The organism is Natronomonas amylolytica (genome assembly GCF_037031205.1).
Classification (GTDB): Archaea; Halobacteriota; Halobacteria; order Halobacteriales; family Haloarculaceae; genus Natronomonas; species Natronomonas amylolytica.
Genome location: NZ_JAYEZM010000002.1, coordinates 225,839 through 280,551 on the forward strand (window position 1 = coordinate 225,839; position 54,713 = coordinate 280,551).

The window sequence follows — 54,713 nt, forward strand, 5'->3', positions numbered from 1 at the left end:
TCTTCGTCCAATCGGCCCGCGATAGGCGTCTCTCATCCCAAGGACTATGGTTTCGGAATGTAGATTGAATACGAAATGAGTGCGACGCTCGATGCGGCGGCCTACGAGCGGCTTCGGGACGCCGCCACGACTGGCCGGGAGCGCCTCGTCGTTCGGTTGGCCGGCGAAGCGGGCGTTCGGCCGGCCGAGCAGACCCGGCTTCGGCCCGGCGATATCGACAGACGGCGCTTCGAGGGCGCGGTCCACCACTTCCTTTCGGTCCGCGACGAGGATGACGCCCCGACTCGCCGGACCTACCTCGCGGCGGACCTCGCGCAGGCCATCGACGAGTACGCCGCGACGACCGGCACCGACCCCGACGGGCGGCTCATCGACGTGACGCCGCGGCGGGTCCAGATGCTCATCACCGAGGTGGCAACTCGGGCCGCCGAGACGACCGGAAACGGCCGCTTCGACGAGGTCTCCAGCGACGACCTGCGGCGCTATTTCGCACGCCGTCTGCTGACCGAAACCGACGTCGACCCGCGCGTCATCTGCGAGGTCGGCGGCTGGGACCGACTGGCCGCACTCGACCCCTACGTCGGCGAGGTCGAGGACGCCGACATCGCGGCGGCCTTCGCCGACGGCCACCGGCCGGCCATCGCCGCCGACGAGGGCCCCTCCTTCGACGACGCCGCCAGCGTCGTCGCCCTCGAACTCGACGCCGACGGCCGCGTGGTGGGGTGTTCGGGCGCGCTGGAGTCGTTACTGGGCCAATCGGCGGATTCCGTTCCCGGGACGCCCTTCGAACGGCTGTTCGCCGACGAGGCTCGCGAGCGCGCACGCCCGAAGGAACTGCTCGCGGCGGCCGGCCGCGAAGAGGTGACCGTCGAGGAGTGCTGGTTCCAGCGGGCCGACGGCTCGCGGGTCCGGCTCTCGACGCTCGTCGGCGCCTTGCGCGCGGAGGGTCGCCTCGACGGCTTCACCGTCATCGTCCGGCCGGCCGACGCCGACGGCTCCCTCGCGGCGGGAGCCTTCCAGCAGGCCGTCGAGGCCGCTGGCCAGCCCATCTGTCTGGCCTCGACGACCGGCGAAATCGAGTACGCCAACGCCGCCTTCGCGGAGTTGACCGGCTTTTCGCAGGGCGAGGCAGTCGGCCGGACCGCCGACGACCTGCTCAGCACCGGCGAGAACACCGCGGCCTTCTACGGGGAACTGGAGGAGACGGTACTGGACGGCGAGCCGTGGACCGGCCAACTGACAACCCGTCGCAAGAGCGGCGAGCGGGTCCACGTCCGCCAGACCGTCGCGCCGGTGATGGACGGCGACGAGGTGGCCTTCGTCGTCTGTATCGGCACCGACGTGACCGAGCGGGTCCGCCGCGAGCGCGCGCTGGCGCGACGGTGTGAGACGCTGGAGGGACTGGAGACGCTGGTCGCCGACATCAACGCCGCCGGCCGCCAACTCATCGACGCCTCGACGCGGGACGAAATCGAGGCCGCCGTCTGCGAGTCGCTGGCCGACAGCGAGGCCTACGTCGGTGCGTGGGTCGGCGGCACCGACCCCGGTGACCCGCGACTCCACCCCCGCGAGTGGGCGGGCCCCGAACGGGAGGACACCGACCCGGTCGCCGTCGAGACGCCCGCCGTCGAGACGGCACTCGAAACCGGGGAGCCACGGGTCACCGGCGGCGACTTCGCCCCCGACGTGGTCGGCCCCTTCGATTCGGAGGAGGTCGGCGGGGTGCGCGCGGCGGGCGTCGTTCCGCTGGCCTATGGCGAGACCACCTACGGTGCCCTGGTCGTCTTCACCGACCGGCCGACCGCCTTCGGCGACCGCGAGCGGACGCTGCTGTCGGACCTCGGCGCCCGTATCGGCCACGCCGTCACGGCCATCGAGCGCCGGAACCTCCTGCTTGCCGATACCGTCGTCGAACTGGAGTTCGGCTGTACCGACGACGGCGCCTTCATCGTCGGAGCGACCCGCCAGCACGGCTGTTCGTGTACGCTGGAGGCGGTCGTTCCCGTCTCCGAGACGTCGCTACTCTTCTACGTGACGCTGTCGGGTGCCCAACCCGACGCCTTCCTCGATACCACAATGGCCGCCGACGGCGTCGCCGACGCCCGCTACATCCGGGAGTACTCCGACCGCTCGCTTTTGGAGTTCACCGTCGAGGGCGACTCGCCGGCCCTGACGCTAACCGAACTCGGCGCGACCATCCGGTCGGCGGTCGTCGAGTCGGGCGAGGCGACCTATCGGGCCGAAATCGCCGGCGAGGACGACGTCCGGGCCGTCGTCGAGGGGCTGCAGGCCGAGTTCCCGGCGACGGACCTGCAGGCGAAACACGCCGTCGACCAGTCCGTCGAGACGGTCGCGGAGTTTCAGGATACGCTCGCGGAGACGCTCACCGACAAACAGCGGGCGGCCCTTAGGGCGGCCTACTTCGCGGGGTATTTCGACTGGCCGCGCGGGTCGACCGCCGAGGAGGTCGCCGACTCGATGGGCGTCTCCTCGCCGACCTTCCACAACCACCTCCGGAAGGCCGAGCGAAAACTGCTGGCGTCCTTCTTCGACCACACCCACGACCACCTCGGCGCCGAAGCGCCCGAACTCGGCTAAACATTTTAAATCGACGCCGCCCGCCGCCGATTCTGACCGATTCGAGAAGGACACAACCCGCCGTTCGAATTCCGAATGAACGTTCATCCGGGACTCGATAGGCGGTTCGAGGGGCCGATTCGCGCCGGTTTCGCGACCGCGCCCGCGAACCAGTTTGTCATGCTTAGATTCCCCGCTTATTAGTACCCGTTACGGTTCAACGGATGGAATGTCAGACCCGGAGGAATCCCAACTGGAGGCACGGCTCGCCGAACAGGAGGTATTCGAACCACCGGAATCGTTCGTCGAGCAGGCCAACGTATCCGATCCCGACATCTACGACGAGTTCGAGGAGAACTGGCCGGAGTGTTGGGAGCGGGCGGCCGACCTGCTCGATTGGGAAACCGACTACGACGAGGTACTGGTCGACGACGACGAACCCTTCTACGAGTGGTTCACCGGCGGCGAACTGAACGCCTCGGCGAACTGTCTCGACCGGCATCTCGATTCCCGCGGCGACGAACTCGCCATCCAGTGGGAGGGTGAACTCGGCGAGACCCGCGAGTTCACCTACGAGGAACTCCACCGGGAGGTAAACGAGTTCGCCGCGGCGCTTCGGGACCTCGGCGTCGAGGAGGACGACGTCGTCACGATGTACATGCCGATGATTCCCGAGTTGCCCATCGCGATGCTGGCGTGTGCCCGCATCGGCGCACCGCACTCGGTCGTCTTCGCGGGCTTTTCGGCGGACGCCCTCGCGACGCGGATGAACTCCGCCGACTCGGAGTATCTGGTCACCTGCGACGGCTACTACCGCCGCGGTGACGCCTTGGACCACCTCGACAAGGCCAACGAGGGCCTCTCCGGGGTCGACCACGAGACGACGACGGTCGTCGTCGACCGTCTCGGCGACGAGCAGGAACACGAACTCGACGAGAATCAGGTCGACTACGACGACCTCGTGGCCGACCACGCGGGCGCGGAGGTCGAGCCGGTCGTCCGCGACGCCGAGGACATGCTGTTCCTGATGTACACCTCGGGGACGACGGGCAAGCCGAAGGGGGTCAAACACACCACCGGCGGCTATCTCTCGTACGTCTCGTGGACGAGTCAGGCCGTCCTCGACGTCAAGCCGGACGACACCTACTGGTGTGCGGCCGACATCGGCTGGATTACCGGCCACTCCTACATCGTCTACGGGCCGCTGGCGCTGGGGACCACCTCGGTCATGTACGAGGGGACGCCGGACTACCCCGACAAGGACCGGATGTGGGACATCGTCGAGAGCTACGACGTCAACCAGCTCTACACCGCGCCCACCGCGATTCGGGCGTTCATGAAGTGGGGCAGCCAGTACCCCGAACAGCACGACCTATCGAGTCTGCGCCTGCTGGGGACGGTCGGCGAACCCATCAACCCGAAGGCGTGGAAGTGGTACTACAAGCACATCGGCGACGAGGAGTGTCCGGTCGTCGACACGTGGTGGCAGACCGAGACGGGCGGCATGATGATTACGACCCTGCCGGGCGTCGGGACGATGAAGCCCGGCTCTGCGGGCCCGCCGCTGCCCGGCATCGACGCACAGGTCGTCGACGGCGAGGGCAACGAAGTCGAACCGGGCGAAGCCGGCTACGTGACGGTCAACAAGCCGTGGCCCGGCATGCTCCGGACGCTCTACAAGAACGACGAGCGGTTCATCGACGAGTACTGGGACGCCTACTCGGACCCCGAGGCCGACGAGTGGGTCTACTTCCCCGAGGACGGCGCGAAAATCGACGACGACGGCTACATCACCATCCTCGGCCGGGTCGACGACGTCATCAACGTCTCGGGCCACCGCCTCGGGACGATGGAAATCGAGTCGGCGGTCGTCGGCGTCGAGGGCGTCGCCGAGGCCGCGGCGGTCGGCGGCGACCACGAGATGAAAGGCGAGGCCGTCTACGCCTACGTCATCCTCGAGGACGGCTACGAGGAAGGCGAGGAGATGCGGCAGCGGATAATCGAGGGCGTCGAGGACGCCATCGGACCCATCGCCCGGCCCGAGCAGGTCATCTTCACACCTGAACTCCCGAAGACTCGGTCCGGGAAAATCATGCGGCGGCTGCTGGTCGACATCGCAAACGGCGAGGAGCTGGGTAACACCAGCACGCTGCGGAACCCCGAAATCGTCGACGACATCGAGAAGAAGGTCAAGGAGGACTGAGGGAGCAACTCCCTTTTTCGAGCGACCACCGACGAACACAGCATACACACGATACCTATGACAGACAAAACCACTCACGATACGTCGGGTGATTCCCGCCCGACCGACGACGGACGCCCCGTCGAGACGGACGGCGGGGTCGCCTCACAGGCGGCACAGGACCACGAACAGACCGACTATCTCAGCGCGGAGGTGAACCTGCTGAACCCGAGCACCCCGTTCATGCGCGAGCACCTGAAGACCGTCTGGCTGGGCTTTGCCATCTGGGCGGTCATCGTATTCGGTCCGGTAACGCTGACGCGCATGGTCCCGGGGACGATGACGACGACGATGCCGGTGCTCGGCTTCCCGCTGCATTACTTCCTCATCGCGTTCGGCGCCCCGACTGGCGCGCTCATCCTGTCGTTCTGGTATGCGCGCAAGCGGGACGCCCTCGACGAGAAGTACGGCATCGACCCCGAGAGCGTCGCCACCCAGACCGAAGACGAGGCCGTCGCGGCTGACGGGGGTGTCGAGGAATGAACGGCCTGCTCCCGCTTCAGAGCGAACTGCTCCCGGAGGGGCTGAACATCTCGTTCAAGACGCTGCCCGCGATTCTCGTGTTGGGGATGCTCGGGCTGTTCCTCGCCATCGGCGTCGTCTTCCGCGTCGCCGACACCGAGGACATGTGGGTCGCCGGCCGTTCCATCGGGAACGTCGAAAACGGCATGGCCATCGGCGCCAACTGGATGTCCGCGGCGTCGTATCTCGGGATGGCCGCCCTCATCGCCCTCTCGGGCGTCTACGGGCTGGCGTTCGTCGTCGGCTGGACGACGGGCTATTTCATCCTGCTCATCTTCCTGGCCGCACAGCTCCGACGGTTCGGGAAGTACACCGCACCGGACTTCGTCGGCGACCGCTTCAACTCCGATAGCGCACGCGCCATCGCGGCGGTGACGACGTTCCTCATCGGGTTCGTCTACGCCATCGGACAGGCACGCGGCATGGCGCTCGTCGGCCTGTACGTCTTCGGTGACTTCGGGGGTCTCATCCCCGGCTTCAGCGGCTATCAGGTGATGGTCGTCGCCATGATGGCGATTACGGTCGCCTACCTGTCGCTGTCCGGCATGCTCGGCGCGACGAAGAACCAGGCCGTCCAGTACGTCATCCTCATCGTCGCGTTCCTCGCCGGCCTCTTCGTGGTCGGTGCCACGCAGGGCTACTCGACGGTCCTGCCGCAGATCGAGTACGGCATGCTGATCAACGACCTCGGCAACGAGTTCAGCGAGCCGTTCGTCAACTCCAGTTACTACCTGTGGATCGCGACGTGTTTCTCGCTTATCGTCGGGACCTGCGGCCTGCCGCACGTCCTGGTCCGGTTCTACACCGTCGAAAGCGAGCGGACCGCCCGCTGGTCGACCGTGTGGGGCCTGTTCTTCATCTGCCTGCTCTACTGGAGCGCGCCGGCGTTCGCCGCCTTCGGGACCGACCTCTACAGCAACAACGTCGGTGCGACCTACGGCGACCCCGGCATGTCGAGTGCGGCCGGTGACGTCATCGTCGTGCTGGCGGCCCAACTGTCGAACCTCCCGCAGTGGTTCGTCGGCTTCATCGCCGCCGGCGGTATCGCCGCCGCCATCGCGACGGTCGCGGGCCTGTTCATCGCCGGCTCGTCGGCCATCAGCCACGACATCTACACCAACATCATCAACCCCGAGGCGACCCAGCGTCAGCAGATCCTCGTCGGCCGACTGAGCATCCTCCTTCTGGGTGCCATCACGACGCTGGCGGCGCTGGACCCCGCGGCACCCATCGCCGCGCTGGTCTCGTATGCGTTCTCGCTGGCCGGCGCCGTCCTGTTCCCGATGTTCTTCCTCGGCATGTGGTGGGAGAACACGAACCGGCAGGGCGCGCTGGCGGGCATGATTACCGGGCTGGTCCTGTGGACCATCCCGATGATCAACGAAGTCGTGCCGACCTACGGCCTCTTCGGCGGCGAGACCATCTCGCCGGCCCTCGCCCAGTGGATGCCGGCCATCGGCTCGGCGCTTATCGCCGTGCCCATCGTCTTCGCAGTCACCATCGGCGTCTCCCTCGCGACCGAAGAGCCGCCGCTGGAGACCAAGAAGATCGTCCGGCAGTGTCACAGCCCCGAACCGATGAGCCAACAGCAGACGGCTGAAGACGTCGTCGCCGCCGACGGGGGCACCGAGACCCCCGCGGACGACTAATCCATGTACGAGAAAATACTCGTTCCGACGGACGGTAGCGAAACGGCCGAAAACGCCGTCGAGCACGCGCTCGACATCGCCGAGAAGTACGGCGCGGAGGTACACGCCCTCTACGTCGTCGACACGGACTCGATGAGTCTCACGCTCGGCGGCGAGCAACTGGACCGCATCGAGCAGGGCCACTTCGGCGAGATGGAGGAGGTCAAAGGCAAGGCCGACGCGGCGACCGGCTACGTCGCCGACGGCGCGGCCGACCGCGGTCTCGAGGCGGTCGAACACATCTCGGCCGGCAAACCCCACGACCAGATCGCCAACTACGCCGACCACAACGACATCGACCTCGTCGTGATGGGCAGCCACGGTCGTTCGGGCGTCCGGCGTGCCATCCTCGGCAGCGTCACCGAACGGACGCTCCGGTCGACCCACGTGCCCGTCATGGTCGTCGACGTCCAAGAGGAGTAGCCACGCAAGACTGACGGCGCCTCGGCGCCACGATTCTTTTATGATGAACTACCCACCGACACCCCGGAGGAGCCACCGGAGGCCACAGCCGTGAGCATCGTCGACCGACTCCGCGAGCACGTCGAGGACAACCAGCGGGGCATGCTCTACGACCTCGTGTTCGCGCTCGTGTGGGTCGCCTTCGTGGACGCTCTCTTCCGGTTCGTCTTCCCGCCGTCGTATCCGGAGTGGGCGTTCTACCTGTTCATGCTCGCCGGCATCCCCGCGTACTTCGGCTTCTTCTGGTCGCTGAAGATGGCGAAAGCACAGCAGCAAGAGTAATCTCGAATCGGATTCCGACCCCGCCGACTTCGTTTTTCGTTCCCACCTAGCCGCGTCCCATACCTCTAAGCGCCCGCGTGCCAAGCCCCGGGTATGGGCGAGCAATTCGGCAACCGGAAGGTCAATCAGGTGTATCGCGAGGGGATGTTCGAGGGCAAGACGCCCGAGTTCCCGGTCAGTTACGAGGACCTGCGCGAGGCGGCCCACGCGTCGATGGACGAGACCGCACGCGCCTACATCCACGGCGGCGCGGGCGCCGAGGAGACCTTCCGCAAGGAACAGGACTTCTCGGCGTGGCGCATCGTCCCCCGCATGCTGCAGGGCGTCGAGGACCGCGACCTCTCGACCGAAGTGCTGGGTCAGACCATCGACTATCCCGTGATGGTGACGCCGCTGGGCGTCCAGACGCTGGTCCACGAGGACGGCGAACTCGCCACCTCGGCGGCCTGCGACGAACTGAACGTCCCCTTCATCCTCTCGTCGCTCTCGTCGACGCCGATGGAGGACGTCGCCGAGGCGCTGGGTGACACCCCCAAGTGGTTCCAGTTCTACTGGTCCAGCGACGAGGACATCGCCAAGTCGTTCCTCAACCGCGCCGAGGAGTCGGGCTACGACGCCATCGTCATCACCGTCGACGCGCCGACGCTGGGCTGGCGCGAGCGCCTCATCGAACGCGGCTACTATCCCTTCCTCGAAGGCGAGGGCGTCGCCAACTACTTCTCGGACCCCGCGTTCCGCAGCCAGCTCGACGACCCGCCGGAGGAGGACCCGCAGGCCGCCGTCGACCACTTCCTCGACATCTTCGGCGACTCCTCGCTGACGTGGGACGACCTCGAATTCGTCTTCGAGAACACCGACCTGCCCGTCCTCATCAAGGGCGTGCTGCATCCCGAGGACGCCCGGAAGGCCGTCGAACACGGTGCTGATGGTGTTGGTGTTTCCACTCACGGCGGCCGGCAGGTCGACGGCTCGATTACGGCGATTGAAGCGCTTCCCGAAATCGTCGATGAGGTCGGCGACGAAGTGACGATTACGTTCGACTCCGGGATTCGGCGTGGTTCCGATATTTATAAAGCGCTGTCGCTCGGGGCTGATGCCTGCCTTATCGGTCGGCCCTTCATCTACGGGCTGGCATTGGGTGGGCAAGACGGCGTGCATCACGTGCTGGAGAACCTGATTGCCGACTTCGACCTCTCGATGGGGCTGGCCGGTCGGGACGACGTTGATAATCTGGACCGGGACTCGCTTCGCCACGAAGACGACCTCTAGGTTTAGTTTCTGCTCCTTTTTGAGTCGAGTTTGGGGACTCGCTTGACCGCAACACCTCCGAAGCCCTCAGCCGGCTAGGTTCTGCGTTCGATGTTCTATAATACAAGCGTGGCAATTCCTCGACGTCCATTCCCTGCGAAGCCCTCGGGCCGCTGGCGCCCGCTGAGGGACATATCCTCCCTTCGGTCGGATAGTGGCCCCTCAGCGACTCCCCTCCGGCGCCACCGGCCCTCGCCCTTCGAGTCCACCAGGATACTGCACCGAACAGCACAGCGACCGCACCACACACCTCCCCAACCGACTCCCTCCTTCGCCTCGCTCAGTCGGTCGTCCCTCGCACGGTGTCGTCCGACCGCCGTTCGCGAAGACGCTCACGGCGGTCGGCCAGCGCGCGCCATTTATAAAGCCAACTGGCCGGGAGGAGGGGTCGGCCGCACGGCCGACCATCCGACCCGGGGAAGGGCAGGCTGATTGCGGTCCTCGGTGGACTGAAAGGGCGAGGGCCGCTGGCGTTTATATAGTCGCTAAGCGGGCACTACGCGAGCGTAGCGAGGATATCCCGCTTAGCGACCACGAACCCACCGAGGGCTTTCGAGGTGGTTGCGGTCGGCTTACTCCCAAGCACCCATTATAAACAGACGACTGCTAGCCAGTGCGCCGAGGGTTTTCCGGCTGTTCGCGGTCAGGAGGTCACCGACGCCCGTCCGTCGACAAGCGCCTCCAAATCCAGCACGCACGGTTTATAAATAGCGACGCGCCGAATCACCAGACAACCCACTTCTCCATGCCATTACAACGAATCTGCTACGACTGCGGTAGGACAACAACAGAACGCCGGGCGAGATGTACCTGTGGCGAGCCGCTGTGGCTCGATACGAACCCGGCGGATTTCGACTGGAGCGACGTCACCGACGCGCCGGGCCTGTGGCGGTACGAGGCCCTCCTCCCGGTCGGGATGCCGACCCCCGGCCGTCTCGCGGCCGCCGCGGGCGGAACGCCCCTCCTCCGAGAGCCCGCGCTCGACGGCTTCGCGGGGACGAACATCCACCTGAAAGTCGAGGGCCAGCATCCGACGGGGAGCTTCAAGGACCGCGGGAGCGCCGTGGCGCTGGCGGCCATCGACGCCGGCCTCGAAGACGAGTCCGACCACGCCATCGACGCCGTCGGCACCGTCTCCCACGGCAACATGGCGATGAGCATGGCGGCCTACGCGGCGTCGTTCGGTCTGCCCTGCGTCGTCCTCGTGCCCGACGACATCCCCGAGGAACGCCTCGGCGTCATCGCGCAGTTCGAGCCCGAAATCCGGCGCGTTCGGGGTGACTACGGCCGACTCTATCGTGATTCGCTCCAAGCCGGTGCGGCCCACGATATCGCCTTCGTCAACTCGGACGTCCCCCTGCGGGTGGAGGGTCAGAAGACGACGGCGCTGGAGATCTGTGAGGCCTTCGCGCCGACGACGCCGGACGCCATCGTCATGCCGGTCAGCAGCGGTGGCCATGCCAGCGGCGTCTGGAAGGCCCTACGGGAACTCGACGCGGCGGGTGCCATCGACGAGATGCCGCGCCTCTACTTCGTCCAGACTGCCGCGTGTGCGCCCATCGCCGAGGCGTTCGCGACGGGCGCCGAGACGGTCTCGCCCATCGAGGGCGGCGGTGGCGAGACGGTCGCCTACTCTATCGCCAACGCGGACCCGCCGAGTGGGAACCGGGTGCTTCGGGCGGCCCGAGAGACGGACGGGGCGGTCCTCGCGGTCGACGACGATGAGATTCGCGAGGCCCAGCGCGAGTTGGCGACCGAAGCAGGCCTGACCGTCGAAGCCTCCTCGGCGGTTCCGCTCGCGGGTGCGAGGGACCTCGCCGAGGCCGGCACGCTCGCGAACGGCGACGACGTGGCCGTGGTCACGACTGGAACCGGTCTCAAGGAAGCCGCCGGGTCGTCGACGACAGATGTGGTCGATTCGGTCGATATCGACCGACTGGACGCGGAATTGTCGGCCTTCGCCGAGTGATTAGACGTCGCCGACGGCGACGTAGAACGGCACTGTCTCCCGGCGGCGGTACTCGCCCGACTGGACCTGTCGGACGGCCTCTCGGCCCATCTCGCGCCACTCGCTGCGGAGGGCGTCGAGTTCCTCCTCGCTGCCGGCCATCGTCTCCCGGCGCTTCCGGAGGCCTGCACCGCTTGCCTTCCGGCCGACGGCTTCGACCTCCCGCTCGCTGTAAGGCGGTTCGACGGCCAGCGTCTGGTCGTAGCGGGTCGTCGTCACGTTCGCGAGGCCGGCCGTCCGGAGGACTTCGGCGGCGTCGGCGCCCAACGCGACGTTCGTCTCGATGCCCTGCAGGTAGCGGCGGCGGGCCTGTGCGGCCAGACGGCCCTCGGCGTCGACAGTCGATTCGACGGCCACGGCGCTATTGTCGGGTTCGATGCAGGCCACGCGGTCGCTCGCGACGCGGGCGAACTCCCGGACGGCAGCCTCGGGGTCGGGAAGGTTGATGAGAAGCGCCTGACAGACCACGAGGTCGAAACTGTCGTCGGGGAAGGGAAGGTCGTAGGCGTCGGCCTGCACGGCGGGGCCGTTGAGGTTCCGGAGCAATTCCCGGTCGCGGTCACAGCCGACCACCTTGCCGCCGGACTCCTCACGGAGAACGCGGGTCAGCGCGCCCTCGCCACAGCCGACGTCGAGGACGCGCTCGCAGGATGCGAGGTCCAGCGGGGTGAGGGCCTCGCGGCTGTCGGCCCACATCCCGTCGCGCGTCTCCCGCAGGTATTCGGCGGAGAACCGGCGCATTGGCGGTGTTTCGGCGTCGGAACTGAAAAGGGACGCGGGTCGTCAGGCCGAACGCGAGCGCCGAATCAGCCCTCGTAGAACTCCCGGACGCGCTCGATGTTCCAGTCGTAGGATTTGCCGTTCTCCGTCGGCGTCTCCAGCACGAGCGGCACGTCCTCGACCGCGTCGTGGTTTATAAATGCGCGCATGCCCTCCTCGCCGATGAGTCCCTCGCCGACGTGGGCGTGTTCGTCCTTGTTGGTGCCGCACTCGTGTTTGGAGTCGTTGAGATGGACGCATTCGAGGTGTTCGAGGCCGACCACCTCGTCGAACTCGGCGAAGGTCTCGTCGACGCCCTCGGGCGTCGAGAGGTCGTAGCCCGCCGCGAACATGTGGGCGGTGTCCAGACAGACGTCGAGGTCGAGGTCACAGCGGTCGAGGACGCCGGCCAGTTCCTCGAAGGTGCCGCCGAGTTTCGTCCCGCTGCCGGCGTCGGATTCGATGAGGACGGTCACGCCGTCGGGCACGTCGACGTTCTCCAGCGCGCTCGCGGCGTTGTCGAGGCCGCCCTCGACGCCCGCCCCCGTGTGGGCGCCGAGATGGACGTTGACGTAGGGGATGTCGAGTTTGTCGGCGGCGTCGACTTCCTTCTGCATCGAGTCGATGGACTTCTCGCGGAGGTCGTCCTTCGGGGTACAGAGGTTGACCAGATACGAGGTGTGGATGACCCACGGGCCGACGTCGTTGTCGTCCGACAGCGCGCGGAACTGCTCGGCCTCGTCGTCGCCGATGTTGGGGTCCTGCCAGACCTGCGGCGAGTGGCTGAATATCTGCCCGCAGTTGCCGTCGTAGTCGAGTTGCTCGTCGACGGCGTTGTCGACGCCGCCCGCGATAGAGGTGTGTGCACCGATTCTGAGCATACACGCTCTCGGTCCAGAGGGGGGTTAGGGGCTTCGGAATCCGGGGGCGATTGCCGCCGGCCGTCGGGGGCCGCCCGACGCGTCGCCGCTCACTCGTGTGGCGTCGCCGTCTCGGTGAACTCGAAGCGGGCGCCACCGGATTCGCTTTCGGTCACGGTCACGTCCCAGTCGTGGGCCTCGGCGATGGTGTCGACGATGGCGAGGCCGAAACCGGTGCCGCCGTCGCCGGAGTAGCCCGATTCGAGGACGGTCTCGCGCTCGCTTTCAGGGATGCCGACGCCGTCGTCTTCGACGTAGAAGCCGTCGGCGAGGCCGCCGACGGTGACGGTGGTCGCGTTTTCGGCGTGTTCGACCGAGTTCCGAAAGAGGTTCTCCAGCAGTTGCCGAAGCCGTTCGGGGTCGGCGGCCACGACCGGCGGGTCCTCGAAGGCGAGGTCGAGGTCCTCGGTGTCGACGGTTTCCCACGCGCTTTCGGCGGCGTTCTCGAGGTCGATGGGTATCGGGTCGTCGGTGAGTTCGCCCTGTCGGGCCAGCGCGAGCAGGCCATCGATGAGTTCCTCCATCCGGTCGTGGGCGCGCTCGACGGCCGCCAGGTGTTCCTCCTCCCCGGTCATCTCCGCGAGTTCGAGGCGGCCGCGGGCGACGCTGAGGGGGTTTCTGAGGTCGTGGCTGACGACGCTCGCGAACTGGTCGAGGCGTTCGTTCTGCCGGGCGAGTTCGCGCTCGCGCTGTTTCTGCTCGGTGATGTCCGTGTAGATGGCGTAGCCGCGAGTGACTTCCTCGCCGACGTCGTGGGGGACGACGTGGAGGATGAAATCCCGGAGGCCGTCCTCCGTTTGCCGGCGGACCTCGCCGTGGAACCCCTCGCCCTGCTGGATGCGCTCGTTGTACTGGTCGGCGGCCTCGTCGTCCGACGGCACGATGTACTCGTCGACGTTCTCGCCGGCGATCTCCTCGTCGGTGTAGCCGAACACCTCCTCGAAGGCCGGGTTGGCGCGGGCGACGATGGGTTCGCCACCCTCCATGCGGGTCTCGATGGTCGGGTCGGGGATGTTCTCGAAGAGCGCCTCGAGGTCGTCTCGCTCCTCGCGGAGGCGCTCCTCCTTGGCCGCGCGGTCGAGTGCCACCTCGGCGTTGGCCGCCAGCACGGTCGCGAGTTGGATGTCCGCCTCGTCGAAGGCGTCCGGTTCGGTCGCGGCGATGACCAACAGGCCGTGGTCGCCCAGCGGGAAGTAGCCGGCCGAGGCAGTGTCGCCGCGGTCGTACTCGCCCGACAGCGAGCGGAGGTCCGATTCGATTCGGGGCTCGCCAGCGGCGAAGGCCTCGCCCGCTGGCGTCTCGCCGACCGGATAAATCGGCCGGGTCGGCAGTATCTCCTCGGCCTCGTCGGTAACGTAGGACGGCCGCAGCTCGCCGTCCTCGGCGAGTCGAATCACCGCGAGCGGTTGGTCGAGGATGTCCTTGGCGGCCTGCAGCGTCAGCCTGACGATTTCGTCGCTATCGCCGGCCGAGACCAGTTCCCGAGTCGCCTCGTGGAGCTGTCGCAGGCGACTGTTCGTCTCGTCGTCGCGCCGTCGGAGGACGCCGATGGTGCCGTAGAACGTGTCGGCGTCGGTGACCAACGCGACGTGGTTTTCGAGGTCGATGCAGTCGCCCTCGCGTGTCTCGACGGTGATGTCGTAGGTCGCGGTCCGGTCGCCGCCGTCCTCGAGCAGTTCCCTGATGACCGCCTCGCCCCGCTCGATGTCGCTGTGGTCCAACAGCAACGAGACGTGTTCGCCGACCACCGTCTCGGAGTCGTAGCCGGTCAGTTCGGCGGCCCGCGCGTTGAACACCGTGATATTGCCGTCGGCGTCGGTCATGTAGGCGGGGTCGCCGATGGCGTCGAGGAACCGCCGATACTCGTCGGTCGAGGGCCGCGTCGACGACCCCGCCGACCCCTCGACCGCGCGTTCGACCTGCCGGGCCAACAGCGTGTAGGTCGCCGACGTCTGCTGGTTCCTGACGAGCGCGGTGACGCCGGCGTCGAAGGCGTCGTCGACGACGTCCGGGTCGTCGGCGTCGGTTACGAGGACGAACGGCAGGTCGGGCCGCCGGTCGCGGACCGATTCGAACAGGTCTATCCCCGTCGTTTCGGGCAATTCGTGGTCAGCGACCACGCAGTCGACGGTATGGAGGCCATCGAGGGCGTCGGCGGCGCCGCCGGCGTCCGTCACCTCGAAACCGTGGTTCCGTAGTTGCTGGCCGACGGTCTCACGGAACGTGACGTCGTCGGCGACGACCAGAACGCGATGCCCGGCGTGCACGGCACATATAGCGTCTGCCCCCGAGATAAGCGTACTGGGTGGTTTATAAACAAACGTCGCATGACAGGCCGATGCCGGAGCGCCGTGAGCGGCCTCCGTCGACCCGTTGGTCGACGTCGCTGGCTCCTGCTGGCGGTGGTGCGTCGACAGTGTGCCTGCCTCGAAGGGCGCGGTCCGGATTCCGGACGGCTAATCGATGGCGTAGTGGGCGATATCGGTCGACCCACAGACCCCACAGTCCTCCGCCTGGGGTCCGAGCGTCGTCCCGCAGTCCCGGCATTCATAGATGACGTCCTCGTCCGCGAACAGGCGCCGAACGCGTTTGAGCATGGTTTTGGTTCCTCCCGACCCGGCGGGTCCCGCCGGTAGGCGGGCCATCCTCCCATGGGCCGTACGTCGGAGTTGTGAGGGCCGACCCATAAGTAGCCCCGACCTTTCAACGCGGAGACGGCGACGGGGTGTACACGTGGATGCACACCTCGGCGGGCGGGACCCGGAAGGTTCCTGTGGCCGCCCGCCCATCCACCGACGATGAGCGACGACCGACCGACCGCCGTGGCGCTTTCCGGCCCGCCCGAGTCGTGGCTGGCCGCTCTCCGGGCCCTGCTCCGGGACGTTCGCGGCGAGTCGCCCGCCGAGGCCGATATTCGCGCGCAGATAAGCGAGCGTCTCGACGCCGAGGGGGCCGGCGTGGACGCCGACCGGTATCTCGAGTTCCTCGCCGCTATCGACGTGCTGGAGCGTACCGATTCGGGGGCCTCGCTCGGTCCCTACGGCCGCGACTTCCTCGATAGCCACGACGAGGGCGTCCTCTTCGAGGCGCTGGCGGCGAACGTCGCGGGCGTCCGCGCGCTGGTGGAGGTGCTGGCGCTCCGCCCCGTCACCGATATCGAGGCCGCCGAACTTCTCTCGCGGGAGCTGGATGCCGACATCGAGGACGCCGAGGCCTACCGCGGCTGGTTGCAGGCGCTCGGCTATGCGGAGTACGAAAACAGCGTCATCGACATGACGACGAAGGGCCGCCGACTGGTCGAGGGCGATGCCGACCTCTCGGAGGCTGCCGCCTCGCGACTGCCGAGTGCGCGGGCCTCGGAGGCGGCCGAAGCGGCGAATTCGCCCGTCGAACCGACGGTTGACGACCCCCCGGCTGCTGCCGAGGCGCCTAACCAACGGGACGGGTCGGCCGAACAGGCATCGACCGCTTCGAGCGACGACGCCGACCTCCCGGCGCGCCACGACCACCGCTGTATGGTCTGTGGCGACCGGCGCCGGCAGGCCCCCGAGGCGGGCTACGCGGAGGTTCACTACCTCATGCCGCCCGAAGAGCCCCACGACGGGCCGGCCGAGGCCGACAACGCCGTCGTCGTCTGTCCGAACCACCGCGCGGATTTCGAGCACGGCCTGATTCGCATCGACCCGCAGTCGCTGGCCGTCGAGCACGCCTACGAGGCCGACGTTTCGGGTCGAACGCTCCGGACCGTCGAGGGCCACGCCCTCGGCGCGCAGTACCTCGCCTACCACAACGACGTCGTCGCCGACTTTTAACGAGCACTCGCCAGCCAGTCGAAGGCCTGCTCGCGGAGTCGGTCTTCGGTGGCCGCCGAGAAGCGATGGCCCTCCTCGCGGTAGGCCTGCAACAGGGTGTCCGTCGACAGCGCCCCGACGGCGTCGAGGCTGTCCGAGAGGGGAACGGTCGCGTCCTCGCGGCCGTGGAAGATTGCGACGGGCACGTCGAGGCGCTCGGCGACGTCCGCGAAGGCGTAGGTGTCGAAGTCCTCGAAGAAGCGGTCGTCGATGACGTACTCCTCGTCGTACCGGAAGACGCCCGCCGATTCGACGGCCTCGCGGGCCGCCGCGAAGGCCCGATTGTAGGTGACCGGCGCGCGCGTGATGATGGCCTCGATGCGGTCGTCGTCGACGGCCGCATGGAAGGCCGTCTTCCCACCGAAACTGGAGCCGAAGGCCGTGTACGACGGCACCTCGAAGTAGTCCACGACCGCCCGGAGGTCGGCGATACGCGTCGAGAGATTCTGGTCGACGAACGCGCCGTCCGATTCGCCACAGCCCCGGAAGTCGAATCGGACCGCGTTGTACCCCTCCGCGACCGCGCGTTCGCAACGCTCCTCGTAACTGCCCGACTTGTCGCTCAGAAAGCCGTGACAGAAGACGAGCCAGTCGTCGGCGTCGGCCTCGTGGTGGACGGCGACGACCGATTCGTCGTCGGCGACGGGGATGGTGTGACGGGTCGTCATACGTCGTCGCAGACGCCCCGCACCCGTAGTCGTTGTCGTCATTCGGTCTTGATGTCGAGTTTGTCGGTGCCGCGAATCCACTCGAGGTACTCGGACAGGCGGTCGGCGTCGCGGAGCGCCTCGATGGTGTCGTAGGACTCGCGCAACTCCGCGTTCGTGAAGACGGCGTGAATCTGGTCGTGGCAGGGCCGACACAGCATCACCGTCGGACTGTCGGCGCGTTCCTCCGGCCGGAGGTGGTGTTCCTGTACGACACGTGGGTCGTCGATGCGTTCGTCGGGCACCACGCGGCCGCAGAGTTCGCAGGTCGTCGGCATCGGCTCACGTGTCGTACGGGCTTCAACGGCGTATTGATGTCGGGGACGGACCCACGGCGAGCCTCGTAGATTTAAGTAGTCGAGGGCCGCCACCGATATGCAGGACGATGGAGCGAAACGAGGTGGGGAAGATCTGGGTCAATCGGTTGGCAGCGTTTTTCGTCGAACGAAGTCCCGTCGGGGCGACCCCGACGATACTACTTACCGTCGGACTGGTCCCGTATCTGCTGACGGCAGTGTTTCTGGGGGTCGTCGGCCTCGACGTCCGGCGGCTGTTCCTCGTCAGTCAGTTGCTCGCGGCGACGATGGGGGCGATAGCGCCCGTCCTGGTATGGAAGTACGAAACCGTCGTCTTCCCGACGTTCGTCGAGCGCGCCGCGGAGGTCACGCCGTACGACGACAACCGCGAACTGCTGTCCATCGCCGACCGATACAGGGCGTTCTTCAGCGACGTTGGTGTGCTTTCCCTCCTGTGGACCGCGCTGGTCCTGCTGGCGGTCGTCGCCAACGTCGGCTACTTCCGGACCTTCGGCATCACCAGCTATCTCGACCCCGGCTTTCTCGTCTACGTGCTCTTTGCCATCTGGTCGGCCGCGATAACCGCCGTCGGCCTCCGGATGGTGATAACGACGAACCTCTGTATCCGCGAGATCGGCGAACTGGACTTCACCATCGACCCGTTGCATCCGGACGGCCTCGGCGGGCTCAGCACCATCGGCTACTTCGCCATCCGGACGACGACCATGATATCCATCGGCGCTTTGGCGCTGCCACTCGCGTTCGACGTCGCCCGAATCGGTGGGGGCAGCGGGACCGTCTACTTCCTCGTGGCGGTCTACATCGGGCTGATAATCGGCTCCTTTGCCTTCCCGACGGTCTACATCAACCGCCGCGCAAACGAGATCAAACGGGACCTCCTGAACAGCAAACGCGAGCGCATCCACGAACTCCACGCCGACCTCCTGACGAACGAGGACCCCGATGAGATGGACACGCTGCAGATAAAACTCGAGGAACTCCGCACGGAGTACGACGCCTACGACCGCGTGAACCTCTATCCGATGTCGCTGTCGATAGCCTCGCGACTCGTCTCGTCGGTGCTGCTGCCCTTCGCCTTCGTGCTGTTCGAGACGTACGCGGCCTGAAAGACGGGACGACGCCGGTTCGACTCGACGGATTCGCCGAACGACCGCCGCGCCGGTTCTGGTGGCGTCTCATACGGATTATTGTAGTCCTTTACCGGTCATCGCCGATACGGGCTGGCGATGACCGGTAAATCGTTACAATAAACCGTATCAGTCGCCGTCTTTCGGCGGCGATTCGGATTCGATGACCGCGGCGAGGTCATCGAGGGGTTGGCTATCGAATTCGTCGGCGAGCAGCACGATCAGATCGTCGAGGGTTACGATGCCGCGCAGGTCGCCGTCCTCGACGACCGGAACTCGGCGGACGCCCGCTTCCCGCATCCGCGCCGCCAACTCCTCGACGCTCACGTCGGGGGCAACCGAGAACACGTCCGTCGAGAGGACCTCGTTTACCGTCGTGTGTTCGAGCGAGTCGACGAAGTTCTGTCCGTAGACGACCAAATCGCGGTCCGTAACGACGCCCAGTATCTCGTCGTGTGCGTCCAGAACGACCGCACTCCCGACCCGCTCGTTCCGGAACACTTCTGCGACGTCGAGAATCGTATCGTCCAGATAGACGGTTACGACGTCCTCCTGGATGATGTCGGTGATTTTCATAGTCCCCGTTGGAGTGATACACTACTAAAACACGGGGGTGATTCCTACTCGCTCCCACCGGTTCCCTGATTCCGACGGCCCCCACGCCGACGCCGGAACCCCCGCCGGCACACTCTTTGTCATGCCCGCCGGCCACCCTGCATGGCCACCGATTCGCCGGTCCCGCGTCTCGGCCTCGGGACCTGGCAGAACACCGATTTCGACCAGTGTCGCGAGAGCGTCCGGACCGCGCTCGACCTCGGCTATCGGCACGTCGACACCGCGGAGTTGTACGAGAACGAACGCCCCGTCGGGTCGGGTATCGCCGCCGCGGACGTCCCCCGGGAGTCGGTCTACCTCGCGACGAAAATCCTCCATCCTCGAGCGACCGAGAACGACGTGACGCCAGCCTCCATCCGCGCCGCAGTGGAGGGGTGTCTCGACCGCCTCGGCGTCGAGAGGGTCGACCTCATGTACGTCCACTGGCCCGCCGACTACGACCTCGAACTGGTCCACGGCACGCTCGCGGACCTTCGCGACGACGGACTCCTCGACGGTGTCGGCGTCAGCAACTACGAGCCACGCCACCTCGAGACGGCGCTGGACGTCGACCCGGACATCGTCGCGAATCAGGTAGAGTTGCACCCACTGCTCCCGCAGGCCGAGCTCCGAAAGCGGTATGCCGACCTCGACGTCGACGTGGTCGCGTACGCGCCGCTGGCCCACGGGGATGTGTTCGACGTCCCCGAACTCGAGACCGTCGCTGAGAAGCACGGGGTGAGCGTCCCGCGCGTCACCCTCGCGTGGCTCCGCGAGAAGGGCGTCGCCGCCGTCCCGAAGGCCACGAGCGAGGCGCATATCCGGGACAACTGGGCCTCGCGTGACCTCGAGCTAGCCGACGAGGACGTGGCGACTATCGACGGTATCGAGCGGACGGAGCGCTTTTTCGACCCCGACTACGCACCCGAGTGGTGACGGTTGGACGTTTCCAGCGACTCGCTTCGCTCACGAGGACGAGGGACAACCCGACTCACAGTCAACTCCGAATCGGCTTGAAAGGAAGTCCGCCCTCCCCGATTTTGAACACCGTGAGACGTGCTCGCTTCGCTGCGCGCGACTCACGAGCTCAAATCGGCTCGGGATAGACTTTTGACTGCCCACGTTGTTCGCAGCAAAAGTCCGCCCTCCCCGATTTGAACGGGGGGCAAGTCGATCTACAGTCGACTGCTCTACCAGTCTGAGCTAAGGGCGGGCGTACCTGATACGAGACGACTGCGGGACTTAACGGTTTTGACCTACATCGGCCTCGTGTCTCCGACTCACACGCGATTTCACGGCGTCTCAGCGCCACGTCGGCCGCTCGACGGACACCTGTCTGACATCGCGGGAAGATTGAAATACCGTCACACACAATCGTCGGACGAGTAATGAGTAAGATAACGTTCCGGGCGGACGACGACCTCGTTCGCCAACTCGAGGAGTTCGACGCCTCGAAGAGCGAGGTCATGCGCGAGGCGCTCCGGACGTATCTCGACGAGAACGGGCAGACGCCCGTAAACGAGGGTTCGACCGGCGTAAACGCCGATTCCTCGCCCGCGTCGGCCGAGGAGTCCCTCGACGACCTCATCGCCGAGCGGGTCGACGCGGTGCTTGCGGACCGACTGGACGGCGCGTTGACGCCGCGTGAGCCGCAGGACGTGAACGTAAACATCACGCTTGATGGCGATTCGAGTAGCGTGTCACACGAGTCCGGGGGGAGTCGTAAGACAGCCTCCGCCGACGACGAAAACGCGTCCGACGAGCCACGGGAGACGTGTAAACAGTGCGGTGAGGAACTCCCCGAATCGGCCGTATACTGCTCTAACTGCGGCGAGAAGGCGTCACACAGGGTGTTCTGCGAGTGCGGCGACGAACTCCGCTCGGACTGGGGCTTCTGTCCCAGCTGCGGCCGACGGACCCCTGCAGCGGACGTTCTCAAGGACACGTAAACGCGGAAAATGCGGTCATCTGGGCTGTAAACGGCGTTATTACTATTTTGTCTTACGCTGCCCCTAACCTTTAAGTAGTCTGCTTCTGTGAGTACATCTGCGTAAGACGGCGCGTCTTACACCAAGGTGTCCGTGGCAGGCAGGACGACGCTACCGGGCGAATTCGAGGTGTAAACGCGATAACGAACGCGTGTGCAACGCCGTCTTACCCACAGACAGAGGGGAAATACAATGGAGCGTGTGACACTACGGATTCCGAAGCAGCAGATCGAAGAGGTCGAACGCATGGTCGATACCGGGGAGTTCCCGAATCGGAGCGAGGCGATTCGCTCCGCCGTGCGCGAGATGCTCAATGAACAGGACACCGAATCACGGGACAGCAACCGCCCGTGGGCCAAGGTGTAGACGATGCAGGACATCGTCAACTCCGCACTCGAAAACGCGGAGAAAGAATCCCGTGAACTCGGCGACGACGACGACGGCAGTGAGTTCGGCGACCCCCGCATCGTCATCGTCGGCGCCGGCGGTGCCGGGAACAACACGGTCAACCGGCTGTACAACATCGGCGTCGATGGCGCCGACACCGTCGCCATCAACACCGACAAGCAGCACCTGCAGATGATCGAGGCCGACACCAAGATCCTCGTGGGCAAGTCGCTCACGCAGGGGCTCGGTGCCGGCGGCGACCCGTCGATGGGCGAACGCGCCACCGAGATGGCGCAGGGCACCATCAAGGAAGTCCTCGGTGACGCGGACCTCGTCTTCGTCACGGCGGGCATGGGTGGCGGCACCGGTACCGGTGCGGCCCCGGTCGTCTCGAAAATCGCCAAAGAGCAGGGCGCCATCGTCGTGGGCATGGTCTCGACGCCGTTCAACGTCGAGCGCGCCCGGACGGTCAAGGCCGAGGAAGGACTGGAGAAGCTTCGCGGCGAAGCCGACTCCATCATCGTCCTCGACAACAACCGCCTGCTCGATTACGTCCCGAACCTGCCCATCGGCAAGGCCTTCTCGGTGATGGACCAGATCATCGCCGAGACGGTCAAGGGCATCAGCGAGACCATCACCCAGCCGTCCCTTATCAATCTGGACTACGCGGACATGTCCGCGATCATGAACCAGGGCGGCGTCGCGGTGATGCTCGTGGGGGAGACCCAGGACAAGAACAAGACCGAAGAGGTGGTCAACGACGCGATGAACCACCCGCTGCTCGACGTCGACTACCGCGGCGCCTCGGGCGGACTGGTCCACATCACCGGCGGCCCCGACCTCACGCTGAACGAGGCCGAGGGCATCGCCAGCAACATCACCGAACGACTCGAAGCCTCCGCGAACGTCATCTGGGGCGCCCGGATTCAGGACGAGTACAAGGGCAAGGTCCGCGTCATGGCCATCATGACCGGCGTCCAGTCGGCCCAGATTCTCGGTCCGACGACCCAGAAACAGGCCGACGCCTCCCGGCAGGCCATCGACTCGGTGGACGAAGACGAGTTCGCCTCGTCGCCGCCCGAAACCTCGACAGAGACGGGCACTGCCGGCGGCCGCGGTACCTCCGGCAACTCCGGCGGCTTCAGCCGCGGCGAGACCGACGGCGGCCGCTCGGAAGCCGAGAAGAACAACGGACTTGACGTAATCCGATAAGTCTTTAATCCGATATTTTCTTTTGGCAGCTACTGATTGCGATTAGCGACAGAAATAGTCAACTATAGTTGTTGATAGCTACCGCGTAAAACAGCGTGTATGACGCTCGGCTGACGGCGGATAGCGAATCAGTCGCCGGTCTCGGCCAGTTCGCCACCGACTGCGTTGACGAACACGCGGTGCGAGTCAGTCGCCGGTCTCGGCCAGTTCGCCACCGACTGCGTTGACGAACACGCGGTGCGAGTCAGTCGCCGGTCTCGGCCAGTTCGCCACCGACTGCGTCGACTAACTCGCATTTCCGACAGACCTCGTTGTTCGTCGGCGCGCCGCACCGCTCGCACTCGCCGCGCGGGCCGTCGTCGCTGTTCCGGTAGGCTTCGGCGGCCAGTTTCGCCAACTCCTCGTAGCCGGACATGATGGAGTGGCGGGTGCCGGGGTGGTCGTTTTCGAGGTCGTGGATGTGCCCTTGGATCTCGCCGCGATAGGCTTCGCTGGCGTGAGGGCACTCGGCCATGTGGGTGGGAAGGTCCTTCAGGTGCGCGTAGAGGGCGACCTCCTTTTCGGGGATGTCCCGGAGCGGCTTGGCGCGGGGGACGAAGGGGTCGTCGTCGATTTCGCGGTCCTCGAAACTGCCGAGCGAGGCGTCGAAGTGTTTGGCGACCTGCTGGATGTCGCCCGACAGCAGGTTCATCATCGCGGTCTGGGCCTCGTCGTCGAGGTTGTGGCCCGTCAGGAGCTTGTCGGCGCCGTACTCCTCGGCGTACTGCGAGAGGGCGTCCCGGCGGAAGACCCCACAGTAGGCACAGGGGGCCATATCGAGGGGGTCCTCGTCGGCCACGTCGTCCATCTGGAGGCCGTACTCGTCGGCGTAGGCGACGACCTCGTGTTCGATGGAGAGGTCGTCGGTGAGTTCGAGGCAGGCGTCCAGCGAGGCGTCCCGATAGCCTTCGATGCCCTCGTGAATCGTGAGCGCGACCAACTTGACGCGGGGGTCCCTCGCGAAGATGTCGTCGAGGATGTGAGTGAGGACGACGCTGTCCTTGCCGCCCGAGAGGCCGATGAGCCACGTCTCCGGGTCGTCGGGGCTCGCGTCCTCGGAGAGCAGGGCGTCCTCCCGGACCCGCTTGCGGACCCGCGAGTCGACCGACCGGCAGAAATGCTCCTCGCAGAGATGCATGCCCGAGTAGGTGGCGTGCATGACCGCCTCGTCGCCGCACTTGTCGCACTCCATTAGCGGCTACTTGCCGATTCGACGGGATACGGGTTTCGCTCTGGGGTCTACGCTCCGCGTTGGTACTGCGTTCGAAGGATACGGTCGGGGCCGTCGCCCGGATTACGGGCGCGGGGATGCCCCTAGACCAACTCGAAGACGTGGACTGGCCAGTCTTCCTCGTAGGAGAGCTGATAGTCGGGGTCGATACCGATCGACTCCGGATCACGAATCCCGAGTTCGACGCGGTCACCGATGCTGACATCCTCGAGGGGGGCTTCGACTCGCCCCGTGAGGCGTGCGCCCGAGTCCAGTTCCACGATGGCGACGGTTATCGGTGCCAGATCGGCGAACGCCGACGGCGGCCGGTTGATCGCCGTATACGAGACGACATCGCCGGTCCGGGGCTGTTCCTCGATGGTCACGGCCCGACTCCCGCAGTCGTAGCAGGCGGTCCGGGGCGGCACGAGGTTGGTGCCACACTCGGTACAGTGGGCGGCGAGCAATTCGCCGTCGGCGAGCGCGTCGAAGAAGCCGGGCAGGGTAAAGGGCGAGTCGGCGGTGATGTCGTCCGGTGCGAGCGGTCCAGTCGTGGTGGTGTCGCTGTCGTCCATGTGTCTGTCGGTTGGGTCGGTCATTGGTTGGTCAGGACGTGGGCCACGGTGTGGGCGTCCGCGATTCCGCCTTCGTTGATGAGCAGCGCGGTGTCGGCGTCGGCAACCTGACGGTCGCCGGCCCGGCCGGTGAGTTGGTCGTAGGCTTCGACCGCCTGCAACAGCCCGGTCGCACCGATGGGATGGCCGCGGGCTTTCAGCCCACCGCTGGTGTTGATTCGGACGTCGGTCCAGCCCGCGGAGCGGTCGGAGGGCTCGGCGACGGTCTCGATGCCGCGGCCCTTCGGCGCGAACTCGGCGGCTTCCGCGAGGAGCGCCTCACAGATGGTGAAGGCGTCGTGGACCTCCGCGACGTCGATGTCTGCGGGGGCTACGTCGGCGTCCTCGTAGGCAGTCGTGGCGGCGACGTTAGCGCCCTCGACGTAGGTCAGGTCGCGCTCGGCGACGGCGAGGTTGTTGGCTGCCGACCCGACGCCCGCCACGCGGACGGTGTCCTCGCGGTCCAGGAGGTCGTCCGCCACGTCGTCGTTCGCGACGACGACGGTGGCCGCGCCGTCGCACACTGGCGCACAGTCGAACAGTTTCAGCGGCGGTGCGACGTAGTCGGCGCCCATCACCGTCTCTACGTCGACCGCCTCCTGGAACATCGCGCGCGGATTGTCAGCTGCATTGCGGTGGTTCTTCACCGCGATCCGTGCCAGGTCGCGCTCGGTCGCGTCGGTCTCGTGGAGATACCGCCGGGCGAGCAGGGCGTACGTGGCGGGGGCAGTAATCCCCGACCGTTGTTCGAGCGCTCGCTCGAAAGCCGCGCCCAGGGCGTTCGTCGCGCCTTCGGTTCCGCCAGCGGTCATCTTCTCGACGCCGCAGGCCAGTACCGCGTCGTGGACGTCCGCCCGGACGTCACGGACGGCGTTCTTGAGCGCGAGCGCGCCAGCGGCCGCACACGCTTCGACGCGTTCGGCCGGCACGTTCCGCAGGCCGGCCCACTCGGCCATGAGCGTACCTTGCATGATCTGGTTTTCGTAGCGTTCGGACTGGACGCCGACGTAGAGTGCGTCGACGACCGCTGACGGCTTGGGCAATCCCTCGAACGCCTCGGCCAGGGCTTTCGAGAACAGGTCCCGGCCGGGGAGGTCCGTCTTGCCGATCGGCGACGCACCGACCGCAATAATGTGTGCTGTCGACATGTCACATGAATAGATACCCCCGTCAGTGTTAACGATTCTTATAAACGAGCCTGACAATCGACGGCGTCGTCTTCGAACGGGGTCTCGGGGTCGTTGCTGTCGGAGGAGTCGCAAGGGTTTGTTTATAAATGAATCGTACCTCTCCGGCGAAACCGATTAAAAGGAAACCCACGTTCGCGGGGCGTCGGGAACGCCGACGACCCGCACCTCGCGGCCGCCGCCGTCGGCCTCACGGAGTTCGACGACGGCGTCGAAAAGCGACGTGAGGGTGTTCACCTCCTGGGTGTCCTGTGTCGTCGGGTCGATGGTGGCGATGCCGAGGTAATCAGCCGCCGAGACGCGGCCGGTGATGGTATGCAGGAAGTTGAACACGCGCTGGTTGTTCGCGTACTGGAGTATCGTCGACAGCGACAGCACCGACAGCCGAAGCCCGCCATCGATTTCGTGGCCGATGTCGCGGGTGCATTTGACGATGCCGACCCCGATACCCGTCAGGTCGCCGGGCGAGCCGACGTATTTGATGGTCTCGGTGTCGTCCATCGAGCCCTTCCCGGTCGCCCCCGTGCAGTCGACGGTGTGGAAGCGCTCGAGGTTGCCGTGTGTGGTTCCCTCGTAGGCCGTCCGGAGCCGGTCGCCGTCGGTATCCGGCGTGACGGCGATGGCATGGCCGCTCTCGGCTCCGTCGGCGAGCAGTTCGAGCGCGAGGCGTCGCTTGCCGAGCATCGGCGCCCCCGAGATGAGGATGTTAGTGCCCGCGGGGACGGTATCGAACCCGGCGACTGGAACGGTGTCGCCGATGTGGTACGTCTCGGTGTCGGTGACTGCTCCCTGAAGACCGTCCGAACTCATCGCTCCTCTTCCCCCTCCTCGAACTCCCTGAGCGCGCCGATGAACTCCGCGTCGTCGAGCAATCGGTCCTTCTGGGTCTCCAGTTCGGCTTCCAGCGTGCCGATGCGCTCTTCGAGGTCGGTGTATGCGTCGCTTTCTCGCCGCTCCGCCTCGGATTTCTGGTCGTCCAGCATGGCGCGTTTCGTCAGCAGCGACCGGTACTCCCGGACCGTATCGGCCCGCTCGCCGCGTTCCAGCAGGTCGTCGATGGTCTTGCGTATCCCGGCGGCGGTCGGTGGCTTGGTGATGTAGTCGTCGAATCCCATCTCGATGATGTCGAAGTCGGGGTCGACGGCGCTGACGATGGCGACGGGGCAATCGTAGCCGCGGTCGCGAATCTCCGCGAGCACCTCGCCGCCGGATATCCCCGGCATCATCCGGTCGAGCAACACCACGTCGATGGCATCGTCGATCTCTTCGAGGGCTTCCGCGCCGGATTCGGCCAGTCGAACCTCGTAGTCGGCGGTGAGCCAGAGCTGGTACGTCTCGGCCACGTCGGGTTCGTCCTCGACGACGAGCACGACCGGGTCGTCCGGCGTATCCATGTCCGTCATAATTGTCCTCCGGGCTTGCCTCTTTGGCTGTCAGCGGACTCCGGCCCGTCGAGTTCGACGACGAAGGCCGCCCCGGGGTCGTTGTCCTCGATGCGGATATCGCCGCCGTAGGCGTCGACCATCGCGTCGACGAAGAAGAGACCGAAGCCCGACCCCGCCGACTTCGCGTGCGTCTCGCCGCGCCGGAAGACCGCCTCGTACTGTTCCGGCGGGATGCCGCGGCCGTTGTCGGCGATGCGGATGCGGACCCGGTCGTCGACTCGCTCGGCGCTGGCCTCGATGCGCAGTCCCTCGGTGTCGTTGTGTTCGATGGCGTTCCGAACGATGTTGCCGAGCACGTCCCCGAGCAGTTCGTCGGCACGGGCCTGGAGGTCGCTGGGCAGCGAGGTATCGAACTCGACCTCCGGGTAGGCCTGGCCGATGCGGTCGAGTTCGCCCTCCAGCAGGCGCGTGACGTCGACCGGTTCTAGGGAGATGCTGCCTTCCTGACCGCCGAGGGCGTTCAGCACCGTCTGGACGCGCTCGACGAAGGCCGTGATGTCGTCACACCACCGGCGGATGGTTTCGGCGTAGTCGCCGTAGTCGCCCTCCAGTTCCCCTTCGAGGATTTCTGCCCGGGCGCGGATGACGGTCATCCCGTTGAGGACGTCGTGGCGGAGGATGCTGTTGATGAACTCCATCTGTGAGGTGCGGGTCTCCAGTTCCTCCTCGCGTTCGACCCGGTCGAGGGCGGCCTGTGCGTTCAAGCCGAGTATCTCGGCCTGTTTCAGGTCCATATCCGGAATCTCGCCCGCCTCCTGTCGACCGATCTCCAGCAGGCCGATGTCGCCGAGGGGTATCAACAGCATGGCGCCGAGCGGTTGGTCGAAGGCGCGGTTGTCGACCTCTTGGTAGTTCTCGATAGTTCGGCTTTCGCCCTGCTGGAACACCTCCATCCCGAGTTCGTCATCGGTGATCGGGTCGAGGTCAGCCGTCGACTCGACTTCCAGCAGTTCCTTGCTGGAGTCGGTCACCCCGAACGGAACGAGCGACTCCGAACTCTTGTCGTAGCGCCACATCGTCGACACCGGGCAATCGAGGACCTCCTCGGCGATGTCGACGGCCGTTCCGGCGACCTCCTCGGCCGTGGTCGCGTAGGTCAACCGGCGACTCGCCTCGTGGAGGGTCTCGATGCGCCGTCGCTGCTCGTGTTCGTCGGTGACGTCCATGGCGGTGCCGATGACTTCGGTCACCTCGCCGTTCTCGTAGACGGGCGTCAGCCACGCTTCGAGGATTACCGCTCCGAGGTCGATGGTTCGGTGGACGGTCTTGCCGTCGAGTGCCTGCCGACAGCCGTCGATGACGTTCGGGAAGCCGGCGTACATCTCGAACATCGAGTCGCCGACCGCTTCGCCGGGTTCCAGCCCGAGCGCCTCCAGGCCCTCCCCCTCCGAGAGGGTTATCGTGCCGTCCTCGTCGAAGGTAAACAGCACGATGGGGACGTTCTCGATGATGCTTCGGAGCCGCCGCTCTCGCGCTCTGGATTCGGTGATGTCTCGGACGATGGCGACGCTGCCGCCGTCCTTCATCCGGGTCAACGTCAACTCCTGTGGGAACGTACTGCCGTCGGCGCGCTGGCCGGTCGCCTCACCCCGCCACTCGTGGTGTGCTCTGAGTTCCGGGAACACCTCCGCCTCGATACGGGCGGCTTCCGATGACGAATAGAAGCGCTCCCACGGTTCGCCGACGACCGCTTCGGGGTCGTCGTAGCCGTACATCTCCGCGAACGAGCCGTTCACCGTGACGTACTCGCCGCGGTCGTTCAGGATGGCGATGCCGTCGGTGGAGGTTTCGAGCGCGCGCTGGGTCCGGCGGGTCACGCGGTATTGCTGTCGCCGCCGTGCGTCGGAGTAGCCGGCGACGGTGCCCCCGGCGGCCCCGAGCGGTGCGGTAAAGAGGGCGGCGAAGGCGCCGACGATGAGCGGGTCGTTCGCGACGACGAACGCGGTGGCCAGGAGTACGACGACGAAAAGCGCCGCCGTCGCCGCGGTCCACGCGGCGACGACGCCGATATCGTCGCCGGTCAGGTTCGTCCCGAGAAGCCGAACGCCGGCCGCGACGATGGCCAGCGAGGCCGCCAGCGGAATCGCGGCCCGCATGGTATCGAACCCGGTCGTGCCGACGAAGGCGCCGGCAATCGAGAGCGCACCGAGCAGGACGCCGATGCCGATAACGGACCACTTCCGTCGTGAGCCCCTGTCGACCGGTTCCCCCTCGATTTGCTCGCCCAATCTGGGGGTTTCAGTAGTCATATATGTCTTCTGTACTGATAACATAAATCAATTGTCTCGAACACACCCGGTGTTTCATACTCGGCCGCGCTGGCCGCCGTCCGTGAGGGTTTTGCGTTGCGGCCGAGTATCTGGGTCCGATGAGTTTCAGCCGCGAGGCAGCCGTTTCCCGCCTGCGCGAGATCGTCGAGACGGTCCGCTCCGAGCCGATGCCCGTCCCCGTCCGCGAGGTGTGGGTCTACGGCGACGTCGTGTTGGGGATGGACCCCGTCGAGCGACTCGACGTCTATCTCACGAAGGACCTGCTGTTCAAGGACGCCCCCGAGCGCGAGGCCGACTTCGAGAAGCGCCTCGGCGTCTCGGGCGTCGGCAAGACCGTCGCCGCGGCGTGGGCCGACGAGTACCCCGAATACGTCCGCGCGAACGCCAACGGCCACGTCGCCCCCGAGAAGTGTCTCGCGGCCCACCTGCTCGAAGACGACGAACCCATCCACCTCGAAGTCTGCAACACCGGCTTCGAGAACAACGTCACCCAGCGGCTGAAGGGCGCCCGCGCCCGCGAAGATTACACCCAACTGCTCGACCCGCGGGCGGCCTGTCTGTGGGTCGATTCGGAGGATGGCGGACAGGTCAGCGAGGAGGCCTTCCGCAAGTTGGCGGACGGCGAGTTCGCTTTCCCGACGCTGTCGGCGTCGCTGGAGATGCTCGGCATGGACGAGACGGAGGCCAGCGAGGCGGCCGACGAACTGCGGACCTATCAGAACCGACAGGACGGCGTGACGGTTCGCGGCGACGTGGTGTAGCCGTTCTGGTTAGGTTCGTTTGTAAACCCCGCCGGGAGAGGCGTTCTCCGGACGGTACCGGAAACGGTAATCCTCGCTTCTCCGATGGGCCGGTATGAAGCGACGTTCGGCCCTCCAGTTCGGCGGCGCGACGCTCGCCGGGTTTCTCGGCGGCTGTTCGGCCTTCGAGCGCAGTACCCCCTCGACCGTGACCGTCTCGGAGATTACCATTCGAAACCGGCTCGACCGCGACATCGAGGCGAGCGTGTTGCTGGTCGACGACGGGGAGGTCGCTTACTGGCGGTCCGTCTCGGTTCCCGCCGGCTCGAACCCCTTCGCTACCCTGACGGACCTCCCGGAGACGGCGGGAGCGTACGACCTGTATGCACACGTGCCGGCCTCCGAGAACGACCCGCCGGTTCAGGCGAATCTGGTCGAGGCGGCCGGCGACCGGTCGTGCATCACGGTCGGCATGGAGGTGACAACTGCCAGCGTGGACGGTGAAGACGTGCCGGCCGTCGCATACGGCACCATCGGTGAGTGTTGAATACCCGGACACGGCGAGCGGACACGCCGCCGTATCCCCGGCAGTCGATTCGCGGGGGCACTGTCTCGACCGAGCCACGGGCTATGCGGTTCGAGTGGTCAGCAAAACGAGAATGAAATCGAGACTCTAGCGAAGGTCCGGAACGAGTGCGGCTTCTACCTCGTCGCGGTCGTAGCGCTTGAGACGGCCGCCGTCGGCGCGGATGGTGGTGGTTTCGTCCTGCGGCATGACCGGGACCATTGGTTCGATCTCGTCGGGGGTCATCTACTACCACCCACAACATGCATGGTCTTAAACCTTCATGATTGTTAGTCAAAGATGCGGCAAGTATTGTCGGGCCGGCATCCGAAGCCTTATATCCGAAAACGAAGCAGACGAAAGCAAATGGTGGAGGCGTTCGCCGTCGCGTCGGGCAAGGGCGGCACGGGCAAGACCACGAGCACGCTCGCGTTGGGGATGGCGCTGGCCGACGACTACGACGTGACGGTCGTCGACGCCGACACCGGGATGGCGAACCTGCTGTTCCACACCGGCCTCGCGGAAGCCGACACGACGCTACACGACGTGCTACTCGAGGGCGGCGCGTCAGTTGCGCAAGCAACCTACGACCGGTTCGGGATGCGCGTGGTCCCCTGCGGCACCTCGCTTGCGGCCTTCGAGGCCGCCGACCCCGAGCGCTTGCGCGACGTGGTCGCAGACCTCGCCGCCGACACCGATATCCTCCTGCTCGACTCGCCGGCCACCCTCTCCTCGAAGAGCGCGGTCCTGCCCATCGTGCTGGCCGACCGCGTGGTCGTCGTCCTCCAGCCGACGATTCCGGCCATCTCCGACGGCCTCAAAGTACAGGAGTACGCCCTCTCCTATGGCTCCGATATCGCCGGTACGCTGTTCAACAAGGTCAAAGGCGACATCGACGACGCCGCACAGAAGGCCGACCGCTACTTCGAGGGTCCACTTCTCGCACGCATCCCGGAAAGCGACGCCGTCCGGGAGGCCCGTGCGGCCGGTCAACCGCTGCTCGCCTACGACCCGGCGGCGCCCGCGGCCGCGGCCTACCGCGAGGCCGCCGCCGCACTCGACGTCCGCGACGGCGACAGCGACGCCGTCGCCGAGCGGTTCCGAACCGCGGTCATCCCCGACCCGCCATGATACCGGAGGGCGACCTCCTGCGCTCGCGGGTCGTGGCCGACCTCGCGCCGGCCCTCGAAGACGCCCTGGACCGACGGCTGGACGGCTACGCCGTCCTCGCGCCGCGGGACGCCCTGCTCGGGGGTGGCGGCGACGCCGACGACCGGGGAATCCTCACCTTCGAGGCCGGCGTCCCGACGCTGGCCTACCACGTCGGCACCGACCGCGGCGGCCCGGCGGCGCTGGCGGATATCGGTCCCGGGCCGTACAGACTGGAACTCTACGCGCTCGATGCGGCGCATCTGGCGGTCCCCCACGAAACCGAGAGCCTCCGGATTCCGCCGGGGCTGGCCGCCGAACGGCTGGCCGGCGACGGCGCGCTGGCCGAGCGGGTTCGGCAGGCGACTGACGACGACGGGGGCGGGGCCGACGGCGCCCTCGAAGCCTTCCTCGAAAACGAGGCGGCCATCGAGGACATCCGCGAGTCCGCGCGCTCGGAGGCGGCGGCCCGCGCGGCCGACTGGGGCTTCGAGGACGCCATCGACGAGTAGCGGCGGGGGCGACCGCCGCTCGGCCGAAGGTTCAAAACCGATGGCCTCCGCACGGGAGGTATGGCAGCCTCCAAGGACATCGACATCAGCGGCCTCGACCTCTCCGGTGACCGCTACACCGTCGAACAGAGTCTGATTCGGAACAAGTACGCCGCCTCCGACAGCGACGGCAACACCGTCCTCCGGGGCAAACAGAAGATGTTCAAACTCAAAGAGGAGTTCCCCTTCGTCGACGCCGATGGCGAAGAGGTCTTCACCGTCAAGGCCGGCAGCGTCATCGACGTCGCCGGCAACTACGTCCTCTCGGACGCCCGAACGGGCGAGAACCTCGTCATCCTCGACAACGACTTCTCGATGTTCCAGGACACGTGGACCATCCGGGATGCCGACACGGAGGCCGCCATCGCGAGAATCGACTCCCGCGGTGCCTTGGTCACGCTCGCGCGCAACAACCTCCCGTTCGGCGAACTGATTCCGCACAAATACGAGATCACCGACGCCGACGGCGCCCACGTCGGCAACATCGACGGCCAACTCTCGATTCGCGACCGCTACGAGATAACCATCGACGACGCGAGCACGGTCCCGAAGGAGGCCGTCATCGCCGCCGCGATGGTCATCGACGCCATCCAGAACAACTGACGGCCGCCGTCGGCGACTGCCTCCCCTCCGCCCATACGCTTTACCCTCTGTCGACCGACTAGCGGCTATGACCGCCGAGAACTTCCTGTTCTGCTCGCTGGATGCCGCCCTCATCGGCGACATCGCGTGGCAGGTCCACCGCGAGGGCCACGACGTCAAGTACTACATCGAGGCCGAAAGCGACCGGGAGATCGCCGACGGGTTCGTCCCGAAGACCGACGACTGGCGCGCCGAAATCGAGTGGGCCGACGTCATCGTCTTCGACGACATCTGGGTCACGGGACCCGACCAGCGGGAGGGTCCCGGAACGAACGAGCGGGGCGAAGCCCCGCGAGGCGGCGCCGAGGTCGGCACCGGCGAGATAGCACAGGAACTCCGCGCGGAGGGGGAGGCCGTCGTCGGCGGGACGCCGACCACCGACCGCCTCGAGGAGGACCGCGGCTACGCGATGGAGGTACTGGAGGACAACGGCGTCGACACCCTCGACCACCGGGAGTTCTCGGATTTCGACGAAGCCATCGCCTTCGTCCGGGAGAACCCTGCCCCCTACGTCATCAAGCCGCTCGGCGAGGTCCAGAACGTCAAGCGCCTGCTCTACGTCGGCCACGACGACGACGGCGGCGACGTAATCGACGTCCTGCGCGCCTACAAGAAGGCGTGGGGCCACCGGATGAAGGGCTTCCAACTCCAGCGCAAGGTCGAGGGCGTCGAGGTGGCGGTCTGTGGCTTCTTCAACGGCGACGAGTTCGTCGAACCCATCAACTTCAACTTCGAGCACAAGAAGCTCTTTCCCGGCAACATCGGCCCCCAGACCGGCGAGATGGGCACCTCGATGTTCTGGTCGGGCCGCAACGACCTCTTCGCCCGGACGCTCGGGAAACTCGAAGACTGGCTGGCCGCGGAGGGCTACGTCGGCAGCATCGACCTCAACTGCATCGTCAACGCCGACGGCGTCTACCCGCTGGAGTTCACCCCACGGTTCGGCTATCCGACCATCACGCTGCAGGAGGAGTCCTTCGAGTCGCCCACCGGACAGTTCTTCGCCGACCTCGCCAACGGCGACGACCCCGACCTGCAGGTCCACAGCGGCTATCAGGTCGGCGTCCGGGTCGTCCTGCCACCCTTCCCCTTCGACGACGAGAAGACCTACGACGAGAACTCGCGGAACGCGGCCGTCGTGTTCGATGGGGAGGATCGCGAGGGCATCCACATCGAGGACGCAAAGCAGGTCGACGGCCAGTGGCGCGTCGCCGGCGAGAGCGGCATGCCGCTCGTCGTCACCGGGAAAGGCGAGACGATGGCCGAGGCTCGCGAGCAGGCCTACGACCGCATCGACGGCATCGTCATCCCGAACTGCTACTACCGCGACGACGTCGGCGAGCGGTGGATGGACGGCGACGGCGACCGCCTGCAGGCGTGGGGCTATCTCGGGCCGGCCTGAGCCGAGTTCCCGTCGCCCCCATCAGAACTCGAAGACGTCCTCGATTGACTGGAGGGCGAGTCGGCCGAGCAATCGCACGGGCCCGCGTTTCGGAAGGTCGCGGACGAGCTGCCCCGTCCCAGGTGGAACGCTCCCGCCGGCGTCGATGTCCCAGTCCGTCTCCGCCGCGAAGCGCTCGACGGCCTCTTCGGCGCGGCGCTGAATCGCGTCGGCCTCCATCGTTCGCACCTCGCCGTCGCGCATGAGGACTTCGCCGTCGACGATGACCGTCTCCACGTCCGCGGGCGCCGCGTTGTTCACGACGTTGGCCGGAGCGTTCGTCATCGGCGTGAACTTCGGCGCGTCGGTATCGAGGAGAACGAGGTCCGCTCGCTTTCCGGGTTCGAGACTCCCGAGTTCGTCGCCGACGCCGAGGGCACGTGCTCCCTCGATGGTGAGCATCCGCACCAACTCCATCGAGGAGTACTGTCCCGCGGTTCGTTTGAGGTTGGCCGCGAGGCGGGCCTGCCTCGCTTCGCCGAAGAGGCTGTAGGAATCGTGCCAGTAGTGGTCGTCGATGCCCAACCCGACGTCGACGCCCGCGGCCCGCAGTTCGGGGACGGGCGTCCACTGCATCTCGGGGTCGGGGTTCCAGTAGCAGAACACCGAGGGGCAATGGGCGACCGAGGCGCCGGCCGCCGCGGTCCGCTCGATGTCCTCCTCGTCGGCGACCCGGAAGTGTGCCGCCACCAGTCGGTCGTCGAGGAGGCCGACCTCGTCGAGCAACGCGAGTGAGTCGTCGGCTCCGTTGGCTCGCGCCATCGTGTTGCTCTCCTCGAGTTCGAGCAGATGGGTATGGACGAGCAGGTCCGGGTACTCCGCGGCGAGGGCGGCGACTCGCTCCCAGAGGTCGCGGGAACACGACCAGTCGTCGTGCGGACAGACGGCCGCCCGGATGCGGTCGTCGTAGGCGCCGTGGTACTCCTCGATGAACGCCCGAGCGTCGGCGAACTGCTCGTCGACCGGGACATCCCAGAACAGGTCGGTGAGGGCGGGGCCGAAAAAGCCCCGCAGGCCGGCCTCGCCGAACGTCTTGGCGCCTGCCCACGGTTTCACGTCCATCGCGTTGACCGTGGTGACGCCGCCGACGAGGAAATTGAGCGCGGCGAGTTCGTACCCCGCTTCGATGAGGTAGTCGAACTCGCCGTCGGCGATATCGCTATATATCGCCGTCATGCTCCCCACCAACTCCATGAGGTCGAGGTCGCTGAAGGCACCGAGCAGGGGCGTCAGTTCGGGGTGGGTGTGGGCGTTGACGAGTCCCGGCATCGCCAGCGACCCCTCGCCGTCGATGACGATGTCGGCGTCGGTGTCGCAGTCGTCTGCCTTCGTGGGGCGAACCTCGACGATGCGGCCGTCCTCGATGCGGACGGTTCCGCGCTCGAACAGGCGGTTCTCGCCGTCGACGGGCAACACGAGTGCGTCGTGGATGAGGATGTCAGTCGTCATCGTCGTTCAGCCGTGTAGTGTTCGATAACCATCGCCTCGGCTTTCCGGACCAGTTCGCCGGCGGTGCTCGTCGTGCAGTCGAGCGCCGATGCAACGTCGGCGACCGTTCCCTCCCGGGGCACCTCGTAGTAGCCGACCGACACCGCCGCCTCGAGGGCTTCCCGCTGTCGGTCCGTGAGCCGCGACGGCGAGTGTGCCCGCTCGAACTCCCGGACCCCCTCGATGGCGAGGTCGCCGAACTCGGAGAGGGCCTCGTGAAACGCGCTGAGTGCCGTCGATTCGCCGACCGCCTCGAACAGCACCTCGCCCGTCTCGCGGAAGACGACCGGCGGCAGGAAGACGACTCGCGATTCCGAAATCGTCTCCAGCAACGGCGTCGAGAACTCGTAGTCCGCCTGCTGGAGGAAGGTGTAGGTCCCGTCGGTGTCCTCGACGACGTTGCTGGTCACCAGCGAATCGACAGCGGCGATGGCCGTTTCGGTCGCCTCCCGGTCGCCGTCACACCAGAACAGCGTCGTCGCCTCGGCCGTCGGACTCCACATCAGTAACTCGGCCCGCGTAATCGGCGTCCCGTTCATGATCCGTCGCTGAAGCGGGTGGACGAACCGGTCCGGATAGGTGACCGAGAACTGGATGCGTTTCATACCGCCATCGCCGGCCGTTCGCCCACGCCATACATCAATCATCGTGGTTACACTCCCCTCGGTCACCGCCGTTCGTCCAGTACGTCGGGGATGCTTCGCAGGAGCGCCTGCAGGTGGTCCGCATCGTCGAGCGCGTGCAGTCGGGCGTTCGGCAGTCGCTGTTCGAGGCGACGAACGTCGGCTATCGGAACGTTCGTATCCGCCTCGCCGTGCCACAGGCGGACCTCGGCCTCGATGTTCTCGAAGGCGATTTCCCAGTCTCTCGCCGTGTTCCGGAACTCGGTTACGGCGCCGCGACCGGAGCCCGAAAACGCCTCGACGAAATCCGCCCTGACGGTCTCGGCGGCGGCGTCCGGAATCGACTCGGCGTCGTCGGTGTACTGTGCGAGGACGAACGACGGGTCGAGGCGACTCGCCAGCCACGCCTGCCCGCGGAACAGTCCCCGGAGGAGCGGGGGCGTCGCCGTCGCCAGCCTCGCGAGCAGTCGCTGTAACGCGGGCGTTTCCTCGCTGATTTCGGGCGGCGTCGCCCCGGAGACGACATCGACCCGGTCGATGCGGTCCGGCCGCGTCGCCGCCGTGGCGAGAGCGTCGGGAGCGCCGCCGGAGAAGGCGACGAGGCCGGCCGTCTCCACGCCGACATCGTCGAGGACGGGCGTGACGAAGGCCTCGGCGTCACGAACCGACCGCTCCGGCCACGGTATCGATTGGCCGTATCCCGGCCGGTCGGGGGCCAAGACTCGAATCCCGCGGGCCGTGGCGGCCGACTCCAGCAGTCGTCCCAGTCGTCGCGACCCCGGCGTCCCGTGGAGGAACACGACCGGCACACCGTTCGAATCCCCGTACTCCTCGTAGGCGAGCGACCGCTCGTCGTCGACGTGGACCGTCATCGTTCGAGTCTCGTCCCGCGGTGTATCGAACCGACCGGAGGTCCGTGTTGCCATCGCTTGTGACTACGCGGTCGATATGCGAGTGGATGGTGCCGGACCGATGCGGTGGTTTATAAGTAATCGTCGTCGGTTCCGCGTCTCATCTTTATGCACGTCGGGAATGCAGGAACATCCATGACTCCGGAGCGCTGGTCGTCGCGGCTCGGGTTCCTGCTCGCGACGGTCGGTGCCGCCGTCGGGCTCGGCAACGTCTGGCGGTTCTCGGCCGTGGTCGGACAGAACGGCGGCGGCGCCTATCTCGTTCCCTATCTGCTCGCGGCGTTCGTCTGTGCGGTCCCGCTTCTGGTCCTCGAACTCTCGGTCGGCCGGACGCTCCGGACGGACGTGGTCTCGGCGTTCCGGTCGGTCGGCCCGGTCTACACGGCCTTCGGCTGGCTCGTCGTCGGGGGCGTGCTGCTCATCCTGAGCTACTATCTGGTTTTGACCGGCTGGGTGCTCGGCTTCCTCCTCTCGTGGCTCGGCGGCGCCGAGACCACGTTCGCGGCCTTCACCGACGGGTGGGCGCCGGTCGGCGCGTTCGTCGCGACGACGGTGTTGACTGGGGCGGTCGTTTCGCTGGGCGTTCGCGGCGGCATCGAGCGCCTCGCCACCGTCGTCATGCCGACCGTGTTCGGCCTGCTGGTCGTTCTCGCGCTGTACGCGACGACGCTTCCCTCGTGGGGGCGGGCGGCCGCCTTCCTGTTTACGCCCGATTTCTCGGTCCTCTCGGAGTTCGGCCTCTGGAGTGCTGCCTTCGGACAGGTGTTCTTCTCGATGTCCGTCGGACAGGGCATCATGCTCACCTACGGGAGCTACGTCGAGGCGGACGCCGACCTGCTCCAGTCGTCGGTCGTCATAACCGTCATCGACATCGCCGCGGCGATTACCGCCGGCCTCGTCATCTTCCCCATCGTGTTCAGTTTCGGCCTCCAGCCGACCCTCGGGACGGAACTGGCCTTTACGACCCTGCCGACGGCCTTCGCGGCGATGCCGTTCGGCCGGGTCGTCGCCGTCGCCTTCTTCGGCCTGCTCTTCTTCGCCGCGCTGAGTTCCTCGGTCGCCCTGCTGGAGGTCGGCGTCGCCACGGCGACGAACGCGACCCGGCTCTCGCGAGCGCAGGCGACGGTGGGAATCACCGGCGGCGTGTTCCTCCTCGGCGTCCCCTCCGCGCTGAGCTACAGCCCCCTCGGACTGGAACTCCTCGGCCGGCCGGTCCTCGACCTCGTCGACGAGTCGGTCGGGACGTTCGCGCTCCCCATCTCGGCGATACTCGTCACGCTCGTCTTCGTCTGGGTCGCCGACTTCGAGGCCGTCCACGAGGACCTCGGGCGGCTCTATCCCGTCGTTCGCTACGTCGTGCCGTTCGTTCTCGTGGCGGTGACGGCCGCGAAAGTCCTCGGCGTCGCCCGGCCGGCGTGGCGCCTCCTCGTCGACCACGTTCGCGGCGGCGTCGGATTTCCGACCGCTATCGCCGTCTTCGTCGTCCTGCTCGGCCTCGGATGGCTGTTCCGCGACCGCTTCGCCGACATCGGCCGGTCCCGACGGCGCTCCCGGTGACCGGCGGGCCGCCGTCGGACGCCGACCCGCTCAGTGGTGGTGCCCGTGGCCCGACTGGCCGTCGTGGATTCGCGGCGACGTGTCCGCGAAGGACTCGGGCGAGTCCTCGAAGGCCCGTCTGCAGGCGTCCGCACAGAAGTAGTAGGTCTCGCCGTCGTAGGTGGCGCTCGGGCCGTCGTCGTCGGTCCGCATCCCACAGACCGGGTCCCGATACTCACCGGGCGCACCGAGGCCGCGGCGGTAGACGTAGGCGAGGAAGCCCACGAAGGCGAAGACGATGAGGTTGAGATAGAAGGTGTAATCGAGCTTGAAGTAGGTCTTTTCTGTGGCGGTCTGCCCGCCCGCGAGGTTCGGCACGATGCCGAGGGCATCGAACAGCAGTTCCATGAGGAAGCCCGCGAAGGCCATCGTCACGAAGAAGACGCCGAGCAGGTACAGCATGACCGCCCAGCCGTAGTACTTCCGGTAGATGTTCAACACCGGAACCGTGACGAGGTCGGCGTAGACGAACGCGATGATGCCGGCGAAACTGACGCCGCCGCTCCACAGCGCGACGGCGAAGGGGACGTTGCCCATGCTCCCGACGAAGCTGATGACCGCGATGGCGACGCCCATGACCGCGTTCTCGGCGGTCACCAGCACGCCGTCGCCCTGCAGGAACAGGGCGTTCCAGACCCACTGGGGGATGAAGACGATGACGAACCCGGAGATGAGGAAGCCGGCGACGATGTCCTTGTAGATCATCGACCACTCCTTGCGGAACTGGTTGGCGACCTTGTACCAGCCGCCCCACGAGCGGAGTTCCTCGCGCCAGCCACCCCCGCTTGCGGTCTGCTGGAGATACGTCTCCATACAGCCCTCCGAACAGAACTTCAGCGTCTCCCCGTCGTCGGTCGTGACGGTGTATTCGTCTTTGCCCTCCATGCCGCAGGTCGGATCCTCGGTGATTCCGGCCTCGCTGTCGCGCTCGTTGAGCGTCCTTCGGACCTCCTCGAAGCGGCTTTCGGGCAGCGTCAGGTGGACGACGCCGGCCATCACGACGATGAGGACGAGGCCCCCCAGCAGTTCGGCCAGCAGGAACTCCCAGCCCAGCAGGATGAGTATCATCAACCCGAGTTCGAAAACGAGGTTCGTCGAGGCGAACATGAACGCCATGAAGTTCACCGCGTGTGCACCCTTCTTGAAGAGCCCCTTGCCGATGGCGACGGCGCCGAAGCTACACCCGCTGCTGGCCGCACCGAAGGCCGTCGCCCGTGCCAGTCCGGTCATATCGCCATCGCCGAGCAGGTCGGCCATCCGCTCCTTGGAGACGTAGACCTGTACGAGACTGGTCACGACGAGGCCCACGATGATGGCCCACGCCGCGGTCCACAGGAAGCCGACGCCGATTCGGAGCGCCTCGACGACGCTACCAATCGCTACCATACCACAACGTTCGCAGGAGCCGACTAATGCAGTTGTGCCTAGAATACCGAACCCGGACGGACCACGGACTTTCGTTTTCGAACTCAGAGAGGGTAGTCGAGTCGGGGCTTCGTTACCCCACCCGTCCGACGGGTCGTTTCGAGTCGTTCCCAACCGACGGGAACCTCGACCCGTACTTATAAGAATCAGGCCGGAAGTAGCACCTGACCATGACCGACACGTTCAGTCGACGCCGACGGGACCGCCCCTCCGAGTCCCACCCTCGCGTCCTCGAGGTCCTCGGCAACGACGGCTCCGGAACGCCGGAGACCTACACCTTCGTTCCCCGCGATGCGGACGCCGCCGAGCGACAGACGACGTGGCTCACCGCCGACCGGGACAGCGTCGTCGACCTCGAAGAATGGCAGTGACCGCGCCATCGGCCCGCCGGTCGTGTCCCGTCGACCGGGATTTCGCCGGCCGCTTTTGAGCCTCGATGTCCTACCTTCACACACAGGCAGATGGTCGACCGATACAGTCGCGCGCTCGTGCTCATCCCCGTCGTGCTCGCGCTCGGTGCGGCCGCGAGCGCCCACCCGCAGGTCGCCCTTCATCAGGGGCTGGCGGGCGGGAGCCTGCTGTCGACGCTCCTGCTGTACGACGCGCTCTTCCGGAACCCACCCGTCGAACCGACGGCCCGAGACGCTGCCGTGACGGCCCTCGTCGGAATCGGATGGCTGCTGACGCTCGTGGTGCTGTGATGGAGCGTCGGGTATCCTGCGCGTCGCTACCGAACCGGCCCGTCGAACCGTTCGATACAGTACCCTGCGCTTCGATGACCGACCGTGGGACTACTCGCTAACCTAACGCTGGTGTTCGTCGCCGGGTTCATCACCGCCTTAGCGACCGGCCTCGGAGCGATACCGTTCTTCTTCTTCGACGATATCAGCGACCGGTGGAACGTCATCCTCTGGGGCTTCGCCTCGGGCATCATGCTTTCCGCCTCGCTGTTCGGCCTCGTCGAGGAGGGACTGGCCGTGGGGACGCCGCTGGAGATACTCGCGGGGATGGCCGTCGGCGTCGTGCTCGTCGTCGTCGCCCACGAGGTGCTGATGGACGCCGAACTCGACGCCCGCGACTACGAGGAAGCGAACTTCAAGAAACTCGTGCTCATTCTGGGCATCCTGACGGTCCACAGTTTCCCCGAGGGCGTCGCCGTCGGCGTCGCCTTCGCGGACCTGAACCTCGGGACCGGTCCCATGATACTCGGCTTTACCGTGCCGGTGTTGGCCATCTTCATGACCATCGCCATCTCCATCCACAACGTCCCCGAGGGGACGGCTATCGCCATCCCGTTGCGAGCGATGAACGTTCCCGAATGGAAGATGGTCTGGTGGGCCGTCTTCTCGAGTCTGCCACAGCCGGTCGGGGCCGTCCTCGCGTTCGGGTTCGTCCGCATCGCCCGCCAGTTCCTCCCGTTCGGATTCGGCTTCGCGGCCGGCGCGATGATATATCTCGTCCTCTCGGAGTTCGTCCCCGAGGCGCTGGACACCGGCGCGGACCTGCCGCGGGGCGGCCGCCCCGAACTCGTCGGCGGAGTCGTCGGTGGAATCCTGCTTATGCTCCCGCTGCTGTTCGTGTGAGGGACTGAGCCCTCTCGTAGGGCCCCTCGTAGTCGACACCCCACCTCAGTCGATGTGAGTCTGGTGTGTCAGGTACTCGACGGTCACCGAATCGTGGATTCGAATCCTGATCTCGTCGACGGTTCGACGGTACTTCGTGGCCGGACTGGCCGCGCGACCGGTTTCACCGACCGGCGCTATCAGCCCGCTCGATTCGAGTTCGTCCATCTTCCGGTATGCGGTCGATTTCGGAATCCCGCATTCCTCGACGAGTTTCGAGACCGTCTTCGGTCGCCACAACTGCTGGAACAGCGCCAGCACGTCCTCGTCGGTGACCGACTCCAGCACCCGTCTGGTCTCCATCGCTCCCGAGGTCGGCGCTTCACCCTCGCTTTGGGATGCTCGGCTCATGGTCGTCAGTTCGAGTCCCGGCCGGTTCGGTATGTACCACCAATATGAAGCGGTATAAGCCCGGCCGGGACTCGGACGGCGGTCGCGCCGTCGTCACTCCTCGTCGAGCGCCTCGAATTCGGCGTCCGGCCCGCGCCATCCACGAACGTCGGCGACCTCCAGCACGTATCCTTCGACGCCGCTGGATTTCGCCGCGTCGTCGAGGATGTTCGGCCGCCACGCGTTGTCCCGCATCGCCGCTTCGAGTCGCTCCCACTCCTGCCGGGAGTCGACCAGCCGAATCGCTCCCTGTGCGATGACGCTCCACCAGTCGTCAGGACCGGCGACCTCATAGAGGAGGAAACTCCCGCTTTCGGTGTGCTGTACCCGCTCCAGTTTCCGGCTCGGCGCCGTGCCGAACCCGAAGAAGACGAAGTAGAGTCGACCGTCGTCGTAGCCGGCGGAGACGGGTATCCCGTAGGCCATCCCGTCGCGAGCGAGCGATAGCACGCCGAACCCCCTCTCACGGAGCAGCGCCTCCATCGTCGAGTCATCTATCGGTTCCCCCCGGAAGCGGCTATCGTCGTCCATGTGTGGTATTCTCTCCCTATGTATATGATTGGTCGGATTGATACTCCCCGGATTCGGTGGCTCCGGCGCGACGGCCGGAAACGACACATATACTCTTCGATGACTCCCTCGGCGTAGGACCCTCTATATCCTTATTTGCCCGTTTGCCGCCCTCTTTTCAGTATGTACGAGCGCATACTGGTTCCGACCGACGGGAGTACGGGGACGGCACACGTGGCGATGCAGGCGTTCGACCTCGCGAGCCAATACGGGGCGACGGTCGACATACTCCACGTCGCCGAAACGAACGACGACGACGAGTTGCGGGAGTCCGGTCGACAGGCCGTCGCGACCCTCGAAGAACTGGCCGAGGTCTACGACCTCGATACCACCCGTGAGATACGGGAGGGGGACCCGACCGAGGAGATACTCGCCGCCGCGGACGAGGCAGACACCGACCTCATCGTGATGGGCACCCACGGCCGGTCGGGTCTCCAGTGGCGGCTCATCGGCAGCGTCGCCGAACGCGTCGTCCGCCACGCCGACCCCTCGGTGCTGACCGTCCGCCTGCCGGAAACCGACCGGACCGTCACCGACAGCGCGCAGGCCGAAGCCATCGTCATCGAGGCCCTCGAAGCCGACGGCTACGACGAGGTTTCGGTCCTCGGGACGGACCAGCAACGGAACGTCTGGGTAGTCGAAGCCGAGGCCGACGGCGCCGAGCAACTCGTCTACGTCGACCCGGTCACCCAGCGAACCAGCGTCATCCAGCGGTCGAGCGCCTGACGAACGGCTCTCGTTTTTAAATCGGGGCGGGGCTGTCTCGCTAATTGAGACACGGTATCACGTCTTATCCCGGCTGTCTGTGGAGTCCCTAGTGTGGTGGGTGCATAATACATGACAACGGACCCAACGATAGTCGTCGGTATCAAGCAGGTACCCGACGACGACGAAGTTCGCATCGACCCGGATACGGGGCGACTCGACCGGTCGAGCGCGCCCGCCGTGTTGAACGGGCCGGACAGAAACGCGCTGGAGGCCGCCCTCCAGCTCCGCGACGAGATGAGCGGTCGCGTCGTCGCCATGACGATGGGGCCGCCGCCGGCCGCCGAGGTCCTCGAAGTGGCGGTCGCGATGGGCTGTGACGACGGCGTGCTGGTCTCCGACATCGCCTTCGGCGGGAGCGACACGTGGCCGACGAGCCTGACGCTCGCGCGAACGGCCGAGTACCTCGACGCCGACGTCGTCGTCTCCGGGGAGGAGACGACCGACTCCTCGACCGGACAGGTGCCGCCGGGCATCGCCGCCCATCTCGGGTGGGCCCAACTCACCTACGTCGAGGAACTCGAAGGCCTCCCCGAGGACGGCCAGCTCGTCGCACGACGCGACGTCGAAGGCGGCTACGAGCGCGTCGCCGCCGACCTGCCGGTCGTCGTCGCCGTCGCCTTCGGCGAGAACGACCCCCGGCCGGCGGGCCTCCACCGCAAACTCTACGCCGAAAACGAGTTCGAACCGGTGACGCTCGACGCCGACACCCTCGATATCGACGAATCGAGGGTCGGGCTGGAGGCGTCGCCGACGAACGTCGGCGGCATGGAGACCATCGAGGGCGTCGACCGCGAGCGCGTTACCGTCGACGACGTCGACGACCTCGTCGAGGAACTCGGCGAGACGGAGGTACTGCCATGACCGACATCGACCCCGAGGCGTACAGCGACGTCTGGGTCTTCATCGAGGAACACGACGGCGAGGTGATGACGGTCTCGTGGGAACTGCTCGCGGAGGCTGCCACGCTCGCCGAGAAGACGGGCGAGGACCTCGTCGCGCTCGTCATCGGCGAGGACGTCGATGACGTGGCCGAGGAAGCCATCGCCCGCGGTGCAGACCGCGTGCTGGTCGCCGACGACGCGGTGTTCGAGCCCTACCGGGCGGACCCCTACGGCGAGCAGTTCCGCGCGATGGTCGAAGCGCGCAAACCCTCTATCGTGCTCATCGGGGGCACCCACACCGGCCGCGACTTCGCCGGGCGGGTGGCCGTCCCGGCACACGCCGGCCTGACCGCGGACTGCACCGAAATCGACGTCGACGACGAGGGCGTCCTGCAGGCCCGGCGGCCGGCCTTCGGCGGGAACGTCCTCGCGACCATCATCTGCGAGGAACACCGCCCGCAGATGGCGACGATTCGCCCCGGCGTCTTCGAATCGGCGCCGCCGGAGGGAGACCGCGAGGGAACGGTCGAATACGTCGACGTCGTCGTCGAGGAATCGGACACGCTGACGGAGGTCCTCGAACGCTCGGTCGGCGACACAGCGGACATCACCGAGGCCGACCGACTCGTCGCCGCGGGCGGCGGCATCGACGGCGATATCGAACCGGTCCGACGGCTGGCCGACGCGCTGGACGCCGAACTCGCCGCGAGCCGGAAAGCGGTCGACGAGGGCTGGGTCGAGGGCTCCCGACAGGTCGGCCAGACCGGCAAGACGGTCCGGCCGGAACTGTACGTTGCCGTCGGCATCTCGGGGGCGGTCCAGCACCTCGAAGGCATGAACGACAGCGACGTCGTCGTCGCCATCAACAACGACCCGAACGCACCGATCTTCGACCACGCCGACTACGGCATCGTCGGTGACCTCTTCGAGGTTTGTCCCGACCTTGCCGAGCGACTCGACGCGACCGACGCCGCGGAGGTGACACGATGAGCCAGGCGATGCCCGACGCACTCGCCGACCGCGAGACCGAAACGCCCGACTACAACGACCAGTTCGACGCCGTCGTCGTCGGCGCGGGGCTGTCCGGCAGCGCCGCCGCCCTCACGATGGCCCAGGAGGGCCTCGACGTCGTCATGATAGAGCGGGGCCGCTATCCGGGGGCCAAGAACGTTTTCGGCGGGGTCCTCTACACCCCGACGCTCCGGGAACTCGTCGACATCGACGAGGCGCCGCTGGAGCGATACATCGCCGAACGGCGCTACGGAATGCTCACCGACCACGACGAAACCGCCGTCTCGGTCAGTCCCGGCGAGTGGCACGACCCGCCGCACAACGACTCCTACACGGTCTATCGGGGCGACTTCGACGAGTGGTTCGCCGAACGGGCCGTCGAGGCCGGCGCGACGCTGGTCACCGAGACGACGGTGACGAGCCTCGTCCGCGAGGAGGGCCGAATCGTCGGCGTCGAGACCGACCGCCCCGACGGCCGCCTCCGGGCGCCCTACGTCGTCCTCGCGGAGGGCGGCAACTCGCTGGTCAGCGAGGGCGCCGACCTCAAGCCGACCGAGGACCGCGAGAACGTCGCGGTCGCCGTCAAGGAAGTCCTCGAGTTCCCCGACAACGACACCGCCATCGAGGACCGGTTCCGCCTCTCCGGCGACGCCGGGGCGGCGTACCACTACTTCGGCGAGGGCGCGGTCGGCGACGCCTTCGGCGGCGGGTTCATCTACACGAACGGCGACACCGTCAGCGTCGGTCTCGCCTACCGGCTGTCGGACGCGGCGACGTCCCAGCCCGACCCCGAGGGGACGCTCAACGCGTTCAAGACCCATCCCGCGGTCGCGCCCCTCCTGCGGGGGGCCCGCACCGCCGAGTACACGGCCAAGACCATCCCCGAGGGCGGCATCGAATCGGTGCCCGACCTGACCCACGATGGCGCCGTCGTCGTCGGCGACGCCGCCGGCCTGGTCCTCAACAACGGCGTCCACCTCGAAGGGACGAACATGGCCGTCGAAAGCGGCGTCCACGCCGCCCGGGCCATCGCCGACGCCGCCGACCGCGACCGGACCGACGCGGCGGCACTGGAGGCGTATCCCGAGACCCTCGAGGAGTCCTTCGTCATCCAGAACCTCCGGCGCTACGAGTGGCTGATGGAGTCCGTCGAGGAAGACCGGGAACTGGTCTTCGGGGAACTCCCGCGGGCCTTCGCCGACGCCGGCACCGAGTACTTCCGCATCGACCAGGACCCGAAGGAAACGCACGCGAAAAACGCCAAGAAGCGCCTGCTGGAGGCCGTCGGCGGCTACACCGGCGCCGCCAGACTCGCGCTTCGCTACCGGAAACTCGTCCCATAACAATGAGTGTTCAACCACACGTCCCGGACGTCGAAAACGACTCGCTCGAAGACCGCCTCTACACCGTCAAGTACGAGGACCCGGGAGAATCCCACCTCGACGTGACGCTGCCCGGCCTCTGTGCCGAACGGTGTACGACCTACGACTGCGTGTCCGTCTGTCCCGCCGGCGTCTGGCGGAAGGGCAACGAGGGCGTCCCCGAGATCGCCTACGAGAACTGCCTCGAATGCGGGAGCTGTCGGTGGGCCTGCCCGCACGGAAACGTCGAGTGGAGCTACCCCGGAACCGGCAGCGGCGTGACCTACAAGAAGGGGTAATCACGCCCCTTCTTCCGGTCGAACGGCCTTCACGCGTCGAATCGGCTCTTTATCGAGTTCTGCTCGACCGCGCCTCGCGGACCTCCGCGCCGTCCCGAATGCGGTCCGGACAGTTCGGACAGACGCGGGGTTGGTCCACGTCGTTCGGGGTGAACACGCGGGCGTACGCGGTAGTGACGAAACTGCCGCAGTGCTTGCATTTTGGCATGGGTGTGTCTGGTGTGTCGTCGCTGTCGTTCGGTCGGTTCCGCCGTCGCCGGGCGCCGCTCGCCCGACGTCGTATCGTTACCGCTCCCGGCCGATGGGTCTCTCCGTTTATTTTTAAGTGATTTTTATATCGTGGTCGCGCGGCGGCGCCGCCGACGCGGGCTCCCGTTCCCGCGCTTCGGGACGGAACCCCGTGACGAGTATATAAAGGACTGTAAAATGGTGCGCAGTCGATTCGGGTGTTCGGGGCCACGTCCTACACGTAAGGTGAGACAAGAATGTCATACCAAGCGGCGAACCCTCTATCGGAGGCGTTCGAACTCGAACTGTCGGGGGCGCTCACAGCCTACTGGCTGGCGTTCCTGCGCGTCGTCACCGGGTGGTGGTTCTTCCATGCGGGGATGACGAAACTCCTCGAGGACGGCCTCTCCTACACGTACGGGCCGATGTACCTGCAGGGCATGGAGGGCACCGTCCTCGGTCCCATCCCGGTCTGGATGGGCAACAACCTCGGATGGCTCATCGAGGCGATGGTCCCGCTGGGTGAGACCCTCATCGGGCTCGGCCTGATGGTCGGGGCGCTGGTCCGCTTAGCGTCGCTGTTCGGCGCGGTGTTCATGACGTTCTTCTGGGTCGGCAACGCCGGCTTCGGCAACGGACTCGTGAACGGCGACCTGATGGGCCTGTTGCTGTTCGGGACCATGATCGTCCTCGCGACCGGCCGCTACTACGGGCTCGACGCCCTCATCGAGCGGCTGGATGTCGTGAAGAACCACCCGAAACTCCGGTACCTGCTCGGCTAAGGAGGGACAAGACATGAACACTACACACGACGTCGACGTCATCGACAAGGCGGCGATGGGGCTCAGTGCGGCCCTCATGCTGCTGGGCATCGTCGTCCTCGGACTCGTCGAAACGCTCGCCGGTGAACCGTACGGTGCTGCGCCGCTGACCAACGAGGCTGGCGAGGTGGTCGCCTCGCCGGCCATCGACCCGAACATCCGGACGGGACTCGTCCTCGCCGGGCTCGCCGTCCTCCTGCTGTGGGGGCTCTACCGGGTCGCGACGCCGAGAATCGAACCCGAGGACACGCCGACGGTCGAGATGCCGTCCGACTGACCGGCGCGCACCTTCGATTCGACGACTGGTCTACCGGCTAACCTTTCAAAACCATCCGCGAGACGTCTTCTGACGACCGGTTCCCAATTTCGGGGACACGGGATGTCATCACTTGTATGCGGTTCGCCAATATCCACATGTAATGAGACAACGTTCCGCCGGACCCGGCGGCCTCTCCGGGGAGGTCGGGCCGCTCGACGTCCGACTGGCAGTCGAGATGGACGCGGATGGGGGCTGTCCGCTCGCCGAGCGGACCGGCGACGAGATACGGCAGTCGGTGACGCGGTCCGACACCGACGACACGACCTGTCTGGTCGCCATCGAGGGCGACGAGACCTGCCGGTATCGGCACACGCCGGTGGCCGACGCCTGCCCGTGTCTCGTCTTCGAGCGCCACGACTGCATCTCCGACATCGAATCCGCCAGCGACGGCCGGTTGCGGTTCTCGCTCGTCGTCCCGGACCGCGAGACGCTCCGTTCGATAATCCGGGACCTCAGGGAGGTGGGGACGTCGGTCGCCGTCGAACGGATTCGACACAAGGGCGAGGGCGTCCAGTTGGGCGGCAGCACGCTGACGGACAAACAGCGGGAGGCGCTCACCCTCGCGGTCGAACTGGGCTACTACGACCAGCCGCGCGGCGCGACGCTGGACGACCTCGCGGAGCGACTCGGCATCTCCCGGTCGGGCGTCTCCCAGCGGCTGAACGCGGTCGAGCGCAAACTGGTCCGCGAGCGGGCCAGCGAGGTCGCGTGCCCGAGCGACTGACCTCCTGATACCGTCGGTTCTTCGGTTTGCTCCCGCGGGCCGGGATTAGCCTGTGCTATTATATAAATCGCCAACGCACGTCGAATCAATGAGTCCGCACACGCTGCTTTTGGCAACCGGCGACCCGGCCGCGACCGTGACGGCTGCGAACCTGCTCGCGTACGCCTCTATCGCCGTCGCGGCGACCGTTCTGGCCGGCTATCTGGTCGGCTACGTGCAGTACGTCCTCGCGGCCGAGACCGTCGAGTGGTGGTACATCGCCGTCGCCGCCGGCGCCGCGGTGCTGTACGGCGTCTCCGGCGCCGCGACCATCGTCGCCGACGCGTCGTGGCTCGCGGTCTTCAACGACGGCGCGGTCCTGTTCTTCATCCTCTTTTTGGCGCTCGGCCTCCGGGCACTCTACCACGCCGAGCGCTCGCCGGACGGACAGTCCCGACTCATGCCCGTCTGGGCCGACTATCTGGTGGTCGCCGTCTTCATCGCCGCGTGGTGGCTCGGCTTCCTCGTCGAGGCCGACTGGACCCGGCTGGTCGTCGCCGTCGGCTGGCTGTTGGCCTCGGCGTGGGCCGTCCTCTACGGCGTTCAGACCGTCCGGGTCCACGAGGGAACGACCCTCGCGGCCATCACACGGCACCTCCTGCCGGCGGTCGTCTGTGTCGTCGGCATCGTCCTCGTCGACCTCGGGTCGCCGCTGGTCGGCGCCACCGACGCCCACGTCGCCGCCGTCTGGCTCGTCGGCACCGTGCTGGCGGCCGCGTTCATCTTCAATACCGCCGTCGCCATCCGACAGGAGGGCGGCCAACTCCAGCGGATGTACGACTGGACGACGTGGCGCCAGCAGTCCCTCGACGAGTAGGAGCGTCTGCAAGCCCCCTTCTTAGCCCACCGGACGCACCATCCCTGACTTTATAGCCGGACGACGAACTATCGAACAAGCCACCGAAACGACCCGACAGCGGCTGTCGGCGTCGGAGGCCTACCACCCATGTACGACGACATCCTCTTTCCGACCGACGGCAGCGCTGGCGCCGAGGCGGCGCTCGACCACGCGATAGAACAGGCCCGGATTCACGGGGCGACGCTGCATATCCTCTACGTCATCGAGGAGAACGTGCAGGTCATGGCGGCCGGGGAATCGGACCTGCTCGCCGAACTCGAAGCGGAGGGCGAACGCATCGTCGAGGAGGCCCGCGACCGGGCGACCGAGGCCGGCATCGAGGCCGTCGAAACGGCCGTCAAGGGCGGGTCGCCCCATCGCGTCATCCGAACGTACGCCGACGACCACGACGTCGACGTCATCGTCATGGGGACCCACGGCCGCAGCGGGCTGGACCGCCTGCTGCTCGGCAGCGTCGCGGAGCGGACCGTTCGCACCTCGGACCGCCCGGTGTTGACGGTGCAGGCACGCGCGGACGAGGGCGACGACTGAATACGGACGGCCGCGGTCCGCGATGGTCGCCTCGACGGGCACACACCGCTCACCGCCACGTCGTACGAGGGGCCGACTCCCACCGCGCGGGATACTACGGCTGATTTTTATGCAAGGGCGTGGTAGTACTTGGCACTGTTCTGGTGATCCACCGATGACATCCATACTCGTCCCGATGGACGGCAATCAGCCGTCGAAGGCTGCTCTCGAATACGTACTGACCGAATTCCCCGAGGCCGAGGTGACGGTGCTTCACGTCATCGGGGTCGTCGATACCGCCGGGGAGGCCGAGCGGGCCTCCGGCCACCGGCGCGCGCAACTCGACCGGGCTCGGGCCGACGCCGAGGACCTCTTCGAGGTGGTCGACCGCCGGGCCGCGGAGGCCGGCATCGAGGTCGCGACCGAGACGGCCTTCGGTCCGCCCTCCCGGACCATCCCGGAGTTCGCCGAGGACTTCGACCGGGTCGTCATGGGCGAACACGGCCAGTCCGGCGCGCGACAGATACTGCTCGGTAGCGTCGCCGAGACGGTCGTCAGCCGGTCGCCCGTCCCCGTGACGGTCGTCCGCGGCGACAGCGAGGAGCCGGACCGCCGGATTCTCGTCCCCGTCGACGGGTCGCCGCTCTCCCGGCAGGCGCTCGACTACGCGTGTGCCGAACACGACCCCGAGTCGGTGACGCTATTGCACGTCATCGACCCGTCGGAACCGGCCTACAGCGCCCTCGAGGAGGTCGACGTTCGGCAGGAACCCCTCCACGGCTCCGAGGAGTGGTACGAGCGGGCCGAGGCCGCGGCCGAGGAACTGGTCGCCGACGTCCGCGGGGAGGTATCGGCCGACGATGTCGACATCGAGACCGCGGTCGAGACGGGCGACCCCCCGCAGGTCATCACCGACCGCGCGGCGGCCGGCGGCTTCGACCACGTCGTCATGGGCAGTCACGGCCGCGTCGGACTGGACCGCCTGCTGCTCGGCAGCGTCGCCGAGACGGTCGTCCGCCGGTCGCCGGTCACCGTGACCGTCGTCCGGTAGGCCCGGTTTTCAGCACGTCAGCGCAGCGACCGCGAGGAGTTGAGCACGACGAGCAGACTGCTCGATGCCATCGCGGCGGCGGCGAAAAGCGGGTTGAGCAGGCCGGCGACCGCCAGCGGAATCGCGACGGCGTTGTAACCGAACGCCCACGCGAGGTTGGTCCGGATGCGGCGGTTCGTCGCCGACGCGATATCGAAGGTCGCCGGCACCGACCGGAGGTCGTCGTCGACGACGATCGCGTCGGCGGCCTCGGTCGCCAGTCGGGTGCCGCCGGCAAGCGCGATGCCGACGTCGGCTTCCGCCAGCGCGGGCGCGTCGTTGCTGCCGTCGCCGACCATCGCCACCGTCCCGTCGGCCCGGAGTCGGCGGACCGTCTCGGCTTTCGCCGCCGGCTTGACGCCCGCGAACACCCGGTCGACCGCGGGGTCATCGCGGAGGCGGTCGGCAGCCGCGCCCTCGTCGCCGGTCAACACGACCACCTCGCGGTCGGCGAACGTCTCGGCGACTTCGGCCCACTCGGGCCGCGTCTCGTCGCCGACGGCGACGACGCCCTCGGCGCGGCCGGCCCGCCCGACGAGGACGGGCACTGCGCCCTCCATTCGGACCTCGTCGGCCCGGTCGGCGAGGTCGTCGGACACCGTCCACTCGCGGGCCTCGAACAGCGAGGGGTGGCCGACGAGGACCGCCTCGCCGTCGACGGTGCCCGCGACGCCGCGGTCGTGTTCCTCGATATCGGTCGCCTCGGGCGGGTCCTCGACGGCGTCGACGACCGCCTCCGCCACCGGGTGCGACGAAAAGCGTTCGAGCGCCGCTGCCCGCGCCAGCAGTGCTTCCTCGTCGTCGGCCGTCGCGGTGACGTCTCGTACCGCCATCGCCCCCGTCGTCAGCGTCCCGGTCTTGTCGAAGACGACGGTGTCGGCCTCGGGGGCGGCCTCGAACAGCGCCGGCGTGGCGACGACGACGTTCGCCTCGGCGGCGGTTCGCGTTCCGGCGGCGACCGCCAGCGGCGTCGCCAGCCCCAGCGCGCAGGGACAGGAGACGATGAGGACGGTCAGTCCCGTCAACAGCGCGGCAGTCGGCGTCGCCCCGCTCGCGAGCAACCATGCGGTCGTCGCGACGGCGACGAGGACGACCAGCGGGACGAAGACGGTCGCCAGCCGGTCGGCCAGTCGCTGGGCGCCGGGGCGGGCGCTCTGAATCCCCCACAGCAACTCGACGATGCGGTCGAGCGTGCTGGTCACCTCCTCGCCGGCGCGGACGACGAGCGGCGCGTCGGTGACGACGGTGCCGCCCCGGACCTCGTCGCCGGGTTCCTTGCTCCGGGGCAGGGACTCGCCGGTCACCAGCGCTTCGTCGACCGCCGCGGACCCCTCGACGACGGTTCCGTCGACGGGGACACGGTCGCCGGGTCTGACCAGTAGTCGGTCGCCGGGGCCGACCGCCGAGACGTCGACCCGCTCGCCGCTGGGGTGGCGGACCGCCTCGGCGACCTGCTGCTGGGTCAACTCCGAGAGCAGGTCGCTGGCCCGCCGCTTGATGCGGGACTCGTACTGGGTGCCCGCCGTCACGACGAGGACGACCGCGATGGTCACGTCGAAGTAGAGCTCTGAGCGGCCCAGAAGCATCGCCAGCGTACTGTAGGTGTAGGCGCCGACCGCGGCCAGCGACACCAGCAGGTCGGTGTTGGGTCGCCACGACCGGAGGCTGACGTAGGCGCCCCGGAGGATGGGAAATCCCGTATAAAAGAGGACGACCGAGGTGAAAGCCCAGATGTTGGCGGCGATGTAGGTGAAATCGAGGCCGCCGAAGTCGACGACCGGCGGGTAGCCGAAGTAGGTCGGATAGAGGAAGATGACGTACCACAGCATCGCCATCATGCCGAAGAAGCCGCCGCCGATGAGGAACCGAACCACGTCGCTGCCGTCGTCGTCGACCGTCTCCTCGGGGTCGTGGGCCTCGTAGCCGTAGCCCGACAGCCGGGCGGGCAGGGCGTCGCTGTCGACGGCTTCGGGGTCGTAGACGACCCGTGCCAGTTCGCTCGCGTAACTGGCCTCGACGGCGTCGACGCCCTCGACGTCGCGGGCCAGCGACTCGACGAACACCTCGCAACTCGAGCAGTGCATCCCCTCGACGGCGAGGAACTCCTGCTCGCGGCCCTCGGGGACGGGTTCGGCGCCGAGGTCCGGCCCCGCTTCGTTCGCTTCGAGGGCCGCGTCGGCCTCGTCGCCGAGGCGGCGCTGGACTTCGAGACAGCCGCGACAGCAGAACTCGCCGTCGACGTCGTCGGCCGTCACGGGCGGGTCGGGGGTCGGGAGGTCACAGAGGCTACAGGACATGGGTGAACTCGTCGATGGGTCGGTAGGGAAGCGATGGGTGCGGCAAGTGGACGCCGAACAGCATCAGGCCGTGGGCC

General features: G+C 66.8%; 58 protein-coding genes and 1 tRNA gene (1 of these 59 cut by a window edge). 35 read left to right on the plus strand and 24 right to left on the minus strand.

The features are described from left to right. Nucleotides 1–75: 75 nt before the first annotated feature. The 8 genes from U5914_RS04155 to U5914_RS04190 all read left to right on the plus strand — a co-directional run bounded on the left by U5914_RS04155 (nucleotide 76) and on the right by U5914_RS04190 (nucleotide 11,050). Nucleotides 76–2,598 (plus strand): bacterio-opsin activator domain-containing protein, encoded by a 2,523-nt coding sequence (locus tag U5914_RS04155; protein WP_336134386.1) that lies wholly within the window; start codon nucleotides 76–78, stop codon nucleotides 2,596–2,598. Nucleotides 2,599–2,806: 208 nt separating this feature from the next. Then, a complete protein-coding gene (gene acs / locus U5914_RS04160) occupies nucleotides 2,807–4,780 on the plus strand; it encodes an acetate--CoA ligase (RefSeq protein WP_336134388.1) in 1,974 nt (657 codons plus the stop codon). Between the two features lie 57 nt (nucleotides 4,781–4,837). After that, complete coding sequence (locus U5914_RS04165; RefSeq protein WP_336134389.1) at nucleotides 4,838–5,302, plus strand: DUF4212 domain-containing protein; 465 nt, start codon at nucleotides 4,838–4,840, stop codon at nucleotides 5,300–5,302. Next, nucleotides 5,299–6,990 carry a VC_2705 family sodium/solute symporter gene (locus U5914_RS04170; RefSeq protein WP_336134390.1) on the plus strand — a complete coding sequence of 564 codons (1,692 nt, stop codon included), beginning with the start codon at nucleotides 5,299–5,301 and terminating at the stop codon, nucleotides 6,988–6,990. The genes U5914_RS04165 and U5914_RS04170 overlap by 4 nt, the downstream gene beginning before the upstream one ends. Nucleotides 6,991–6,993: 3 nt before the next feature. After that, nucleotides 6,994–7,452 carry a universal stress protein gene (locus tag U5914_RS04175; RefSeq protein WP_336134391.1) on the plus strand — a complete coding sequence of 153 codons (459 nt, stop codon included), beginning with the start codon at nucleotides 6,994–6,996 and terminating at the stop codon, nucleotides 7,450–7,452. A gap of 90 nt (nucleotides 7,453–7,542) precedes the next feature. Continuing rightward, on the plus strand, nucleotides 7,543–7,773 hold the full coding sequence (locus U5914_RS04180; protein WP_336134393.1) for a DUF8119 family protein: 231 nt from the start codon (nucleotides 7,543–7,545) through the stop codon (nucleotides 7,771–7,773). A gap of 93 nt (nucleotides 7,774–7,866) precedes the next feature. Next, the gene (locus U5914_RS04185; protein ID WP_336134395.1) at nucleotides 7,867–9,042 is read left to right on the plus strand and encodes a lactate 2-monooxygenase; all 1,176 of its coding nucleotides are present in this window, start codon (nucleotides 7,867–7,869) and stop codon (nucleotides 9,040–9,042) included. Nucleotides 9,043–9,826: 784 nt separating this feature from the next. After that, complete coding sequence (locus U5914_RS04190) at nucleotides 9,827–11,050, plus strand: threonine synthase (protein ID WP_336134397.1); 1,224 nt, start codon at nucleotides 9,827–9,829, stop codon at nucleotides 11,048–11,050. On the opposite strand, the gene U5914_RS04195 is transcribed toward U5914_RS04190, so the two are convergent. The 4 genes from U5914_RS04195 to U5914_RS04210 all read right to left on the minus strand — a co-directional run bounded on the left by U5914_RS04195 (nucleotide 11,051) and on the right by U5914_RS04210 (nucleotide 15,365). Beyond that, on the minus strand, nucleotides 11,051–11,830 hold the full coding sequence (locus U5914_RS04195) for a class I SAM-dependent methyltransferase (RefSeq protein ID WP_336134398.1): 780 nt from the start codon (nucleotides 11,828–11,830) through the stop codon (nucleotides 11,051–11,053). A 65-nt stretch (nucleotides 11,831–11,895) separates the two neighbouring features. Further along, the gene (locus U5914_RS04200) at nucleotides 11,896–12,729 is read right to left on the minus strand and encodes a deoxyribonuclease IV (RefSeq protein ID WP_336134399.1); all 834 of its coding nucleotides are present in this window, start codon (nucleotides 12,727–12,729) and stop codon (nucleotides 11,896–11,898) included. Nucleotides 12,730–12,818: 89 nt separating this feature from the next. Then, the gene (locus tag U5914_RS04205) at nucleotides 12,819–15,035 is read right to left on the minus strand and encodes a PAS domain S-box protein (protein WP_336134400.1); all 2,217 of its coding nucleotides are present in this window, start codon (nucleotides 15,033–15,035) and stop codon (nucleotides 12,819–12,821) included. A 189-nt stretch (nucleotides 15,036–15,224) separates the two neighbouring features. Then, complete coding sequence (locus U5914_RS04210; RefSeq protein WP_336134401.1) at nucleotides 15,225–15,365, minus strand: hypothetical protein; 141 nt, start codon at nucleotides 15,363–15,365, stop codon at nucleotides 15,225–15,227. Nucleotides 15,366–15,566: 201 nt separating this feature from the next. Here U5914_RS04210 and U5914_RS04215 point away from each other — a divergent pair, with 201 nt between their 5' ends. Beyond that, nucleotides 15,567–16,580, plus strand: coding sequence for a double winged helix-containing putative transcriptional regulator (locus tag U5914_RS04215; RefSeq protein WP_336134403.1), 1,014 nt, complete (start codon nucleotides 15,567–15,569; stop codon nucleotides 16,578–16,580). Here U5914_RS04215 and U5914_RS04220 read toward each other — a convergent pair. Together U5914_RS04220 and U5914_RS04225 are read right to left on the minus strand one after the other, a co-directional pair. After that, nucleotides 16,577–17,287, minus strand: a complete 711-nt coding sequence (locus U5914_RS04220) for an alpha/beta hydrolase family protein (RefSeq protein WP_336134405.1) — start codon at nucleotides 17,285–17,287, stop codon at nucleotides 16,577–16,579. The genes U5914_RS04215 and U5914_RS04220 overlap by 4 nt on opposite strands. A 38-nt stretch (nucleotides 17,288–17,325) precedes the next feature. Beyond that, nucleotides 17,326–17,604, minus strand: coding sequence for a hypothetical protein (locus U5914_RS04225; protein ID WP_336134407.1), 279 nt, complete (start codon nucleotides 17,602–17,604; stop codon nucleotides 17,326–17,328). Between the two features lie 107 nt (nucleotides 17,605–17,711). Between U5914_RS04225 and U5914_RS04230 the strand changes: the two genes are divergently transcribed. Beyond that, nucleotides 17,712–18,749: a hypothetical protein gene (locus U5914_RS04230; RefSeq protein WP_336134408.1), complete on the plus strand. Its 1,038-nt coding sequence runs from the start codon at nucleotides 17,712–17,714 to the stop codon at nucleotides 18,747–18,749. Between the two features lie 150 nt (nucleotides 18,750–18,899). On the opposite strand, the gene U5914_RS04235 is transcribed toward U5914_RS04230, so the two are convergent. Continuing rightward, entirely contained in the window at nucleotides 18,900–19,346 is a 447-nt protein-coding gene (locus U5914_RS04235; RefSeq protein WP_336134409.1) for a CBS domain-containing protein, read from the minus strand. A 141-nt stretch (nucleotides 19,347–19,487) separates the two neighbouring features. Between U5914_RS04235 and U5914_RS04240 the strand changes: the two genes are divergently transcribed. Continuing rightward, nucleotides 19,488–20,300, plus strand: a complete 813-nt coding sequence (locus U5914_RS04240) for an aldo/keto reductase (RefSeq protein ID WP_336134410.1) — start codon at nucleotides 19,488–19,490, stop codon at nucleotides 20,298–20,300. A 203-nt stretch (nucleotides 20,301–20,503) separates the two neighbouring features. Here the strand turns inward: U5914_RS04240 and U5914_RS04245 are convergent. After that, nucleotides 20,504–20,577 (minus strand) — tRNA-Tyr (locus tag U5914_RS04245). Between the two features lie 175 nt (nucleotides 20,578–20,752). On the opposite strand from U5914_RS04245, the gene U5914_RS04250 reads away from it, so the two are divergent. From U5914_RS04250 to ftsZ, 3 genes are all read left to right on the plus strand, one after another. After that, nucleotides 20,753–21,313 carry a zinc-ribbon domain-containing protein gene (locus U5914_RS04250; RefSeq protein WP_336134411.1) on the plus strand — a complete coding sequence of 187 codons (561 nt, stop codon included), beginning with the start codon at nucleotides 20,753–20,755 and terminating at the stop codon, nucleotides 21,311–21,313. Between the two features lie 231 nt (nucleotides 21,314–21,544). Next, nucleotides 21,545–21,718, plus strand: coding sequence for a ribbon-helix-helix domain-containing protein (locus U5914_RS04255; RefSeq protein WP_332313830.1), 174 nt, complete (start codon nucleotides 21,545–21,547; stop codon nucleotides 21,716–21,718). Between the two features lie 3 nt (nucleotides 21,719–21,721). Continuing rightward, nucleotides 21,722–22,951, plus strand: coding sequence for a cell division protein FtsZ (gene ftsZ, locus U5914_RS04260; protein WP_336134413.1), 1,230 nt, complete (start codon nucleotides 21,722–21,724; stop codon nucleotides 22,949–22,951). Nucleotides 22,952–23,195: 244 nt separating this feature from the next. Here the strand turns inward: ftsZ and ncsA are convergent, their stop codons facing one another. The 6 genes from ncsA to U5914_RS04290 form a co-directional block, all read right to left on the minus strand. After that, nucleotides 23,196–24,182 (minus strand): tRNA 2-thiolation protein NcsA, encoded by a 987-nt coding sequence (ncsA, locus tag U5914_RS04265; RefSeq protein ID WP_336134414.1) that lies wholly within the window; start codon nucleotides 24,180–24,182, stop codon nucleotides 23,196–23,198. A 122-nt stretch (nucleotides 24,183–24,304) separates the two neighbouring features. Next, the gene (locus U5914_RS04270) at nucleotides 24,305–24,799 is read right to left on the minus strand and encodes a Zn-ribbon domain-containing OB-fold protein (RefSeq protein ID WP_336134415.1); all 495 of its coding nucleotides are present in this window, start codon (nucleotides 24,797–24,799) and stop codon (nucleotides 24,305–24,307) included. Then, on the minus strand, nucleotides 24,796–25,962 hold the full coding sequence (locus U5914_RS04275; protein WP_336134416.1) for a thiolase C-terminal domain-containing protein: 1,167 nt from the start codon (nucleotides 25,960–25,962) through the stop codon (nucleotides 24,796–24,798). Before U5914_RS04275 ends, U5914_RS04270 begins: the two co-directional genes overlap by 4 nt. A 156-nt stretch (nucleotides 25,963–26,118) precedes the next feature. Next, nucleotides 26,119–26,811, minus strand: a complete 693-nt coding sequence (locus U5914_RS04280) for an RAD55 family ATPase (protein WP_336134418.1) — start codon at nucleotides 26,809–26,811, stop codon at nucleotides 26,119–26,121. Beyond that, the gene (locus tag U5914_RS04285; RefSeq protein ID WP_336134419.1) at nucleotides 26,808–27,404 is read right to left on the minus strand and encodes a response regulator transcription factor; all 597 of its coding nucleotides are present in this window, start codon (nucleotides 27,402–27,404) and stop codon (nucleotides 26,808–26,810) included. The genes U5914_RS04280 and U5914_RS04285 overlap by 4 nt, the downstream gene beginning before the upstream one ends. After that, entirely contained in the window at nucleotides 27,401–29,695 is a 2,295-nt protein-coding gene (locus tag U5914_RS04290) for a PAS domain S-box protein (RefSeq protein WP_336134420.1), read from the minus strand. Before U5914_RS04290 ends, U5914_RS04285 begins: the two co-directional genes overlap by 4 nt. A gap of 119 nt (nucleotides 29,696–29,814) precedes the next feature. Here U5914_RS04290 and U5914_RS04295 point away from each other — a divergent pair, with 119 nt between their 5' ends. Both U5914_RS04295 and U5914_RS04300 read left to right on the plus strand, forming a co-directional pair. Continuing rightward, entirely contained in the window at nucleotides 29,815–30,477 is a 663-nt protein-coding gene (locus tag U5914_RS04295) for a DUF7095 family protein (RefSeq protein ID WP_336134422.1), read from the plus strand. 94 nt (nucleotides 30,478–30,571) lie between these two features. After that, nucleotides 30,572–31,003 carry a hypothetical protein gene (locus U5914_RS04300; RefSeq protein WP_336134423.1) on the plus strand — a complete coding sequence of 144 codons (432 nt, stop codon included), beginning with the start codon at nucleotides 30,572–30,574 and terminating at the stop codon, nucleotides 31,001–31,003. A 126-nt stretch (nucleotides 31,004–31,129) separates the two neighbouring features. Here U5914_RS04300 and U5914_RS04305 read toward each other — a convergent pair whose 3' ends face one another. Then, a complete protein-coding gene (locus U5914_RS04305; protein ID WP_336134425.1) occupies nucleotides 31,130–31,267 on the minus strand; it encodes a hypothetical protein in 138 nt (45 codons plus the stop codon). A gap of 120 nt (nucleotides 31,268–31,387) precedes the next feature. Here U5914_RS04305 and U5914_RS04310 point away from each other — a divergent pair, with 120 nt between their 5' ends. The 4 genes from U5914_RS04310 (at nucleotide 31,388) to U5914_RS04325 (ending at nucleotide 34,765) form a co-directional block, all read left to right on the plus strand. After that, a complete protein-coding gene (locus U5914_RS04310; RefSeq protein WP_336134427.1) occupies nucleotides 31,388–32,152 on the plus strand; it encodes a nucleotide-binding protein in 765 nt (254 codons plus the stop codon). Next, a complete protein-coding gene (locus U5914_RS04315; protein WP_336134428.1) occupies nucleotides 32,149–32,682 on the plus strand; it encodes a DUF8054 family protein in 534 nt (177 codons plus the stop codon). Before U5914_RS04310 ends, U5914_RS04315 begins: the two co-directional genes overlap by 4 nt. A gap of 60 nt (nucleotides 32,683–32,742) precedes the next feature. After that, nucleotides 32,743–33,324 (plus strand): LURP-one-related/scramblase family protein, encoded by a 582-nt coding sequence (locus U5914_RS04320; protein ID WP_336134429.1) that lies wholly within the window; start codon nucleotides 32,743–32,745, stop codon nucleotides 33,322–33,324. A 67-nt stretch (nucleotides 33,325–33,391) separates the two neighbouring features. Continuing rightward, nucleotides 33,392–34,765: a phosphoribosylamine--glycine ligase gene (locus U5914_RS04325; protein WP_336134430.1), complete on the plus strand. Its 1,374-nt coding sequence runs from the start codon at nucleotides 33,392–33,394 to the stop codon at nucleotides 34,763–34,765. A 21-nt stretch (nucleotides 34,766–34,786) separates the two neighbouring features. Here U5914_RS04325 and U5914_RS04330 read toward each other — a convergent pair whose 3' ends face one another. The 3 genes from U5914_RS04330 to U5914_RS04340 form a co-directional block, all read right to left on the minus strand. Then, nucleotides 34,787–36,253, minus strand: coding sequence for an amidohydrolase family protein (locus tag U5914_RS04330; protein ID WP_336134432.1), 1,467 nt, complete (start codon nucleotides 36,251–36,253; stop codon nucleotides 34,787–34,789). Next, complete coding sequence (locus U5914_RS04335) at nucleotides 36,250–36,897, minus strand: helix-turn-helix domain-containing protein (RefSeq protein WP_336134434.1); 648 nt, start codon at nucleotides 36,895–36,897, stop codon at nucleotides 36,250–36,252. The genes U5914_RS04330 and U5914_RS04335 overlap by 4 nt, the downstream gene beginning before the upstream one ends. Nucleotides 36,898–36,959: 62 nt before the next feature. Then, a complete protein-coding gene (locus U5914_RS04340; protein WP_336134436.1) occupies nucleotides 36,960–37,787 on the minus strand; it encodes an alpha/beta fold hydrolase in 828 nt (275 codons plus the stop codon). 174 nt (nucleotides 37,788–37,961) lie between these two features. Here U5914_RS04340 and U5914_RS04345 point away from each other — a divergent pair, with 174 nt between their 5' ends. Then, on the plus strand, nucleotides 37,962–39,383 hold the full coding sequence (locus U5914_RS04345) for a sodium-dependent transporter (RefSeq protein ID WP_336134437.1): 1,422 nt from the start codon (nucleotides 37,962–37,964) through the stop codon (nucleotides 39,381–39,383). A gap of 30 nt (nucleotides 39,384–39,413) precedes the next feature. Here U5914_RS04345 and U5914_RS04350 read toward each other — a convergent pair whose 3' ends face one another. Further along, nucleotides 39,414–40,808, minus strand: a complete 1,395-nt coding sequence (locus tag U5914_RS04350; RefSeq protein WP_336134438.1) for a permease — start codon at nucleotides 40,806–40,808, stop codon at nucleotides 39,414–39,416. A gap of 209 nt (nucleotides 40,809–41,017) precedes the next feature. Between U5914_RS04350 and U5914_RS04355 the strand changes: the two genes are divergently transcribed. The 3 genes from U5914_RS04355 (at nucleotide 41,018) to U5914_RS04365 (ending at nucleotide 42,430) form a co-directional block, all read left to right on the plus strand. Further along, complete coding sequence (locus U5914_RS04355) at nucleotides 41,018–41,218, plus strand: DUF7511 domain-containing protein (protein WP_336134439.1); 201 nt, start codon at nucleotides 41,018–41,020, stop codon at nucleotides 41,216–41,218. A gap of 90 nt (nucleotides 41,219–41,308) precedes the next feature. Continuing rightward, nucleotides 41,309–41,548 carry a DUF8015 family protein gene (locus U5914_RS04360; protein WP_336134441.1) on the plus strand — a complete coding sequence of 80 codons (240 nt, stop codon included), beginning with the start codon at nucleotides 41,309–41,311 and terminating at the stop codon, nucleotides 41,546–41,548. Between the two features lie 84 nt (nucleotides 41,549–41,632). Further along, nucleotides 41,633–42,430 (plus strand): ZIP family metal transporter, encoded by a 798-nt coding sequence (locus U5914_RS04365; protein WP_336134443.1) that lies wholly within the window; start codon nucleotides 41,633–41,635, stop codon nucleotides 42,428–42,430. A gap of 45 nt (nucleotides 42,431–42,475) precedes the next feature. On the opposite strand, the gene U5914_RS04370 is transcribed toward U5914_RS04365, so the two are convergent. Both U5914_RS04370 and U5914_RS04375 read right to left on the minus strand, forming a co-directional pair. Then, a complete protein-coding gene (locus U5914_RS04370) occupies nucleotides 42,476–42,820 on the minus strand; it encodes a helix-turn-helix domain-containing protein (protein ID WP_336134444.1) in 345 nt (114 codons plus the stop codon). Nucleotides 42,821–42,913: 93 nt separating this feature from the next. Beyond that, a complete protein-coding gene (locus tag U5914_RS04375) occupies nucleotides 42,914–43,390 on the minus strand; it encodes a pyridoxamine 5'-phosphate oxidase family protein (RefSeq protein ID WP_336134445.1) in 477 nt (158 codons plus the stop codon). A gap of 162 nt (nucleotides 43,391–43,552) precedes the next feature. Between U5914_RS04375 and U5914_RS04380 the strand changes: the two genes are divergently transcribed. From U5914_RS04380 to U5914_RS04400, 5 genes are all read left to right on the plus strand, one after another. Then, nucleotides 43,553–44,155, plus strand: a complete 603-nt coding sequence (locus U5914_RS04380) for a universal stress protein (protein WP_336134447.1) — start codon at nucleotides 43,553–43,555, stop codon at nucleotides 44,153–44,155. Nucleotides 44,156–44,266: 111 nt separating this feature from the next. Beyond that, nucleotides 44,267–45,058 carry an electron transfer flavoprotein subunit beta/FixA family protein gene (locus U5914_RS04385; protein ID WP_336134448.1) on the plus strand — a complete coding sequence of 264 codons (792 nt, stop codon included), beginning with the start codon at nucleotides 44,267–44,269 and terminating at the stop codon, nucleotides 45,056–45,058. Then, on the plus strand, nucleotides 45,055–46,068 hold the full coding sequence (locus U5914_RS04390; protein ID WP_336134450.1) for an electron transfer flavoprotein subunit alpha/FixB family protein: 1,014 nt from the start codon (nucleotides 45,055–45,057) through the stop codon (nucleotides 46,066–46,068). The genes U5914_RS04385 and U5914_RS04390 overlap by 4 nt, the downstream gene beginning before the upstream one ends. After that, nucleotides 46,065–47,432, plus strand: coding sequence for an FAD-dependent oxidoreductase (locus tag U5914_RS04395; protein WP_336134452.1), 1,368 nt, complete (start codon nucleotides 46,065–46,067; stop codon nucleotides 47,430–47,432). Before U5914_RS04390 ends, U5914_RS04395 begins: the two co-directional genes overlap by 4 nt. A gap of 2 nt (nucleotides 47,433–47,434) precedes the next feature. After that, a complete protein-coding gene (locus U5914_RS04400) occupies nucleotides 47,435–47,749 on the plus strand; it encodes a ferredoxin family protein (protein WP_336134453.1) in 315 nt (104 codons plus the stop codon). 49 nt (nucleotides 47,750–47,798) lie between these two features. Here the strand turns inward: U5914_RS04400 and U5914_RS16855 are convergent, their stop codons facing one another. Continuing rightward, complete coding sequence (locus U5914_RS16855) at nucleotides 47,799–47,957, minus strand: DUF7563 family protein (protein ID WP_418766740.1); 159 nt, start codon at nucleotides 47,955–47,957, stop codon at nucleotides 47,799–47,801. A 277-nt stretch (nucleotides 47,958–48,234) separates the two neighbouring features. Between U5914_RS16855 and U5914_RS04405 the strand changes: the two genes are divergently transcribed. The 6 genes from U5914_RS04405 (at nucleotide 48,235) to U5914_RS04430 (ending at nucleotide 52,300) form a co-directional block, all read left to right on the plus strand. Further along, nucleotides 48,235–48,759 (plus strand): DoxX family protein, encoded by a 525-nt coding sequence (locus tag U5914_RS04405; RefSeq protein ID WP_336134455.1) that lies wholly within the window; start codon nucleotides 48,235–48,237, stop codon nucleotides 48,757–48,759. A 76-nt stretch (nucleotides 48,760–48,835) separates the two neighbouring features. After that, nucleotides 48,836–49,075 carry a hypothetical protein gene (locus U5914_RS04410; protein ID WP_418766742.1) on the plus strand — a complete coding sequence of 80 codons (240 nt, stop codon included), beginning with the start codon at nucleotides 48,836–48,838 and terminating at the stop codon, nucleotides 49,073–49,075. Nucleotides 49,076–49,217: 142 nt separating this feature from the next. Continuing rightward, nucleotides 49,218–49,841 (plus strand): helix-turn-helix domain-containing protein, encoded by a 624-nt coding sequence (locus U5914_RS04415; protein ID WP_336134459.1) that lies wholly within the window; start codon nucleotides 49,218–49,220, stop codon nucleotides 49,839–49,841. 88 nt (nucleotides 49,842–49,929) lie between these two features. Next, nucleotides 49,930–50,697, plus strand: a complete 768-nt coding sequence (locus U5914_RS04420; protein WP_336134460.1) for a hypothetical protein — start codon at nucleotides 49,930–49,932, stop codon at nucleotides 50,695–50,697. Nucleotides 50,698–50,826: 129 nt separating this feature from the next. Then, nucleotides 50,827–51,270: a universal stress protein gene (locus U5914_RS04425; protein ID WP_336134461.1), complete on the plus strand. Its 444-nt coding sequence runs from the start codon at nucleotides 50,827–50,829 to the stop codon at nucleotides 51,268–51,270. 154 nt (nucleotides 51,271–51,424) lie between these two features. After that, on the plus strand, nucleotides 51,425–52,300 hold the full coding sequence (locus U5914_RS04430; protein ID WP_336134462.1) for a universal stress protein: 876 nt from the start codon (nucleotides 51,425–51,427) through the stop codon (nucleotides 52,298–52,300). Nucleotides 52,301–52,317: 17 nt separating this feature from the next. Here U5914_RS04430 and U5914_RS04435 read toward each other — a convergent pair whose 3' ends face one another. Together U5914_RS04435 and U5914_RS04440 are read right to left on the minus strand one after the other, a co-directional pair. Then, nucleotides 52,318–54,636 carry a heavy metal translocating P-type ATPase gene (locus U5914_RS04435; protein ID WP_336134463.1) on the minus strand — a complete coding sequence of 773 codons (2,319 nt, stop codon included), beginning with the start codon at nucleotides 54,634–54,636 and terminating at the stop codon, nucleotides 52,318–52,320. Then, nucleotides 54,626–54,713 carry the end of a sulfite exporter TauE/SafE family protein gene (locus tag U5914_RS04440; RefSeq protein ID WP_336134464.1) on the minus strand. 710 nt of this gene lie beyond the right edge of the window, so the window shows 88 of its 798 coding nt (coding positions 711–798); the start codon falls outside the window, past its right edge; it ends in the stop codon at nucleotides 54,626–54,628. The genes U5914_RS04435 and U5914_RS04440 overlap by 11 nt, the downstream gene beginning before the upstream one ends.

Coding starts and splice junctions, on each gene's coding strand:
- U5914_RS04155 (WP_336134386.1), top strand. CDS start 76: ATGAGTGCGACGCTCGATGCGGCGGCCTACGAGCGGCTTCGGGACGCC.
- acs (WP_336134388.1), top strand. CDS start 2,807: ATGTCAGACCCGGAGGAATCCCAACTGGAGGCACGGCTCGCCGAACAG.
- U5914_RS04165 (WP_336134389.1), top strand. CDS start 4,838: ATGACAGACAAAACCACTCACGATACGTCGGGTGATTCCCGCCCGACC.
- U5914_RS04170 (WP_336134390.1), top strand. CDS start 5,299: ATGAACGGCCTGCTCCCGCTTCAGAGCGAACTGCTCCCGGAGGGGCTG.
- U5914_RS04175 (WP_336134391.1), top strand. CDS start 6,994: ATGTACGAGAAAATACTCGTTCCGACGGACGGTAGCGAAACGGCCGAA.
- U5914_RS04185 (WP_336134395.1), top strand. CDS start 7,867: ATGGGCGAGCAATTCGGCAACCGGAAGGTCAATCAGGTGTATCGCGAG.
- U5914_RS04190 (WP_336134397.1), top strand. CDS start 9,827: ATGCCATTACAACGAATCTGCTACGACTGCGGTAGGACAACAACAGAA.
- U5914_RS04195 (WP_336134398.1), bottom strand. CDS start 11,830: ATGCGCCGGTTCTCCGCCGAATACCTGCGGGAGACGCGCGACGGGATG.
- U5914_RS04200 (WP_336134399.1), bottom strand. CDS start 12,729: ATGCTCAGAATCGGTGCACACACCTCTATCGCGGGCGGCGTCGACAAC.
- U5914_RS04210 (WP_336134401.1), bottom strand. CDS start 15,365: ATGCTCAAACGCGTTCGGCGCCTGTTCGCGGACGAGGACGTCATCTAT.
- U5914_RS04215 (WP_336134403.1), top strand. CDS start 15,567: ATGAGCGACGACCGACCGACCGCCGTGGCGCTTTCCGGCCCGCCCGAG.
- U5914_RS04220 (WP_336134405.1), bottom strand. CDS start 17,287: ATGACGACCCGTCACACCATCCCCGTCGCCGACGACGAATCGGTCGTC.
- U5914_RS04225 (WP_336134407.1), bottom strand. CDS start 17,604: ATGCCGACGACCTGCGAACTCTGCGGCCGCGTGGTGCCCGACGAACGC.
- U5914_RS04230 (WP_336134408.1), top strand. CDS start 17,712: ATGGAGCGAAACGAGGTGGGGAAGATCTGGGTCAATCGGTTGGCAGCG.
- U5914_RS04235 (WP_336134409.1), bottom strand. CDS start 19,346: ATGAAAATCACCGACATCATCCAGGAGGACGTCGTAACCGTCTATCTG.
- U5914_RS04240 (WP_336134410.1), top strand. CDS start 19,488: ATGGCCACCGATTCGCCGGTCCCGCGTCTCGGCCTCGGGACCTGGCAG.
- U5914_RS04250 (WP_336134411.1), top strand. CDS start 20,753: ATGAGTAAGATAACGTTCCGGGCGGACGACGACCTCGTTCGCCAACTC.
- U5914_RS04255 (WP_332313830.1), top strand. CDS start 21,545: ATGGAGCGTGTGACACTACGGATTCCGAAGCAGCAGATCGAAGAGGTC.
- ftsZ (WP_336134413.1), top strand. CDS start 21,722: ATGCAGGACATCGTCAACTCCGCACTCGAAAACGCGGAGAAAGAATCC.
- ncsA (WP_336134414.1), bottom strand. CDS start 24,182: ATGGAGTGCGACAAGTGCGGCGACGAGGCGGTCATGCACGCCACCTAC.
- U5914_RS04270 (WP_336134415.1), bottom strand. CDS start 24,799: ATGACCGACCCAACCGACAGACACATGGACGACAGCGACACCACCACG.
- U5914_RS04275 (WP_336134416.1), bottom strand. CDS start 25,962: ATGTCGACAGCACACATTATTGCGGTCGGTGCGTCGCCGATCGGCAAG.
- U5914_RS04280 (WP_336134418.1), bottom strand. CDS start 26,811: ATGAGTTCGGACGGTCTTCAGGGAGCAGTCACCGACACCGAGACGTAC.
- U5914_RS04285 (WP_336134419.1), bottom strand. CDS start 27,404: ATGACGGACATGGATACGCCGGACGACCCGGTCGTGCTCGTCGTCGAG.
- U5914_RS04290 (WP_336134420.1), bottom strand. CDS start 29,695: ATGACTACTGAAACCCCCAGATTGGGCGAGCAAATCGAGGGGGAACCG.
- U5914_RS04295 (WP_336134422.1), top strand. CDS start 29,815: ATGAGTTTCAGCCGCGAGGCAGCCGTTTCCCGCCTGCGCGAGATCGTC.
- U5914_RS04300 (WP_336134423.1), top strand. CDS start 30,572: ATGAAGCGACGTTCGGCCCTCCAGTTCGGCGGCGCGACGCTCGCCGGG.
- U5914_RS04305 (WP_336134425.1), bottom strand. CDS start 31,267: ATGACCCCCGACGAGATCGAACCAATGGTCCCGGTCATGCCGCAGGAC.
- U5914_RS04310 (WP_336134427.1), top strand. CDS start 31,388: ATGGTGGAGGCGTTCGCCGTCGCGTCGGGCAAGGGCGGCACGGGCAAG.
- U5914_RS04315 (WP_336134428.1), top strand. CDS start 32,149: ATGATACCGGAGGGCGACCTCCTGCGCTCGCGGGTCGTGGCCGACCTC.
- U5914_RS04320 (WP_336134429.1), top strand. CDS start 32,743: ATGGCAGCCTCCAAGGACATCGACATCAGCGGCCTCGACCTCTCCGGT.
- U5914_RS04325 (WP_336134430.1), top strand. CDS start 33,392: ATGACCGCCGAGAACTTCCTGTTCTGCTCGCTGGATGCCGCCCTCATC.
- U5914_RS04330 (WP_336134432.1), bottom strand. CDS start 36,253: ATGACGACTGACATCCTCATCCACGACGCACTCGTGTTGCCCGTCGAC.
- U5914_RS04335 (WP_336134434.1), bottom strand. CDS start 36,897: ATGAAACGCATCCAGTTCTCGGTCACCTATCCGGACCGGTTCGTCCAC.
- U5914_RS04340 (WP_336134436.1), bottom strand. CDS start 37,787: ATGACGGTCCACGTCGACGACGAGCGGTCGCTCGCCTACGAGGAGTAC.
- U5914_RS04345 (WP_336134437.1), top strand. CDS start 37,962: ATGACTCCGGAGCGCTGGTCGTCGCGGCTCGGGTTCCTGCTCGCGACG.
- U5914_RS04350 (WP_336134438.1), bottom strand. CDS start 40,808: ATGGTAGCGATTGGTAGCGTCGTCGAGGCGCTCCGAATCGGCGTCGGC.
- U5914_RS04355 (WP_336134439.1), top strand. CDS start 41,018: ATGACCGACACGTTCAGTCGACGCCGACGGGACCGCCCCTCCGAGTCC.
- U5914_RS04360 (WP_336134441.1), top strand. CDS start 41,309: ATGGTCGACCGATACAGTCGCGCGCTCGTGCTCATCCCCGTCGTGCTC.
- U5914_RS04370 (WP_336134444.1), bottom strand. CDS start 42,820: ATGAGCCGAGCATCCCAAAGCGAGGGTGAAGCGCCGACCTCGGGAGCG.
- U5914_RS04375 (WP_336134445.1), bottom strand. CDS start 43,390: ATGGACGACGATAGCCGCTTCCGGGGGGAACCGATAGATGACTCGACG.
- U5914_RS04380 (WP_336134447.1), top strand. CDS start 43,553: ATGTACGAGCGCATACTGGTTCCGACCGACGGGAGTACGGGGACGGCA.
- U5914_RS04385 (WP_336134448.1), top strand. CDS start 44,267: ATGACAACGGACCCAACGATAGTCGTCGGTATCAAGCAGGTACCCGAC.
- U5914_RS04390 (WP_336134450.1), top strand. CDS start 45,055: ATGACCGACATCGACCCCGAGGCGTACAGCGACGTCTGGGTCTTCATC.
- U5914_RS04395 (WP_336134452.1), top strand. CDS start 46,065: ATGAGCCAGGCGATGCCCGACGCACTCGCCGACCGCGAGACCGAAACG.
- U5914_RS04400 (WP_336134453.1), top strand. CDS start 47,435: ATGAGTGTTCAACCACACGTCCCGGACGTCGAAAACGACTCGCTCGAA.
- U5914_RS16855 (WP_418766740.1), bottom strand. CDS start 47,957: ATGCCAAAATGCAAGCACTGCGGCAGTTTCGTCACTACCGCGTACGCC.
- U5914_RS04405 (WP_336134455.1), top strand. CDS start 48,235: ATGTCATACCAAGCGGCGAACCCTCTATCGGAGGCGTTCGAACTCGAA.
- U5914_RS04410 (WP_418766742.1), top strand. CDS start 48,836: ATGCTGCTGGGCATCGTCGTCCTCGGACTCGTCGAAACGCTCGCCGGT.
- U5914_RS04415 (WP_336134459.1), top strand. CDS start 49,218: ATGAGACAACGTTCCGCCGGACCCGGCGGCCTCTCCGGGGAGGTCGGG.
- U5914_RS04420 (WP_336134460.1), top strand. CDS start 49,930: ATGAGTCCGCACACGCTGCTTTTGGCAACCGGCGACCCGGCCGCGACC.
- U5914_RS04425 (WP_336134461.1), top strand. CDS start 50,827: ATGTACGACGACATCCTCTTTCCGACCGACGGCAGCGCTGGCGCCGAG.
- U5914_RS04430 (WP_336134462.1), top strand. CDS start 51,425: ATGACATCCATACTCGTCCCGATGGACGGCAATCAGCCGTCGAAGGCT.
- U5914_RS04435 (WP_336134463.1), bottom strand. CDS start 54,636: ATGTCCTGTAGCCTCTGTGACCTCCCGACCCCCGACCCGCCCGTGACG.